General features: G+C 61.7%; 54 protein-coding genes and 2 tRNA genes (1 of these 56 only partly in view). 30 read left to right on the forward strand and 26 right to left on the reverse strand.

The window, feature by feature from the left end:
* Nucleotides 1–121: 121 nt before the first annotated feature.
* The 8 genes from AC19YX_RS32940 to dapA form a co-directional block, all read right to left on the reverse strand.
* On the reverse strand, nt 122–2,383 hold the full coding sequence (locus AC19YX_RS32940) for a fimbria/pilus outer membrane usher protein (RefSeq protein WP_500607904.1): 2,262 nt from the start codon (nt 2,381–2,383) through the stop codon (nt 122–124).
* Between the two features lie 117 nt (nt 2,384–2,500).
* Complete coding sequence (locus tag AC19YX_RS32945) at nt 2,501–3,244, reverse strand: fimbria/pilus periplasmic chaperone (protein ID WP_500607905.1); 744 nt, start codon at nt 3,242–3,244, stop codon at nt 2,501–2,503.
* Between the two features lie 46 nt (nt 3,245–3,290).
* The gene (locus AC19YX_RS32950) at nt 3,291–3,812 is read right to left on the reverse strand and encodes a fimbrial protein (protein ID WP_500607906.1); all 522 of its coding nucleotides are present in this window, start codon (nt 3,810–3,812) and stop codon (nt 3,291–3,293) included.
* A gap of 1,875 nt (nt 3,813–5,687) precedes the next feature.
* Nucleotides 5,688–5,777 (reverse strand) — tRNA-Ser (locus AC19YX_RS32955).
* Between the two features lie 83 nt (nt 5,778–5,860).
* Nucleotides 5,861–6,574 (reverse strand): phosphoribosylaminoimidazolesuccinocarboxamide synthase, encoded by a 714-nt coding sequence (gene purC / locus AC19YX_RS32960; protein WP_078473194.1) that lies wholly within the window; start codon nt 6,572–6,574, stop codon nt 5,861–5,863.
* A gap of 28 nt (nt 6,575–6,602) precedes the next feature.
* Nucleotides 6,603–7,361: an MBL fold metallo-hydrolase gene (locus AC19YX_RS32965; RefSeq protein WP_500607907.1), complete on the reverse strand. Its 759-nt coding sequence runs from the start codon at nt 7,359–7,361 to the stop codon at nt 6,603–6,605.
* Nucleotides 7,362–7,365: 4 nt separating this feature from the next.
* A complete protein-coding gene (bamC, locus tag AC19YX_RS32970) occupies nt 7,366–8,481 on the reverse strand; it encodes an NlpB/DapX family lipoprotein (protein WP_500607908.1) in 1,116 nt (371 codons plus the stop codon).
* A 17-nt stretch (nt 8,482–8,498) separates the two neighbouring features.
* A complete protein-coding gene (gene dapA / locus AC19YX_RS32975) occupies nt 8,499–9,377 on the reverse strand; it encodes a 4-hydroxy-tetrahydrodipicolinate synthase (protein WP_078473192.1) in 879 nt (292 codons plus the stop codon).
* 327 nt (nt 9,378–9,704) lie between these two features.
* Between dapA and AC19YX_RS32980 the strand changes: the two genes are divergently transcribed.
* Entirely contained in the window at nt 9,705–10,265 is a 561-nt protein-coding gene (locus tag AC19YX_RS32980) for a glycine cleavage system transcriptional repressor (RefSeq protein ID WP_020300479.1), read from the forward strand.
* A 10-nt stretch (nt 10,266–10,275) separates the two neighbouring features.
* Complete coding sequence (locus tag AC19YX_RS32985; protein WP_201129898.1) at nt 10,276–10,749, forward strand: peroxiredoxin; 474 nt, start codon at nt 10,276–10,278, stop codon at nt 10,747–10,749.
* A gap of 54 nt (nt 10,750–10,803) precedes the next feature.
* Here the strand turns inward: AC19YX_RS32985 and AC19YX_RS32990 are convergent, their stop codons facing one another.
* The gene (locus AC19YX_RS32990) at nt 10,804–11,874 is read right to left on the reverse strand and encodes an AI-2E family transporter (RefSeq protein ID WP_078473190.1); all 1,071 of its coding nucleotides are present in this window, start codon (nt 11,872–11,874) and stop codon (nt 10,804–10,806) included.
* Nucleotides 11,875–11,915: 41 nt separating this feature from the next.
* Complete coding sequence (locus AC19YX_RS32995; RefSeq protein ID WP_078473189.1) at nt 11,916–12,155, reverse strand: sulfurtransferase TusA family protein; 240 nt, start codon at nt 12,153–12,155, stop codon at nt 11,916–11,918.
* Between the two features lie 97 nt (nt 12,156–12,252).
* Here AC19YX_RS32995 and AC19YX_RS33000 point away from each other — a divergent pair, with 97 nt between their 5' ends.
* Nucleotides 12,253–13,686 (forward strand): M48 family metalloprotease, encoded by a 1,434-nt coding sequence (locus AC19YX_RS33000; protein WP_078473188.1) that lies wholly within the window; start codon nt 12,253–12,255, stop codon nt 13,684–13,686.
* Between the two features lie 76 nt (nt 13,687–13,762).
* On the opposite strand, the gene AC19YX_RS33005 is transcribed toward AC19YX_RS33000, so the two are convergent.
* From AC19YX_RS33005 to rpoE, 4 genes are all read right to left on the reverse strand, one after another.
* Nucleotides 13,763–15,190 carry a DegQ family serine endoprotease gene (locus AC19YX_RS33005; protein ID WP_043230965.1) on the reverse strand — a complete coding sequence of 476 codons (1,428 nt, stop codon included), beginning with the start codon at nt 15,188–15,190 and terminating at the stop codon, nt 13,763–13,765.
* A gap of 247 nt (nt 15,191–15,437) precedes the next feature.
* Nucleotides 15,438–16,397: a MucB/RseB C-terminal domain-containing protein gene (locus tag AC19YX_RS33010; protein ID WP_500607909.1), complete on the reverse strand. Its 960-nt coding sequence runs from the start codon at nt 16,395–16,397 to the stop codon at nt 15,438–15,440.
* Between the two features lie 8 nt (nt 16,398–16,405).
* Nucleotides 16,406–16,993 carry an anti sigma-E factor RseA C-terminal domain-containing protein gene (locus AC19YX_RS33015; RefSeq protein ID WP_078473184.1) on the reverse strand — a complete coding sequence of 196 codons (588 nt, stop codon included), beginning with the start codon at nt 16,991–16,993 and terminating at the stop codon, nt 16,406–16,408.
* Nucleotides 16,994–17,024: 31 nt separating this feature from the next.
* Nucleotides 17,025–17,606, reverse strand: coding sequence for an RNA polymerase sigma factor RpoE/AlgU (gene rpoE / locus AC19YX_RS33020; protein WP_019692537.1), 582 nt, complete (start codon nt 17,604–17,606; stop codon nt 17,025–17,027).
* Nucleotides 17,607–18,176: 570 nt separating this feature from the next.
* Between rpoE and nadB the strand changes: the two genes are divergently transcribed.
* Nucleotides 18,177–19,793: an L-aspartate oxidase gene (gene nadB / locus AC19YX_RS33025; protein WP_078473183.1), complete on the forward strand. Its 1,617-nt coding sequence runs from the start codon at nt 18,177–18,179 to the stop codon at nt 19,791–19,793.
* On the opposite strand, the gene AC19YX_RS33030 is transcribed toward nadB, so the two are convergent.
* On the reverse strand, nt 19,762–20,214 hold the full coding sequence (locus AC19YX_RS33030) for a protein YgfX (RefSeq protein ID WP_500607910.1): 453 nt from the start codon (nt 20,212–20,214) through the stop codon (nt 19,762–19,764). The two genes, nadB and AC19YX_RS33030, sit on opposite strands and share 32 nt — an antisense overlap.
* Nucleotides 20,198–20,452: an FAD assembly factor SdhE gene (locus AC19YX_RS33035; RefSeq protein WP_017127583.1), complete on the reverse strand. Its 255-nt coding sequence runs from the start codon at nt 20,450–20,452 to the stop codon at nt 20,198–20,200. Before AC19YX_RS33035 ends, AC19YX_RS33030 begins: the two co-directional genes overlap by 17 nt.
* Before the next feature lie 150 nt (nt 20,453–20,602).
* Between AC19YX_RS33035 and ygfZ the strand changes: the two genes are divergently transcribed.
* Together ygfZ and AC19YX_RS33045 are read left to right on the forward strand one after the other, a co-directional pair.
* Nucleotides 20,603–21,544, forward strand: a complete 942-nt coding sequence (gene ygfZ / locus AC19YX_RS33040) for a CAF17-like 4Fe-4S cluster assembly/insertion protein YgfZ (protein ID WP_500607911.1) — start codon at nt 20,603–20,605, stop codon at nt 21,542–21,544.
* Nucleotides 21,545–21,581: 37 nt separating this feature from the next.
* Entirely contained in the window at nt 21,582–22,403 is an 822-nt protein-coding gene (locus tag AC19YX_RS33045) for an HDOD domain-containing protein (protein ID WP_201129878.1), read from the forward strand.
* A gap of 28 nt (nt 22,404–22,431) precedes the next feature.
* Here the strand turns inward: AC19YX_RS33045 and AC19YX_RS33050 are convergent, their stop codons facing one another.
* Nucleotides 22,432–23,817 carry a sensor histidine kinase gene (locus AC19YX_RS33050; protein ID WP_500607912.1) on the reverse strand — a complete coding sequence of 462 codons (1,386 nt, stop codon included), beginning with the start codon at nt 23,815–23,817 and terminating at the stop codon, nt 22,432–22,434.
* Nucleotides 23,810–24,481 (reverse strand): response regulator, encoded by a 672-nt coding sequence (locus AC19YX_RS33055; protein ID WP_201129876.1) that lies wholly within the window; start codon nt 24,479–24,481, stop codon nt 23,810–23,812. Before AC19YX_RS33055 ends, AC19YX_RS33050 begins: the two co-directional genes overlap by 8 nt.
* A gap of 233 nt (nt 24,482–24,714) precedes the next feature.
* Between AC19YX_RS33055 and AC19YX_RS33060 the strand changes: the two genes are divergently transcribed.
* The 5 genes from AC19YX_RS33060 (at nt 24,715) to AC19YX_RS33080 (ending at nt 30,130) form a co-directional block, all read left to right on the forward strand.
* Complete coding sequence (locus AC19YX_RS33060) at nt 24,715–26,007, forward strand: OprD family porin (RefSeq protein WP_421547856.1); 1,293 nt, start codon at nt 24,715–24,717, stop codon at nt 26,005–26,007.
* Nucleotides 26,008–26,080: 73 nt separating this feature from the next.
* On the forward strand, nt 26,081–27,067 hold the full coding sequence (locus AC19YX_RS33065; protein WP_201129872.1) for a Bug family tripartite tricarboxylate transporter substrate binding protein: 987 nt from the start codon (nt 26,081–26,083) through the stop codon (nt 27,065–27,067).
* 58 nt (nt 27,068–27,125) lie between these two features.
* Complete coding sequence (locus tag AC19YX_RS33070; RefSeq protein WP_078473176.1) at nt 27,126–27,584, forward strand: tripartite tricarboxylate transporter TctB family protein; 459 nt, start codon at nt 27,126–27,128, stop codon at nt 27,582–27,584.
* Between the two features lies 1 nt (nt 27,585).
* Complete coding sequence (locus AC19YX_RS33075; protein ID WP_201129870.1) at nt 27,586–29,100, forward strand: tripartite tricarboxylate transporter permease; 1,515 nt, start codon at nt 27,586–27,588, stop codon at nt 29,098–29,100.
* Entirely contained in the window at nt 29,093–30,130 is a 1,038-nt protein-coding gene (locus AC19YX_RS33080; protein ID WP_201129868.1) for an AbrB family transcriptional regulator, read from the forward strand. The genes AC19YX_RS33075 and AC19YX_RS33080 overlap by 8 nt, the downstream gene beginning before the upstream one ends.
* 14 nt (nt 30,131–30,144) lie before the next feature.
* Here AC19YX_RS33080 and ung read toward each other — a convergent pair whose 3' ends face one another.
* Complete coding sequence (gene ung / locus AC19YX_RS33085) at nt 30,145–30,837, reverse strand: uracil-DNA glycosylase (RefSeq protein WP_020300458.1); 693 nt, start codon at nt 30,835–30,837, stop codon at nt 30,145–30,147.
* Between the two features lie 133 nt (nt 30,838–30,970).
* On the opposite strand from ung, the gene dspII reads away from it, so the two are divergent.
* On the forward strand, nt 30,971–32,083 hold the full coding sequence (dspII, locus tag AC19YX_RS33090; protein WP_020300457.1) for an enoyl-CoA hydratase/isomerase DspII: 1,113 nt from the start codon (nt 30,971–30,973) through the stop codon (nt 32,081–32,083).
* Between the two features lie 62 nt (nt 32,084–32,145).
* On the opposite strand, the gene AC19YX_RS33095 is transcribed toward dspII, so the two are convergent.
* Together AC19YX_RS33095 and AC19YX_RS33100 are read right to left on the reverse strand one after the other, a co-directional pair.
* Nucleotides 32,146–32,568 carry a hypothetical protein gene (locus AC19YX_RS33095; protein WP_421547858.1) on the reverse strand — a complete coding sequence of 141 codons (423 nt, stop codon included), beginning with the start codon at nt 32,566–32,568 and terminating at the stop codon, nt 32,146–32,148.
* A 260-nt stretch (nt 32,569–32,828) separates the two neighbouring features.
* On the reverse strand, nt 32,829–33,062 hold the full coding sequence (locus AC19YX_RS33100) for a hypothetical protein (protein ID WP_078473170.1): 234 nt from the start codon (nt 33,060–33,062) through the stop codon (nt 32,829–32,831).
* Between the two features lie 237 nt (nt 33,063–33,299).
* Between AC19YX_RS33100 and AC19YX_RS33105 the strand changes: the two genes are divergently transcribed.
* The 9 genes from AC19YX_RS33105 (at nt 33,300) to AC19YX_RS33145 (ending at nt 40,220) form a co-directional block, all read left to right on the forward strand.
* Nucleotides 33,300–34,787, forward strand: a complete 1,488-nt coding sequence (locus tag AC19YX_RS33105; RefSeq protein WP_078473252.1) for a sensor domain-containing diguanylate cyclase — start codon at nt 33,300–33,302, stop codon at nt 34,785–34,787.
* Nucleotides 34,780–34,998: a cysteine-rich CWC family protein gene (locus AC19YX_RS33110; RefSeq protein ID WP_020300453.1), complete on the forward strand. Its 219-nt coding sequence runs from the start codon at nt 34,780–34,782 to the stop codon at nt 34,996–34,998. Before AC19YX_RS33105 ends, AC19YX_RS33110 begins: the two co-directional genes overlap by 8 nt.
* 32 nt (nt 34,999–35,030) lie before the next feature.
* Nucleotides 35,031–35,723 carry a pseudouridine synthase gene (locus tag AC19YX_RS33115; protein ID WP_500607913.1) on the forward strand — a complete coding sequence of 231 codons (693 nt, stop codon included), beginning with the start codon at nt 35,031–35,033 and terminating at the stop codon, nt 35,721–35,723.
* 330 nt (nt 35,724–36,053) lie between these two features.
* Nucleotides 36,054–36,938: an alpha/beta fold hydrolase gene (locus AC19YX_RS33120; protein WP_078473168.1), complete on the forward strand. Its 885-nt coding sequence runs from the start codon at nt 36,054–36,056 to the stop codon at nt 36,936–36,938.
* A gap of 165 nt (nt 36,939–37,103) precedes the next feature.
* Nucleotides 37,104–37,177 (forward strand) — tRNA-Gly (locus AC19YX_RS33125).
* Nucleotides 37,178–37,671: 494 nt separating this feature from the next.
* Nucleotides 37,672–38,214, forward strand: a complete 543-nt coding sequence (locus AC19YX_RS33130) for a hypothetical protein (protein ID WP_500607914.1) — start codon at nt 37,672–37,674, stop codon at nt 38,212–38,214.
* A gap of 315 nt (nt 38,215–38,529) precedes the next feature.
* Nucleotides 38,530–38,712: a type II toxin-antitoxin system HicA family toxin gene (locus tag AC19YX_RS33135; RefSeq protein ID WP_078473166.1), complete on the forward strand. Its 183-nt coding sequence runs from the start codon at nt 38,530–38,532 to the stop codon at nt 38,710–38,712.
* A gap of 34 nt (nt 38,713–38,746) precedes the next feature.
* Nucleotides 38,747–39,154, forward strand: coding sequence for a type II toxin-antitoxin system HicB family antitoxin (locus tag AC19YX_RS33140; protein WP_500607915.1), 408 nt, complete (start codon nt 38,747–38,749; stop codon nt 39,152–39,154).
* A gap of 148 nt (nt 39,155–39,302) precedes the next feature.
* The gene (locus AC19YX_RS33145; protein WP_500607916.1) at nt 39,303–40,220 is read left to right on the forward strand and encodes an SGNH/GDSL hydrolase family protein; all 918 of its coding nucleotides are present in this window, start codon (nt 39,303–39,305) and stop codon (nt 40,218–40,220) included.
* 18 nt (nt 40,221–40,238) lie between these two features.
* Here AC19YX_RS33145 and AC19YX_RS33150 read toward each other — a convergent pair whose 3' ends face one another.
* Nucleotides 40,239–42,017 (reverse strand): sensor domain-containing phosphodiesterase, encoded by a 1,779-nt coding sequence (locus tag AC19YX_RS33150; protein WP_500607917.1) that lies wholly within the window; start codon nt 42,015–42,017, stop codon nt 40,239–40,241.
* Nucleotides 42,018–42,508: 491 nt separating this feature from the next.
* On the opposite strand from AC19YX_RS33150, the gene AC19YX_RS33155 reads away from it, so the two are divergent.
* Both AC19YX_RS33155 and AC19YX_RS33160 read left to right on the forward strand, forming a co-directional pair.
* The gene (locus AC19YX_RS33155; protein WP_500607918.1) at nt 42,509–44,047 is read left to right on the forward strand and encodes a DUF1800 domain-containing protein; all 1,539 of its coding nucleotides are present in this window, start codon (nt 42,509–42,511) and stop codon (nt 44,045–44,047) included.
* Nucleotides 44,048–44,080: 33 nt separating this feature from the next.
* On the forward strand, nt 44,081–45,277 hold the full coding sequence (locus AC19YX_RS33160; protein WP_500607919.1) for a DUF1501 domain-containing protein: 1,197 nt from the start codon (nt 44,081–44,083) through the stop codon (nt 45,275–45,277).
* A 78-nt stretch (nt 45,278–45,355) separates the two neighbouring features.
* Here AC19YX_RS33160 and AC19YX_RS33165 read toward each other — a convergent pair whose 3' ends face one another.
* Nucleotides 45,356–45,697, reverse strand: coding sequence for a YXWGXW repeat-containing protein (locus tag AC19YX_RS33165; RefSeq protein WP_078473161.1), 342 nt, complete (start codon nt 45,695–45,697; stop codon nt 45,356–45,358).
* A 457-nt stretch (nt 45,698–46,154) separates the two neighbouring features.
* Between AC19YX_RS33165 and AC19YX_RS33170 the strand changes: the two genes are divergently transcribed.
* Both AC19YX_RS33170 and AC19YX_RS33175 read left to right on the forward strand, forming a co-directional pair.
* Nucleotides 46,155–46,535 carry a hypothetical protein gene (locus AC19YX_RS33170; RefSeq protein ID WP_078473160.1) on the forward strand — a complete coding sequence of 127 codons (381 nt, stop codon included), beginning with the start codon at nt 46,155–46,157 and terminating at the stop codon, nt 46,533–46,535.
* Nucleotides 46,536–46,711: 176 nt separating this feature from the next.
* Nucleotides 46,712–48,880 carry a TonB-dependent receptor gene (locus AC19YX_RS33175; RefSeq protein ID WP_500607920.1) on the forward strand — a complete coding sequence of 723 codons (2,169 nt, stop codon included), beginning with the start codon at nt 46,712–46,714 and terminating at the stop codon, nt 48,878–48,880.
* Between the two features lie 159 nt (nt 48,881–49,039).
* Here the strand turns inward: AC19YX_RS33175 and AC19YX_RS33180 are convergent, their stop codons facing one another.
* Nucleotides 49,040–50,053, reverse strand: coding sequence for an Ldh family oxidoreductase (locus AC19YX_RS33180; RefSeq protein WP_078473158.1), 1,014 nt, complete (start codon nt 50,051–50,053; stop codon nt 49,040–49,042).
* Nucleotides 50,054–50,352: 299 nt separating this feature from the next.
* Between AC19YX_RS33180 and AC19YX_RS33185 the strand changes: the two genes are divergently transcribed.
* From AC19YX_RS33185 to AC19YX_RS33205, 5 genes are all read left to right on the forward strand, one after another.
* The gene (locus AC19YX_RS33185) at nt 50,353–51,285 is read left to right on the forward strand and encodes a 4-hydroxyproline epimerase (RefSeq protein WP_500607921.1); all 933 of its coding nucleotides are present in this window, start codon (nt 50,353–50,355) and stop codon (nt 51,283–51,285) included.
* Nucleotides 51,282–52,403, forward strand: coding sequence for an NAD(P)/FAD-dependent oxidoreductase (locus AC19YX_RS33190; protein ID WP_500607922.1), 1,122 nt, complete (start codon nt 51,282–51,284; stop codon nt 52,401–52,403). Before AC19YX_RS33185 ends, AC19YX_RS33190 begins: the two co-directional genes overlap by 4 nt.
* Nucleotides 52,400–52,633: a (2Fe-2S)-binding protein gene (locus AC19YX_RS33195; RefSeq protein WP_078473155.1), complete on the forward strand. Its 234-nt coding sequence runs from the start codon at nt 52,400–52,402 to the stop codon at nt 52,631–52,633. The genes AC19YX_RS33190 and AC19YX_RS33195 overlap by 4 nt, the downstream gene beginning before the upstream one ends.
* Complete coding sequence (locus AC19YX_RS33200) at nt 52,630–53,874, forward strand: FAD-dependent oxidoreductase (RefSeq protein ID WP_500607923.1); 1,245 nt, start codon at nt 52,630–52,632, stop codon at nt 53,872–53,874. Before AC19YX_RS33195 ends, AC19YX_RS33200 begins: the two co-directional genes overlap by 4 nt.
* 93 nt (nt 53,875–53,967) lie before the next feature.
* Nucleotides 53,968–54,744, forward strand: a complete 777-nt coding sequence (locus AC19YX_RS33205) for an AraC family transcriptional regulator (RefSeq protein ID WP_078473153.1) — start codon at nt 53,968–53,970, stop codon at nt 54,742–54,744.
* Between the two features lie 21 nt (nt 54,745–54,765).
* Here AC19YX_RS33205 and AC19YX_RS33210 read toward each other — a convergent pair whose 3' ends face one another.
* Entirely contained in the window at nt 54,766–55,539 is a 774-nt protein-coding gene (locus AC19YX_RS33210) for a GNAT family N-acetyltransferase (protein WP_078473152.1), read from the reverse strand.
* 209 nt (nt 55,540–55,748) lie between these two features.
* On the reverse strand, nt 55,749–55,842 hold the final stretch of the coding sequence (locus AC19YX_RS33215; protein ID WP_201129842.1) for a type I restriction endonuclease. Its footprint extends 998 nt past the window's final position; 94 of the gene's 1,092 nt are visible here — the last part of the coding sequence; its start codon lies off the right edge, out of view — the gene reads right to left on this strand; it ends in the stop codon at nt 55,749–55,751.

Genomic DNA, 55,842 nt, shown 5'->3' on the forward strand with positions numbered 1-55,842 from the left:
AACCCTGCTCACGCATGCGTAGGGCCGTGGAGCGCTTTTCACGTTGTTCTTGGGGGCTGAGTTTACGGGCATCTATTTTCATGGAGACAGATTATCTAATATGCCCTATTTATTTGCCAGGTTAATAACGTGGTGCAATCATTTGCGACGTGGTTTCAAGTTCAACCGAGTCATCGGTGTTTTTGGGGTCTATAGAAATGTCGTTCTGGCGATAGGGCATTAACCCCGGTACCAGTGCATAACCATTGCTGTCGACCACGGCCGTTGAGGTGTTGCCAACACGTGCCCCGGCGGCACCTTTGGCTTCGATCAGCGCCATGGTTTCACCCTGCTCTGAACTGAACGTCACCCCACCCGAATGGGCCACCAGGCTGCCACTGACACCCACGTTAGACTGCTTGTAATCCTTGCCCGTGTTCACGCCAGCACTGAGTTGCGCTCCATGCGTACGGTACTGCACGGTAGAGCCCGCACTCGTGGTAGAGCCACCCGAGTTTTTGTCGGCCGAGCCGTAAACGTTGTAGTTCAACTGGTTGTTTTCGCCCGCGCTGCCGCCCAGGTTGACTTGGGTATTGCTGTTACCGTTGTTGGTGTAGCGCACATTGGTGCTGATGTAGTTGGAGCGGATGCGCCCGAATGGAATGTTGAAACCGAGCATGTACTGAGTTTCAAACGCGCGTTGATAATCGCGAGTACGGCTGGCGCTGAGGTTGAAGGAGCCCCAGTTATAGCCATTGCTGTAACCCGCCTGATACGTCGCGTTGCTGCGTTGTTCGTTGTTCCAGTAGTTCTGTACCGAACCGGTTAAATAAACACTGCCGCGACCGCTGCCCAGGGGCTGGTTGACGTTGATCTGAAAGCGGCTGCGCTGGCGATACAGTGAAGCGCTATCGCGACTTTGCAGTTGGGCATAGTCACTGAAATTCAGGTAGCCCTCGCTGGAAAAGCGGTAGGCGGCCACGGTGAAGTTGGTCTGGGTCGCATCCACCAGTTTGCTGTAGGTCAACCGATAGCTTCGACCGCGCATTGTCGTGTCGATGTTATCGTGGGTATGCGCCAAGTCACTGGCTTGGGATTCAGTCACGTCAAGTGCCATTGCCCCCCACGGCGTGCTCCATGCGACACCGGCCTGCAAGGCCATGTAGCGTTCGGCGATGATGCTGCCGGTGAAGGCGCTCCATCGATCTGACACACCGAGTTGGTAGGTGCCCTGAATGAAGTCGGGCGTTTTGCCCAAACTTTCATCGCGGTATTTACCGGCTGTCACGCTGAAGCGCGACGTGCCGGGGCGCAGTAATTGCGCCACGGAGGCAAAAGGCACCAGGAATGAGCGAACACGCCCGTCGGCCTCTGTGACGGTCACCGACAGATCGCCCGAGTAGCCAGTGCTGTACAAGTCATCAATCACGAAGGGCCCTGGCGCCACAGTCGTTTCGTAGAGGATGCTGTCGCCCTGGCGGATAGAGACCTTGGCATTGGTGTCGGCCACACCACGCACAGGCGGGGCAAAACCGCGCATGGAGTCGGGCAACATACGGTCATCGCTGCTGACCTGCACACCACTGAACGGTACGCTGTCGAACAGCTCGCCCGGGGTGTAGTACTGGCCCAGGGTGAGCTGTGACTTCAACCCAGTGAGGTCACGCTGCACATAGCTGCTGTTGGACTGGTAGCCACTCTGCGAAGCGCCATGGGCGGACCGGCTGTAACTATAGGAACCGTTATGACGCAGGCGCCACTCGTTCACGTTAATGCCCGTGTTCACCCCCAAATAAGACTGAGTGCTGGCCACACCCTGGGTCTCACTCTGGTACAGGTTTGAGTTGTAGTTCAAAAAGGCAGCGTTCACGCCGCTGTCCCAGTTCTTGGGGTCTACGTAACCGCGTGAAACCCGCTTGAGGTAGGCCTGGGAGATGGTCAAATCCGCGCGCAATTCACTCATGTCCACGTCTACGTGGATGTCAGGAGCCAGCCGTGAAAGCTCGACGCAACCGGTGTCCTTCAGCAGCAAAGCTAACGTGTCATGGTTGGGCAACGATTCGAGGTTCACCCCCCAGCGTTCGAGGTCGTCAAGATTAAAGCAAAAATGCGCAGCCTCGCCAGCGCGCTCTTTGGTGATGATCAACGGCTCACGCCCCTGCCAGTTGCCGTTGAGATAAATGTCGGTACGGTATGTTCCCGGGGTCAGCGGGTTGCCGTTTTTGAAAGCAGAAACGTCCATCAACCGCCCCTGGCTATCCGTCATAAAGCTGGGGTTGAAGTCGACGTTTTCGGCTTCGTCTGCCAGTACTACATAGGGAGTAAGCACGGCCAGAAGCAACGAGCAGGCACGGGGACGCCGTGCCTTGACCTGCGCACGCAGAAGGCTGGGTTCAAAAAACATCAGTAGGCGTCCTGAGCAGGCCTGCTACATGGCAGCAGCAATCACGGCGCAGCCGGATAGACTGGCTCTTAGTTGGGTTAAGTCCGAGGTGAAGTGCTTGAGCTAATGCTGCGAGCGTTAATTGCCAAGCCTGGTCTCAACCAACTTGGCCGCACCGTAGTCGTTGATCCATTCGTAACGAAGAGTCGCGCTGCCCTGCGGGCGACTTTGCAGACCTTCCAGCGGGAACTCGAAAGCGCCTCTGGCCGGGATCATTCCACCTTTGCTGCTGTAGGTTTTGCCACCAACCAACAGCTCGGTTTTGTTGTACGAAGCACTGAATACCGTCGGGTTGGTGCCGCGCAAAGCAAAGCCATTGCCGCTCTCAACCAGCGTCCAGGTGATGGCAGCGGGGGTATCTTCGGCGTAGCCCTTCAAGCCTTCTGGCCGGAAGAACACCTTGATGCGAGACCGGAAAGCCACTTGCATAAAGTTGCTATCGGCATTTTTGGGCAGTGGCGGAACATCCAGCACGTTGAGCCAGAACACAGACTCTACATCATGCGGCAGCGGATCATGGGTGTAGGTCATGCGCAGTGTTTGTGATCGTTGTGGCGAAATGCGTGCCACTGGAGGCATCAGCAGAAACGGAGCATTGGCCTGATCGGCTCGTGAGTCCGGGTTACCGCTGTCGACCCATGCCTGCACCAGTGCGGGCTCACTTCCAACGTTGTCCAGCTTGATAGTGATTTCCCGCTCATTGCCGGGATAGACCACGCGAGTACCTGCAATCACCACATTAGCCTTGGCAGGATTAATACAGGCGAACAGCAGGAAACCGACCAGTGCCAACGCGGCACGGCAAAGAAGAGAAGCTTTCATTTAGCGGTCCTAAAAGCGCTCGCAGCCAAGCTGCGAGCGCTAAAGATCAGTTGTAGTCCATCGAGAACTGCACACTCGATGTCACCTGACCGGCCGTAGCAGCGGCGGTCGCAGCGATATACTGAGCATAGAATTTCAAAGTCGCTTTTTTATCAGTGACAGCAGTCGACAGAGAGCCTTCATTGGTCTGCAAGTTGATCGGATCCAAGTTAGCATTCAGGAGTTGGACCTGAACGTTAGAGCCATCAGCGGTCTGGTTGATCAAGTTGCCGGTGACAGCATCAACCGTGGCGCCTTGCTCAAAACGCACCAGCGCGCTGGAGCCTGTGCATCCAGTAAGCGCCAGAGAGAAATCTTTACGGCCGGCAACTTGGCCTACGGCAGCCATCGACGAAGCAGATACACGCGGCATAGGCACGGTTTTGACGGTGGTGCCAGTGTTGCCCTCAATGACGCAGGTCTGACTACTAACCTCGCCTGTGAAGTTGATGGTACCGTCAGCAGCAGAAGCGTTGAAGGAGCTAACTACAGCTGCGCTGGCAGCAAGTGCGATCAGAACTTTTTTCATTAACCGTTTCCCGTGATTTGACTATCAGAACGACCGAATGCAAGTGCCGCACCAGCACTACGGCCTCTGAGGCCCCGAATTTTAGCTAGTTGGGTAATATGAGTGAATAAGAAGATTCTTAAAAAACCGCCGCAGCAAGTTTCCAATGGTCAGTTGGAACATACGGTTATGGCGCAAAGGCAGCCCAAGGATTTGGTTCGGATCGTGTTTTTCACTCCATCCGGAAGACAGTTATTACCCAGCTTGTCAGGGCGAATGTACAAGGCACTCTGATTGCTGAACTTGTAGGTCATGAAACCGGGTTGGTTACGTTTGACGTGTACAGCCAAGGGGCGACAACTGCACATAAATTCGATGCAATATCGAAGCTTCCACTGTTAAGCAATCTTGAGTCTGCTGGCCTGGATAATTAACTGCTACAACTGACCCCATACTGGGACCCATGGGCCTTTAGGCAGAATATAGGGTGGTATAGAAACACCCTCCCCTAGGTGCCACCCTCCCGGACGCACCGGACCGCGTTGGACACCACCTCGCCCGACAGTTATGGAAACACTCACGTGCAATTTCAAAGGCATTCAGCAGACTGGTGCAGCGGCTGGTTTTAGCGAACTCCGAGTGTTCAGCAGCTTCGGTCATAACCTAATTGAGTAATTGCACGGACTATCCCACACATTTGCATTCCACCTAACCAGCAATTTGCATCGGACTTCACCAGCAGAATTCGTGGGCATGACCGACAGAGAGCGACCAGAAGCAGCCCGTCGCGATCAGAAACGGTTGACGACAACGCGTCGCTCTCGCACGCACTCTGTTTTGCCCTTTATTTCTACACTAGGCTTCCCCTATGTCATTCGCGACCGCAGTGCTGCTCGCCTCCTGGCCACAGCCAAGTATGTCGCCCGAACCCGTAATGTTCGCGACGGACACGCCGCTACGTTTACGGTATTGCACCGCAGGTGAAGAAATAGCTGTAATCCATTTCCCCATAGTAAAAAAATTCAGTTCGGCTCACCAAACGACGAGGCTTTGGGCGGCCATACGCTTATTGGACTTGGCCTCAAGCATTACCAAATTCAGCGAATAGATAATTCGCCTTGTCGAACAGAGTTTGAGCAGAGTTTGAGCAGAGAAAGGCTATTCATCCGCGACTCGATAAACAGCGGTTTCTAAAAGATGCCATCTATTATGTCTTTACGTCTCAGGACTCTACCCTGGAATGCATCGTAATTGAGGGGCAGTTCTGGCATCCACAGTGCTAGTCTTGACCTCGGATCAGAAGGCAACCCATTCTACTCCCCGCCCGATGCCAGATAAAAAATTGGTGGAAGATACAGTTCAGGAACACATATGTATTTATGTCGATCAAATACAAAAATCGAAAGAATTTCGAAAATATTTGCAACTTTCGATGCACTGACAAAAAATCGAACCTAGGACATGCACAGGCTCGCTCAAGGAACGCTAGAGAGAGTTAGCACTCCCCAACAAGCACCCTCTTATCGTCGCTCAAAACGCACCCTAGCCCCTTGCAGAAGAAGAACTAGGACCGACGCTCGATCAACCAATTTTCATGCTTAATCAGTGCCTTATTAATCGCGCAGTTAAACCATGCAGTACGTCGCAAACATGGAGTGTTTGAAAAACACAGATGGTTTGTAAAAAATACTGCACGCCCCGTCAATCAAATCGTTCTGACCCGTCTACACATAGGGGCCATAGAGGCATCATGCCCCTTCTTAATGGGCATGCAGTCAGGTACGTGATTTTTGGGACAACGCGACGGGAATCTGCGGTTTTTTTACGTACAAACCCTACGTACAATCAAAAAAAAAAAGCCCCTGAAACCAAAGGTTTCAGGGGCTTTTCTATGTATGGCGGAGAGATAGGGATTCGAACCCTAGGTACCGGTGAAGGTACAACGGATTTCGAATCCGTCCCATTCGGCCACTCTGGCATCTCTCCAACGGCGCGCATCATAACAACACTTTTGCCGGAAGCGAACCCCCTAGGCGAAATTTTTCCGTGCTATCAGATGCTTGCGTCGGTTAAAGCGGTACGCCAAGACGGTTGGCGACTTCTTCGTAGGCTTCGATGACGTCACCGAGGCCCTGGCGGAAGCGGTCTTTGTCCATCTTCTTCTTGGTGTCCTTGTCCCACAGGCGGCAGCCGTCCGGGCTGAACTCGTCGCCCAGGACGATCGAGCCGTCACGGAACACGCCGAATTCAAGTTTGAAGTCGACAAGCAGCAGGCCGGCATCGTCGAACAGTTTGCTCAGGACTTCGTTGACCTTGAGCGACAGCTCTTTCATGCGCACCAGTTGCTCGGCAGTGCCCCAACCGAATGCCACGACGTGGGATTCGTTGATGAACGGGTCGCCCTTGGCGTCGTCCTTGAGGAACAGTTCGAAGGTGTAAGGATTGAGCTTGATGCCCTCTTCCACGCCCAGGCGCTTGACCAGGCTACCGGCAGCGTAGTTACGTACCACACACTCGACCGGGATCATGTCGAGCTTCTTCACCAGGCACTCGTTGTCGCCCAGCAACTTGTCGAACTGAGTCGGCACGCCGGCCGCTTCGAGTTTTTGCATGATGAAGGCGTTGAACTTGTTGTTCACCATGCCTTTGCGGTCGAGTTGTTCGATGCGCTTGCCGTCGAACGCCGAGGTGTCGTTGCGAAACAGCAGGATCAAGCGGTCGGCGTCGTCGGTCTTGTAAACCGACTTGGCTTTGCCGCGGTAGAGTTCTTCACGTTTTTCCATGATGGGCTCCGCTTGCTAGGTAGGTGGGCTAGGCGATGTGTCGCCAGTCGAGCCCTGAATCTTGATCGGCCAATTGCAGCCAGTCCGGGTCGCACCCGAGGGTGTCGACAAAACATTGCCGGGCCAGCTGCGGCAGGTTGTTCTTGCTGCTCAGATGAGCCAGGACCAGGTGTTGCAGGTCTTGCCAGCCCAACTCGGCCACCAGGTTTGCGGCCTGGTGGTTGTTCAGATGTCCTTCTTGCCCACCGACCCGCTGCTTGAGAAAGGCCGGGTAATGCCCACGCGCGAGCAGGTCACGGCAGTGATTGGCCTCGATCATCAAGGCATCCAGGCCGCTGTAGCCCTCCAGCACGCCGGCGCAATAAGACCCCAGGTCGGTCAGCAGGCCAAAGCGCCGCTGACCGTCACTGAAGACAAATTGCGTAGGTTCCTGGGCGTCGTGGGCGACGGCGATCACGCCGATGCTCAACGCACCGATCTGCAACTGCTCGCCACCGGCCAAAAAGCCCGCGACCTCAACCGGCTTGCGCATCCCGCGCAAGGTACCGCGACTGAGGTAGACCGGTAGATTGTAGCGCCGAGACAGCAAACCCACGCCATGCACGTGGTCGGCATGTTCGTGGGTCACCAGAATCGCACTCAGCTGCGCGGGGTGAACCCCCAGGCGCAGCAGGCGCCGCTCGGTTTCACGCAAGGAGAAACCGCAATCCACCAGCACATAGGTGTCATTGCTGACTATCAGCGTGCCATTCCCTTGGCTACCACTGCCGAGAACGGCAAAACGCATTTGCTCAGCCCAGGTTGTCCTGAATCACGCCCAATACTTTGCGCGCCACATCAGCCGGCGCCACAGTGTTGATGTTTTTCTCGACGGTGACCTGGACGTTCTCGCCTACCTTGCTCAGGCGAACCTGATAACGCTCGGCGCGAGCTTCGATTTCTTCCTTGGCCGGCTTGCTGCCGAACAACTTGCCGAAGAAACCTGGCTCGTCGTTTTTCTTCTCGGCTTTTTCGGCGAGGTTGATGTAGTACAGGCCCAGGCTGCGGTTGATGTCTTCAACCCGCCATTCGCCCTGCTCCAGGGCACGGCCGACGCTCGACCAGGCACGGTCCAGGTCTGCGCCCAGGTTCAGCACCGGGTTGCCGCTGCCGTCTTCGCTGAGGCTGACACGGCTTGGGGTATCGAAATCACGCGCAGCCAGCAGGGAAACCGAACCGCCCTTCTCGGAAATGCGGCTCATGCTGGCGAGCATGTCGTCGACCAGCGCGGCATCCAGACCAGTGTTGACCGAACGGTTGGTGAACTCGACGTCAGCCGTGCTGCCGGCAGGACGCTCGGCGCTGACCACGTAGACTTCACTGGTATTGCGTTGCACGCCTGGCTCGATGCGGACCCGCACGCGGGTTTCGCTGTCGGCGCCGACACCGGCGCTGCTCATGCGCTTGGCCACGGAGGCCGAAAGCTCGTCGGAACGCTGCCAGCTGGTGCTGAACTCGCCAGTCTGCGGACGCTGTTGATCCAGACGGAAACCGTTGTCCTGGAAGAACTGCACTGCCACGGGCCAGACTTCAGCCGGTGGATGCTGAGCCATGATCCAACGCGAGTCGCCGCTTTTCTGCAGGGTATAGTCGCCTGCATCGGCCACGGCCGACAATGGCTGTGGACGCGGAACCACGTACTCGCCCTTGACGCTGTCGTCAGCCACGTTGCGCGGGATCGGCAACAGCGGGTCGAGGCGCTTGGCAGTCTTGACGTCAGGTGGCAATTGCATCGGTGCTGTCTGTTGCGCTTCCAGGTAGTCGCTACCACGGTCACGGAAGTAGCCTTCCGGGCCCCAAATCCAACCACAACCGCTGGTGCTGGAGATAATCAAGGCAAGTGCGGAAAGTCCGGCCATTCGCTTCATGCGTAGTACTTCCTCAATTAAACCAATACGCCGGACTGGCGCATGGCCTGCCGCAGCGGTTCGTGACAGGCAGCACTGAGCCAGGTGAGCGGCAGACGGATACCGTCCGGCATCAAGCCCATCTCGTGCAGGGCCCATTTCACGGGGATAGGGTTGGATTCGATAAACAGGGTTTTATTGAGCGGCATCAGCGTCTCGTGGATCGCCCGGGCCTTGACGGCGTCGCCAGCCATGGCCGCGGCGCACAGGTCGCTCATGGCACGCGGGGCAACGTTGGCGGTCACCGAGATATTGCCCTTGCCACCCAGCAGGATCAGTTCGACGGCAGTGGCGTCATCACCGGAGTACACCAGGAAATCGCTGCTCACACCGGCCAGGATGTCCTTGGCCCGCTGCAGGTCGCCAGTGGCTTCCTTGATCCCGATGATGTTTTTCACGGTCGACAGACGGATCACGGTCTCGGCCTGCATGTCGCAAGCGGTGCGGCCAGGCACGTTGTAGAGGATCTGCGGGATATCGACAGCTTCGGCGATGGTCCGGAAATGCTGATACAAGCCTTCTTGCGTCGGCTTGTTGTAATAAGGCGTGACCAGCAGGCACGCATCGGCGCCGGCGGTTTTCGCATTGGTGGTCAGTTCGATCGCTTCACGCGTCGAGTTGGCGCCTGTGCCGGCGATCACCGGAATACGCCCTGCAACTTGAGCTACCACGCGACGAATCACTTCAATGTGTTCGTTCACGTCCAGGGTGGCCGACTCACCAGTGGTGCCGACCGCCACAATGGCGTTGGTGCCCTCTTGCAGGTGGAAGTCCACCAGTTTGCTCAGGCTGTCCCAGTCGAGACGACCCTGTGCATCCATGGGTGTGACCAGTGCCACCATACTGCCCGCAATCATGCAACCGCTCCTGCCGGAAAAAGAGAGCGGTAATGGTACTGGCGCCAAGATGCTTGCACAAGCGAAGTACTGTGCTTGCGCCATTCCCCTTGGCGATGGTTTTCGCTACCCTTCAGGCTTTGATCGGTACTGATAAGCTTGTACGCCGGGTTCCTGCCTCCCTTTTCAGCATCCGAAGCCCCTGTCCTGCGCGGCTGACCAGCGCTTCCCTCTTTAGTGGAGCTTGTCGCAGCCTGCGGATTCCGGGACTTTGAATACGCATCCGGACGTTTGCCCAGTACGCGAGCCTACGAAAGTATCGACCGCTCATCGCTTTAGGAATGCTGCATGTCCACCCCCACAGTTCGCGAACAATTCCTTGTCATCAGTGCCCTCGGCGCCAACCCCATGGAGCTGACTAACGTCCTGTGCCGCGCCAGCCATGAAAATCGCTGCGCCGTGGTGACCTCGCGCCTGACTCGCCATGGCGAGTGCAGTGCGCTGGTCCTGCAGATTTCCGGCAGCTGGGACGCCCTGGCGCGCCTCGAGACCGGCCTGCCCTCGCTGGCCAAGAAGCATGCCTTCACGGTCAACGTGGTGCGCAGCGCCGCCCTGGAGAACCGTCCCCAGGCCCTGCCCTATGTCGCCTATGTCAGTTCTGCCTACCGTTCGGACATCGTCAACGAGCTGTGCCAGTTCTTCATCGACCATCAGGTCGAACTGGAGAACCTGACCTGCGACACCTACCAGGCCCCGCAGACCGGCGGCACCATGCTCAATGCCACCTTCACCGTGACCTTGCCCGCCGGGACCCAGATCAGCTGGTTGCGCGACCAGTTCCTGGATTTCGCCGACGCAATGAATCTCGATGCGCTGATTGAACCTTGGCGCCCACAGAACCCAATGTAAGGAAGCTTTCATGGCCGTTGCTATCGACCAGCCCATCGCCGATTTCGAAGCCCCAGCCACCAGCGGGCAGACCGTCAGCCTTGCCGCACTCAAGGGCAAGCAAGTGGTGATCTACTTCTACCCCAAGGACAGCACGCCGGGCTGCACCACCGAAGGCCAGGGCTTTCGTGACCAGTACGCCGCATTCAAGGCCGCCAACACCGAGATTTTCGGTGTCTCCCGCGACAGCCTGAAGTCCCATGAAAACTTCAAGTGCAAGCAGGAGTTTCCCTTCGAGCTGATCAGCGACAAGGACGAAGCCGTCTGCCAGCTGTTCGACGTGATCAAGCTGAAGAAGCTCTATGGCAAAGAGTATCTGGGCGTGGATCGCAGCACGTTCCTGATCGACAAGGACGGTGTACTGCGTCAGGAATGGCGTGGCGTGAAAGTGCCCGGCCATGTCGATGCGGTACTGGCTGCCGCCCAGGCGCTGAACAAGGCCTGAGCTTGAGCACTCGGGGCGGCCATTTGCGCCGCCCCTTCATTGACCCCGATCACTTCAAAGCAATGGCGCGACCACCGGCTCCTGCCGTGGCCAGGCATCCAGCACCGCCTTGAACAGGGTCGCCAGCGGGATCGCGAAGAACACCCCCCAGAAGCCCCACAACCCGCCAAACAACAGAACCGCGCAGATAATCGCCACCGGGTGCAGGTTCACCGCCTCGGAGAACAGCAGCGGCACCAGCACGTTGCCATCCAGGGTCTGGATGATGCCGTAGACCGCCATCAGGTAGATGAACTGATCGCTCCACCCCCACTGGAACAGGGCAATCAGCGCCACCGGCACGGTCACCACCACGGCGCCGACGTAGGGCACCACCACCGAGACACCCACCAACAGGGCCAGCAGCGCCGCGTAATTGAGGTCCAGGGCAACAAACGCGATGTAGGTCACGCCGCCGCAGATCACGATCTCGATCACCTTGCCGCGGATGTAGTTGGCGATCTGACGGTTCATTTCCTGGGCCACCCGCGTGATCAGCGCGCGCTCGCGCGGCAGGTAGCCGCGCACCCATTGACCGATCATTGCCCGGTCCTTGAGGAAGAAGAACACCAGGATAGGCACCAGCACCAGGTAGATCATGATGTTGACCAGCAACGGCAAGCTGGACAGGGAAAAGGTCAGCGCCCACTGGCCGAATTTTCCAATCTCGCCCCGCGCCACTTCGATGGCCTGCAGCACCTGCTCATCGGACACCAGATGCGGGTAGCGCTCCGGCAACAACAGCAGCAGCGACTGCCACTTGGCGAGCATGCCCGGCAACTCGTTGAACAGGGTGATCAACTGATGCCAGAGCAAGGGCACCACCACCACGATAAACACCAGCAACAGCCCCATGAACAAGGCAAACACCAGCCCCACCGCCGCGCCGCCCGGCAGCCGCAGGCGTTCCAGGCTGACCACCAGTCCCTGCATCAGGTAAGCCAGGACCATGCCTGCCAGCACCGGCGCCAGCATGCCGCCCAGGGTCAGCACCGCGGTAAAGGCCAGGAACAACAGCACGGCCAGCACCACAGCCTCCTCGTCGGAGAAGTAGCGCTGAATCCAGTCGCGTAACACCTTGAACATCAATGATCCTTAAATAGCAGCACGGCAATTGCGAGAGGCTCTCAGGCCTTTTTCAACCAGTAGCGATAAACCCCGGCCTCGTCTTCTTCACGAAGCAGGGTATGACCGGCCAAACGGGCAAAGGTGCGAAAGTCGCGTTGCGAACCGGCGTCCGTGGCAATCACCTTGAGCACCGCGCCGCTGGCCAGGCGATTGAGTTCCAGCTTGGCCTTGAGCAAGGGCAACGGGCAGTTCAGACCGCTGGCATCCAGCTCGGCGTCATGGGCTACAGCGTCGATCATCGGGGCACTCCGGTCATGTGTTTGAGTTGCCTAGAATATCTGGTCGCAGGCCAAGTGTCCGGCTACAGTAGACTCTTTGTCGACTAAGGCTTTGTGCATGACTTTTTTGCGCCCTACCCTGCTGACGCTCGCTTGCCTGCTCGCCTCACCGGGCTTCGCCGACGACCTGCCATCACTCGGTGACGCCAGTTCTGCCATTGTCTCGCCGCAACAGGAATACCAGTTGGGCCGCGCCTGGCTCGCCCTGCTCCGCAGTCAGGTCGCGCAACTCAACGACCCGCAGCTCAAGGATTACGTTGAAACCAGTGTCTATAAACTGGTGGAAACCAGCCAGGTCAATGACCGGCGCCTCGAATTCATTCTGATCGACAGCCCGCAACTCAACGCCTTCGCCGCACCCGGCGGGATCATCGGGGTCAACGGCGGGCTGTTCCTCAACGCTCAGACCGAGGGCGAATATGCCTCGGTACTGGCCCACGAATTGGCTCACTTGTCCCAACGCCACTTCGCCCGAGGCGTCGAAGCCCAGCAACGCATGCAGGTGCCGATGATGGCAGCCTTGCTGGCCGGCATCGTGATCGCTGCGGCCGGTGCCGGCGATGCCGGGATCGCCGCCATTGCCGGTACCCAGGCTGCAGCCATTCAGGAGCAGCGGCGCTTCTCCCGGCAGAACGAACAGGAAGCCGACCGCATCGGCATCCTCAACCTGGAGAAGGCCGGCTACGATCCGCGCTCGATGCCGAGCATGTTCGAACGCCTGATGCGCCAGTACCGCTTCGATGCCAAGCCGCCGGAATTCCTCCTGACTCACCCGGTCACCGAATCGCGCATCGCCGACACCCGCAACCGCGCCGAGCAGGCCAAGCCCGGCGGCACCGAAGACAGCATGCGCTATCAGCTGATTCGCGCGCGGGTGCAACTGACGTACGAAGATTCGCCGGGCCTGGCAGCCAAACGCTTTCGCGCCCAACTCGACGAAAACCCGAAAAACGACGTGGCACGCTATGGCCTGGCCATCGCCCAGATCAAGGGCAGCCAATGGAACGACGCGCGGGAAAACCTCAAGCAGTTGCTGGCCAAATCGCCCAACGACATCACCTATAACCTGGCGCAGATCGAGCTGGACATCGCCAACAACCGCCTGCCCGATGCACAAGCCCGGGTCGACCGGATGCTGACCCAATACCCAAACAACTATCCGCTGAATCAGGTTCGGGTCGACCTGCTGCTCAAGCAGAACCGCGCCGCCGACGCCGAAAAAGCCCTCGAAGGCCTGCTCAAGAGCCGCCCCGACGATCCGGACGTCTGGTACATGGTGGCGGAAACTCGCGGCCTGTCCGGCAATACCATCGGCCTGCACCAGGCCCGCGCCGAGTACTTCGCCCTGGTCGGTGACTACCGTCAGGCCATCCAGCAGCTGGACTTCGCCAAACGTCGCGCGGGCAGCAACTTCCCGCTGTCCTCACGGATCGATGCCCGCCAGCGCGAGTTGATGGACCAGGAGCAAATGGTCAAGGACATGATGCGCTGACGCTTCAAGCGCACACAAAAAAGCCCGCCTCTTTCAAGGCGGGCTTTTTTATGGGGCGGATAACCTTCGCGGCAGGTTATTCAGCCAATTTGAAGGTGATGAAGCTGGCACGGCCCTGACGCAGGACGCGCATCGACACCGAACGATTCTTCGGCAAGGCCTGGGCAATCTCGGTGAAGTTCTTGGTCGAAGTGATCGCCTGATTGTTCAGGTGAGTGATCACATCGCCCGGTTGCAGGCCGATAAGAGCCGCAGGACCGTCTTGAACTTCCTTGATCACCACGCCGCCCTTGAGGTCGAAGGTCTTCTTCTGCTCATCGGTCAGCTCGGCCACGGCAACGCCCAGACGGTTGCTGCTGCGCTCGACACCGGATTTGGCCAGGGTGCCCAGCTCCTTGTCTTCTTCAGGGATCGCGCCAACGGTCAGCTCGACATTCTTGCGCTTGCCCTCGCGGATCACTTCGAGGTTGGCCTTGGCACCGGCCTTGAGCGCGCCTACCAGATGCGGCAGGTCTGCGGACATGACAATCGGCTGGCCGTTCATGCTGAGGATCACGTCGCCCACTTGCAGGCCGCCCTTGGCTGCCGGACCGTCATCCTGGATCTGTGCCACCAGGGCACCGGCCGGTTTGTCCAAGCCGAAAGACTCAGCCAGGTCTTTATTCACTTCCTGAATCACCACACCCAACCAGCCACGGCTGACCTTGCCACCGCTTTTCAGCTGGTTGGAAACGTCCATTGCCACATCGATCGGGATGGCGAACGACACGCCCATGAAGCCGCCGGAACGGGTGTAGATCTGCGAGTTGATACCCACCACTTCACCCGCCAGGTTAAACAGCGGGCCACCGGAGTTGCCCGGGTTGATTGGCACGTCGGTCTGGATGAACGGCACATAGTTTTCATTCGGCAGGCTGCGCCCGATGGCGCTGACAATGCCCTGGGTCACGGTGTGGTCGAAACCGAACGGCGAACCGATGGCAACCACCCACTGGCCGGCTTTCAGGTCCTGGGATTTGCCGAGTTTCAGTACGGGCAGATCCTTGCCATCGATTTTCAGCAAGGCCACGTCGGAACGAGGGTCGGTCCCGATCAGCTTGGCTTTGAGTTCGCTGCGATCGGCTAGGCGCACGAGAATTTCGTCGGCATCGGCAATCACGTGGTTGTTGGTCAGGATGTAGCCATCAGACGAGATGATGAAACCCGAACCCAGGGACTGCGCCTCGCGCTGACGATCGCCACGGGGCGAGCGCTGCTGGGGCATACCGCGTTCGAAGAACTCCCGCAGCATCGGCGGCAGGCCTTCAAGATCGGGCATCTGCTGGTTGGACACCTTGCGATCAGGAAGCTTCTGCGTGGTACTGATATTGACCACGGCAGGGGAAGCCTGCTCGACCAGCTGCGTAAAGTCGGGCAGTTCCGCCGCTTGCACGGCAACTGCCTGACCGAGCACAAGCACGGTGGCGAATATGGAGAGGTAAGACTTCAAGCGTGGTATCGACATACGGCTCCCGTTACAACGAGCATGATTAAGCGATATGGAGCAACAAGTAGCGAGCGGCAAGCGCCGGTACTTTTGTTCCGGGAACGACAAACAAGGCCAGAACCGAGGGGCTCTGACCTATAGAAAAAAAACCGGGGTTTTGCAAATGAAATTGCTCACCAAACATTTCATCTTCTCAATTGTGGAGTGGGCATTGCTGACCTCTTGCACAACTAATAAAGGGTCTGGTGAATGCCATGGCAGTCTGTCACTGCTTGGCGTTGGCCGTGTCGGAGCGCATGGATAGCGCAATCCGTTCAGCGGTACCAATAGGGATCTCGCCCACCACGGTGACCATCATCTCGCCTTCCGGAGTGGTCAGGCGCCGAGACACGGCAACGGTCGGGCCAAGCTGGGTGCGGGTATCGGTGACCACGGCGCCATTGAGCGGCTCGAGAAACACCGAGAAACGGGCCAGGCCATCGTCATACATCAGGCTGTTGACCATGGACTTGGTGTCCGGGTCCTTGCGCGCGGTGCTGCTGGTCAGCTCGAACCCTGGCGGCAGCCAGTCCGAGTGCCAGACCTGAGCAGCTTTCACCGCTGAAGCCTTGTCGCTGTTGATGACGACCGGGCGGCATTCAGCACTGGGCTGCAGCTCGCTGTCCTGCGGCACATCGGCAGTGTCGAGGCGGGTGAACTGGAAGCGCTCGAGCAACTGCCCCTTGTCGTTCAGCAGCAACGACTTGAGCGGCAGCCCGGTCTCGCGATCCAGGTGCAATTCGAAACCATAGCGGTGTTGATCACGGGGAGTCAGCGAAACAATGACCGCCTGACGCCCGGCCACGCGCGACTTGCCGATGACGGCAAGGTCGTACCAATTCTTGAGCTTTTGCGGATCGAGGGCGCGAGCGGCAGAGTCCGGCGCGTCTCCAAGGCCTGCGACCAACTGGCCGCTGACACATTGGGTACGTCCGTCGATGCGCACCACCTCTTGAGCGGATCCATCGAGCTGAACCAACCGCTCGAGGACCTTACCATCCTGGACACGATGCCAGATGTTATGGGTAGAAAAACTACCGTTACGCTCGTATACAAAGGTGCCCTGAAAGCTTTGCTGCTGCTCCGCTTGCCCAAGACGCTGCAACCAGTCCTGGGCTTCATCGGCATGGGCTGGAACTACAAACCAGCCACTGAGCAGAAGCGTAAGTAGAGGTATGGCGCGCATGATCCTCCTTAGCGGTTTTCCAGGCTTGCTGCACGAGCGTAAGGCAGCGCGCTTTCAGTGCCTTTGAGGGCAGCTTGTTGCGCATGCTGACGCAGGTAGCTTGGCAGACGCTGATCATGCCAGCCTTGCTGGCCTTGCAACACGCCGTTGGCCATAGGACCGGTGGCTTCGGAACTTTCGCTGTAGCCAGCCAGGACCGCAGGGCCCTTGACTTGTGGAACAGCCAGGGTCTGCTGACCCGATTGCTGAGCCAGTTCAACACCAGCAATCTCGTCCTGGTTATACAGGCGAACACCTGCCAGCACGGCCACAGTTACCGAGGCAGCAACGGCCAGGCGGCCCAGGCTGCGCCATGGGCTGCGGGAGGCCTTGGCCGGCACGGCTTCGTCAGCCAGTGCGGCAGAAACGGCCGCAGCAATGTCCAGACGTGGAAGCAGCAGTTCCTTGTGCATGGCTGCCCGAGCGATTTGATAACGAGCCCAGGTTTCACGGGCTTCAACTTCGTCGACGGCATTCAATACCCGACGCAATTCCAGTTCGTCCGCTTCGTTATCCATCACTGCGGACAGCGATTCCTGCAGGGCTTCACGACTCATGGCGGTTCCTCTCTTGGCTGTCGCCGCTGTCTCAGGATTCCTGCAACAACGGCTGCAGGGCTTTATCGATGGCTTCCCGAGCGCGGAAAATCCGGGAGCGCACGGTACCCACCGGACATTGCATGACGCTCGCAATGTCCTCGTAACTCAGACCATCGAATTCACGTAAAGTTAAAGCTGTACGCAAATCTTCTGGAAGTTGCTGGATGGTTCGATGGACAGTGCCTTCGATCTCATCCCGCAGCAGCGCCCGCTCTGGAGACTCAAGGTCCTTGAGGCCATGATCGCCGTCGTAGAACTCCGCATCTTCAGAACTGACATCGCTATCCGGCGGCCGTCGGCCGCGTGAAACCAGATAGTTTTTCGCCGTGTTGATGGCGATACGGTACAGCCACGTATAAAACGCACTGTCACCGCGGAAATTACCAAGTGCACGGTAAGCCTTGATAAAGGCTTCTTGTGCGACATCCTGGGCTTCATGGGTGTCGTGCACGAATCGCACGATCAACCCGAGAATTTTGTGCTGATATTTCAGCACCAGCAGATCGAACGCTCGCTTGTCGCCGCGTTGCACGCGTTCGACCAGCTGCTGATCCTCTTCCTGGGTTAGCATGAACACTCCTCGATAAGCTCGGAGGAAGCTTGCATCACTAATCGATCAGGCTTGCAAACATAGACTCGGGCTTTTCGCAAAAGTTCTCCCCCTCCAAGCAAGTTTCCTGCGGGCTCTGATTTGGCACGCACGAAAAACGCAGCGCGGGCAAGGCCGGCTGCGCGAATAATCCTGTCGTCGATTCCAGCGGCAAGGGCCGTAACTCAAGCCCTGCATGTCGCCGACGCTGTCCCTTCTTTCAGGCAACCTTCTATTGAGTTTGGGCCCTTGGCAAAAGTTCCCAATCTTTATAGCCGTGCAGAACGAACATTGTGTAACCGTGAAGAGAAAAAGGGTGCTACATCTTCGATACAGTCGCCACAGCGGTAAATCGGCCGCAAAACGACCTGGCGAACATGAGCTGCAAATACCCGTCTTCCGGTCACCGTAGTCTCACAATGGCACGAAGGCTCGGCTATTGTGCCGATCCACCCCTCTATATACTAGTGGGCTGTGTGGCCGCCCTGATTTGCCGAACCAGGCATCACTGTGCCATCTCCAATCTGGGTCGCTTTGAGCGGAATACTCCTAATGAGCCAACAGTTTCAACACGATGTTCTGGTGATTGGCAGCGGCGCTGCCGGCCTGAGTCTTGCGCTGACCCTCCCTGCCCATCTGCGCATCGCCGTGCTGAGCAAAGGCAACCTGGCCAATGGTTCGACATTCTGGGCCCAGGGCGGCGTCGCGGCGGTGCTGGACGACACCGACACCGTCGAGTCCCACGTCGAAGACACCCTGAATGCCGGCGGCGGTCTGTGCCATGAAGACGCGGTGCGTTTCACCGTCGAGCACAGCCGCGAGGCCATCCAGTGGCTGATCGACCAGGGCGTGCCCTTTACCCGTGACGAGCAGTCCGGCACTGAAGACGGCGGTTTCGAGTTCCATCTGACCCGAGAGGGCGGTCACAGCCATAGGCGCATCATCCACGCCGCCGATGCCACCGGCGCGGCCATTTTCAAGACCCTGCTGGCCCAGGCGCGGCTGCGACCGAACATTGAATTGCAGGAACAACGGGTCGCCATCGACCTGATTACCGAGAAACGCCTGGGCCTGGAAGGCGATCGTTGCCTGGGGGCCTACGTGCTCAACCGCGGCACCGGCGAGGTCGACACCTACGGCGCACGCTTTGTGATCCTCGCCTCCGGCGGCGCAGCCAAGGTCTATCTGTACACCAGCAACCCGGACGGTGCGTGCGGTGACGGCATCGCCATGGCCTGGCGTTCGGGCTGCCGGGTGGCCAATCTGGAATTCAACCAGTTCCACCCTACTTGCCTGTACCACCCCCAAGCCAAGAGCTTCCTGATCACCGAAGCCCTGCGTGGCGAAGGCGCCCACCTCAAGCTGCCCAATGGCGAACGCTTCATGCAGCGTTTCGACCCACGGGCCGAGCTGGCACCACGGGACATCGTGGCCCGCGCCATCGACCATGAGATGAAGCGCCTGGGCATCGATTGCGTGTACCTGGACATCAGCCACAAGCCGGAAGAGTTCATCAAGACCCACTTCCCGACGGTGTATGAGCGTTGCCTGGAGTTCTCCATCGACATCACCAAGCAGCCGATCCCGGTGGTACCGGCGGCGCATTACACCTGCGGCGGGGTGATGGTCGACCAACAGGGCCGCACCGATGTCCCGGGCCTGTACGCCATCGGCGAAACCAGCTTCACCGGTTTGCACGGTGCCAACCGCATGGCCAGCAATTCGCTGCTGGAGTGTTTTGTCTACGCTCGCTCGGCCGCGGCCGACATTCTTGCGCAATTGCCGCAAATATCAGTCCCTGCTGCCCTGCCCGTATGGGATGCCAGCCAGGTTACGGATTCCGATGAAGACGTGATCATTGCGCATAACTGGGACGAGCTGCGGCGTTTCATGTGGGACTACGTGGGTATCGTGCGCACCAATAAGCGTCTGGCACGGGCCCAGCACCGGGTACGGCTGCTGCTGGACGAGATCGATGAGTTCTACAGCAACTATAAAGTCAGCCGCGACCTGATCGAACTGCGCAACCTGGCCCAGGTTGCCGAGCTGATGATTCTGTCAGCTATGGCGCGCAAGGAAAGCCGCGGCCTGCACTACACCCTCGACTACCCGCAGATGCTGCCCGAGGCGCTGGACACTATTCTGCTGCCGCCCACCTACGCCGACTGAACTTGAGCCGCACCCGCAAACGCCGGTGGATGGCCGGCGCCAGCGCATCACGGGGCACGCAGAGCGAACGCACGCGCCGCTCGCCCCGCAGGCGAAACCGCAACACGACCATCATCGGCAAGGCCAGGCTGTCCGGACGCAATTGCACCGGCTGCCAGCCTCGCGCGCTATTGAATAGCTGCCAGCCTTCGGCATTGCGGCGCAAACCGGTGAACGCGTGGGGGTGACTCAGGAGGATCTGCCGCGGCACGACCCAGCCGGCATGAGCCAGGCAAGCCGCCACTGCAGTGATGCAGGACCAGACGGAAATATCGAGTACCAGCAGCGAGCCCAACGCAATCAGCTGGGCCAGGAGATAAGCCGCCAGCAAGCGCCGAGAGGCACGCCAGCGGCATTCGAAGGGGCTACTTGGGCTGGACACGGTCCAGGATCATGCGAACCATGCGCTGCAATTCCGGGTCTTCAGACTCACTGCGTTCCATGAACCAGCCGAACATGTCCTGATCCTCGCATTCGAGCAGCTTGCGATAGCATTCGCGGTCTACATCATTGAGATGGGCATACACCTCCTTCACGAACGGCACCAGCAACACGTCTAGTTCAAGCATGCCGCGACGGCTGTGCCAGTAGAGGCGATTCAGTTCAACATCTTCGACCATGGAGCGCTCCTCAAATAGAGCGCAAGTATACAGCCCGAAGAAGGCGAGAACAGTCGGCTTTGGTCGGGCACCACCGACCTTTTGTGAACTACCCATTTCAGGGGCGCCCCCTTATGATGTGCCCCAGACCCTATTACCCTGCGATGACTCATGGCTGATTCCGCTTTTTTCTGCACGCTGTCCCACGAAGGCATCCTCGCCGTACGCGGCCCTGACGCCAGCAAGTTCCTTCAGGGTCAGTTGACCTGCAACCTCAATTACCTCAGTGACACCCAGTCCAGCCTGGGAGCCCGCTGTACGCAAAAAGGCCGCATGCAGTCCAGCTTTCGCATCCTGCTGCAAGGTGACGGGGTGTTGCTGGCCATGGCCCACGAGCTGCTGGAGCCGCAACTGGCCGACCTGAAGAAATACGCAGTGTTTTCCAAAGCCAAACTCAGCGATGAAAGCGCCCAATGGGTGCGTTTCGGCCTGGGCGATGCCGGTGCCGCCCTGCTCAGCCTGGGCCTTGAGCTTGGCGAAGAAGCCGGCAACTTGGTGCGCAACAACGATTTGATCGCGGTGCGGGTCTCCCCCGGGCGCGCCGAATTATGGGCCCCGGCCGATCAGACTGACACCCTGCGCGGCCAACTGGCGGCGCAACTGCCTGAAGGCGAACTCAATCAGTGGCTGTTGGGCCAGGTTCGCGCCGGGATCGGCCAGGTCATGCCTGCCACTCGCGAGCTGTTTATCCCGCAGATGCTCAATCTGCAGGCCATCGGCGGCGTCAGCTTCAAGAAAGGCTGCTACACCGGCCAGGAAATCGTCGCGCGCATGCAATACCTGGGCAAGCTCAAGCGCCGCCTGTATCGCCTCTGCCTGCCAGCCGGCGACCTACCTGAACCGGGCACCCCGCTATTCTCCCCGACCCATGGCAGTTCCATTGGTGAAGTGGTGATTGCCGCACGGGCCGAGCAACAGATTGAACTATTGGCGGTGCTGCAAGCCGAAGCCGCAGAGGGGGGTGACATCCACCTCGGGACACTTGAAGGGCCAGGCCTGCAACTGCTCGATTTACCGTACCAACTGGACCGTGATCGCGAAATCCAGCGCTGATCGTCAGCACCCCTTGGCAACACCCTAGAGAACAGAAATGAGCAAGCTGGCGGATAAGGTCCAACAGGATTTAGTTGAGGCCATCGATAACGATGACCTGGTTCTGCCAACGTTACCGGAGGTGGCCCTGCAGATTCGCCGGGCCGCTGAAGATCCGGAGATCAGCGTCAGCACCCTGAGCAAAGTGATTGGCCGCGATACGGCGCTCTCGGCGCGCCTGATCAAAGTGGTCAACAGCCCCTTGTTGCGCGCGACCCAGGAAGTCACCGACCTGCACACGGCCATCACCCGCCTGGGCGTCAACTACAGCAGCAACCTGGCCATCGGCCTGGTCATGGAGCAGATTTTCCACGCCCGCTCCGAAGTGGTCGAAAAAAAGATGCGCGATGTCTGGCGCAAAAGCCTGGAAGTTGCCGGTATCAGCTACGCCCTGTGCCGCAGCTACTCTCAGCTCAAGCCGGACCAGGCGGCACTGGGCGGCCTGGTGCACCAGATCGGCGTGCTGCCGATCCTGACCTACGCCGAAGACCACTACGAGCTGCTGGCCGACCCGGTCAGCCTGAACCACGTGATCGAACATATTCATCCGCTGCTGGGCGATAAATTGCTCAAGGTCTGGGATTTTCCGGAAAAACTGGCCCTGGTGCCCGGGCAATACCTGAACCTGCAACGCGACTCGACCAAGCTCGACTATATCGACCTGGTCCAGGTGGCCACCCTGTATTGCCACAAAGGCACCGACCATCCCCTGGCGCGCATCGACGTCTCTGAGGTGCCGGCGTTCAAGAAACTGGGAATCGACCTGGACGATGAAGTGCTGTGCCGCGACCTGGAAGAGTCGCGCTCGCTCCTTTACTGATCCGCTCGGCGACGCTCAGCGTAACTGCCTAGCTCGCAATAAAACTCACCCGCACCTTCAAGCCCCGTTGCGCGCCATCGTGCAGGCTGATCTGTGCCAGGTGTGCGCGGCAGATTTCGCCGACGATCGCCAGGCCCAGCCCGGACCCCGCCACCTGCTGATTACGCCGGTAGAAGCGTTCGAACACCCGATCCCGGTCTTCCAGGGGGATCCCCGGGCCGTCGTCCTCGATTTCCAGCACCCCTGGCGGCGACACACGCAAAATCACATTGCCGCCTGGCGGGGTGTGGGCCAGGGCGTTATCCACCAGGTTGCTCAGCAGCTCATTGAGCAGGCTCGGCTCACCGCGCAGCCACACCGGTTCGTCGGCCTCCAGGGCCAAGGCCACGCCGCGGGCGTGGGCCAGGGGAGCCATGGCCATGCCCAGTTCACGGGCCAGTTGGCTGAGGTCGAGCGACTGCGCACCGCCCTCGGCAATCGCCCGGGCGCCGTTTTCGATGCGCGCCAGGGACAATAGCTGATTGGCCAGGTGGGTCAGGCGGTCAGTGCCCTGGGCCGCGCTTTCCAGAGTGGCGCGCCAGGTCTGCGGATCCGTGGCCCGCTGGCCCAGTTCCAGCCGCGCCTTGAGCGCCGCCAACGGCGTGCGCAACTCATGGGCAGCATCGGCGATAAACTGCGCCTGGCGCTCGAACTGGCCGCGCAGGCGCTCGGTGAAATGGTTGAGCGCCCGCACCAGCGGCCACAACTCGCGCTGCACCTCCACCAACGGCAAGGGCCGCAAGTCGTCAGGCTGACGCTCCTCGACCGCGCTGCGCAGGCGCTCCAGCGGACGCAGGGCGGCACTCACGGCAAACCACACCAGCACCAGCGCGCCAATCGCCAGCATCCCCAGGCGCAGCAAGGTGTCGGCCATCAGGCTGCGGGCCATGGTTTCACGCGCCTCGTCGGTCTCCGCTACGCGAATTTCCGCCATGCCGTTCATGTTCGGCTCGCTGACCGCCTTGAGCAGGCTGACCACACGCACGTTCTGTCCCAGGTAGGAGGCATCGTAGAACCGCGCCAACGCCGGATAATCATCGGTACGCGGGGTGCCCGGCGGCGGCCCGGGGAGGTTTTCGTAACCGGAGATCAACTGCTGATGAATGTCGTTGACCTGGTAGTAGATACGTCCGGCGCTGTCGTAGGCAAAGGTGTCCAGGGCCACATAAGGCACATTGGCACTCAGGCTGCCGTCGCGCTGGGACAAACCGGCGGCGATGGTCCGCGCCGAGGCCAGCAGAGTCCGGTCATAGGCGGTGTCGGCGGCCTCGCGCCCGTTCCAGTAGGCACTCAACCCGCTGGCCAGCATCAGCACCACCAACAGCAGCGCCAGGTTCCACAACAACCGCCAACGCAGGCTGCTAGGCTTATGCATCGCGGCTTTCCAGGAGGTAGCCGAGGCCGCGGAAGGTAACGATGGCCACCGCATGCCCATCGAGTTTCTTGCGCAGGCGGTGGACGTAGATTTCGATGGCGTCGGGGCTGGCCTCTTCATCCAGGCCGAACACTTGGGCCGCCAGTTGCTCCTTGCTCATCACCCGTCCCGGACGGGCGATCAGGGCTTCGAGCACCGCCTGCTCGCGGGAGGTCAGGGTCAGCAGCTCATCGCCCAGGGTGAAACGCCGAGTGTCCAGGTCATAGACCAGCACCCCGCAGCGCTGCTGGCGTTCGCCGCCGAGCACGCTGCGCCGCAGCAGGGCCTTGACCCGCGCTTCAAGCTCGGTGAGTTCGAAGGGTTTGGCCAGGTAATCGTCGGCCCCCAGGTTCAGGCCATGGACCCGATCCCTGACGTCGCTGCGCGCAGTCAGCATCAGCACCGGCAGGTTCTTGCCGCGGCTGCGCAGGCGCGCCAGTACCTCGAAACCGTCCATGCGCGGCAGGCCGACATCAAGGATGACCACCGCGTACTCCTCGCTGCCCAGGGCCAGGTCCGCTGCCACGCCATCGTGCAGCACATCCACCGTCAGGCCGATGCTTTTCAGCGCCTGTGCGACACTTTCCGCCAGTTGCAGATGGTCTTCGACAAGCAGAACGCGCATGGATTGCTACCTCATTCGGGGAGGGTCGACGCCACTCTTTGGCGCGGAGTTTACAGCCGCAACCGCCGCTGTGAAGCCCGAAAACATTGAAAGTCCGCTGAAAGGTTAGCGAAAGGTTGGCCCATTAGAGTCCTGCCACGGACAGTCCCGACTGCCGTGGCCGTCACGGCCGCTTGCCCGAAAAACGCCTCGAAGCGTTTTCGCCAATAAGAACAATAACGGAGTACCACACGATGCTGTCCATGCAGCCTCAGGCTTGCCCGCCTGTTCGTTTTTCCCTTCTGCGCCAGACCACCCTTGCCAGTGCCGCCGCCCTCGCCGGTTTTTCGCCGCTTGGCCAGGCCGCGTTCTTCGAAGACAGCAGCGCCACCCTCGAAACCCGCAACATGTACTTCAACCGCGACTTTCGCGACGGCACCAGCGCCCAGCAATCCAAACGCGACGAATGGGCCCAGGGTTTCATGCTCAACCTGCAATCGGGCTACACCGAGGGCACCGTCGGTTTCGGCGTGGACGCCCTGGGCATGCTCGGCATCAAGCTCGACTCCAGCCCCGACCGCACCGGCACCGGCCTGCTGCCGACCCACGATGACGGCCGCGCAGCCGACGAATACTCCAAGCTCGGCCTGACCGGCAAGATGAAGATCTCGGCCACCGAGCTGAAAGTCGGCAGCCTGATCCCCGAACTGCCGATCCTCAAGCCCAACGACGGACGCATCCTGCCCCAGACCTTTGAAGGCGGCCTGCTGACCTCCAGGGAAATCAAGAACCTGACCTTCACCGGTGGTCGCCTGTCCCGCGCCAAGGACCGTGACGACAGCAACTACGAAAACATCGCCCTCAACAACAAGAACAGCCGCTTCAGCAGCACCGCCGAGGGCAAGCATTTCGATTTCGGCGGCCTGGACTACAAGTTCACCGACAAGATCACCGGCAGCTACCACTTCGCCCAGCTCGGCGAGGTCTACAAACAACACTTCCTCGGCCTGGTGGCGTCGCGGCCCATGGGCCCTGGCACCTTTGCCGCCGACTTGCGCGCTGCCATCAGTGACGACCAGGGCCAGGCCCGTGGCGGCAAGATCGACAACAAATCCCTCAACGGCCTGGTGAGCTATGCCTTGAACGGGCATAAGCTCAGCGCCGGCTACCAGCACATGTCCGGCGACAGCGCCTTCCCTTACGTCGATGGCAGCGATCCCTACCTGGTCAACTTCGTGCAGATCAACGATTTTGCCGGCGCCCAGGAGCGCTCCTGGCAAGCACGCTACGACTACGACTTCGGCAAACTCGGGATCCCCGGCCTGAGCTTCATGAGCCGCTACATCAGCGGTGACAACATCGCCCTGAAAAACGGCGACACCGGCAAGGAATGGGAACGCAACACCGAGATCAAGTACGTGGTGCAAAGCGGCACCCTCAAGGACGTCGCGGTGCGCCTGCGCAATGCCACCTACCGCTCCAACTACTCGGCACGGGACGCCGATGAAGTGCGGCTGCTGGTGAGCTACAGCGTGGCCCTCTGGTAATTGGCCTCTCAGTTAACACACCAGGGTCGAGGACGGCCCTGGCATACCTACAACAACTCCTGTGGAGACGATCATGGACTTATCACTGCGTAAACTCGCCCTCGCCGCCGGCTGTATGCTGTTCGCCGGCCAACTGCTGGCCGCCGGTGCCGAACCCAAGCGCCCGGAATGCATCGCCCCGGCCTCCCCCGGCGGCGGCTTCGACCTGACCTGCAAGCTGGCGCAAAGCGCGCTGGTCAACGAAAAACTGCTGTCCAAGCCGATGCGCGTGACCTACATGCCCGGCGGCGTCGGCGCAGTGGCCTACAACGCGGTGGTGGCCCAGCGCCCGGCCGATGCCGGGACCCTGGTGGCCTGGTCCAGCGGCTCGCTGCTGAACCTGGCCCAGGGCAAGTTCGGGCGTTTCGATGAAAGCGCGGTGCGCTGGCTGGCGGCCGTCGGCACCAGCTACGGTGCGATCGCGGTCAAAAGCGATTCGCCCTACAAGAACCTCGACGACCTGGTCCAGGCCCTGAAAAAAGACCCGAGCAAAGTGGTGATCGGCTCCGGCGGCACCGTCGGCAGCCAGGACTGGATGCAGACCGCGCTGATCGCCAAGGCCGCCGGGATCAACCCGCGCGACTTGCGCTACGTGGCCCTGGAAGGCGGCGGTGAAATCGCCACCGCCCTGCTCGGCGGGCATATCCAGGTCGGCAGTACCGACATCTCCGACTCCATGCCGCACATTCTCGCCGGCGACATGCGGCTGCTGGCGGTGTTCTCCGATCAGCGCCTGGACGAGCCGGAAATGAAAGACATCCCGACCGCCAAGGAGCAGGGCTACGACATCGTCTGGCCGGTAGTGCGCGGCTTCTACCTGGGGCCAAAAGTCAGCGACGAAGACTACGCCTGGTGGAAAGACGCCTTCGACAAGCTGCTGGCGTCCGAAGAGTTCGCCAAGCTGCGTGACCAGCGCGAGCTGTTCCCGTTCGCCCTGACGGGCCCGGAGCTCGACACCTACGTCAAGAAACAGGTCGCCGACTACAAGACCCTGGCCAAAGAGTTCGGCCTGATCCAGTGATCGTCCCGGTCTAGCCGCCCGGCCCTCGCGCATCGAGGGCCGGGCCCAGGAGTTTCCCATGCTCTTACAACGCATTTTTGCCTCGGTGTTGCTGCTGGCCTGTGCCGGCCTGGCACTGATGGCCTGGCCGTACCAGGCGGCTTTTTCCTACGAACCGGTCGGGCCCCGGGCCTTTCCCCTGCTGATGCTGGGGTTGATGAGCCTGGGCCTGATTTACATGTTGTTTCGCCCGCAGCCGACCAAGCACACCGAAGAGGAACCGGCGCTGGACCGCGAAACCCTGATCAAGATCGGCGTCTGCGTGACGCTGTTGATCGTGTTTGCCGGCACCTTCGAACCCCTGGGTTTCATCCTCAGCAGCATGCTGGTGGGCATCCCGATGGCACGTCTGTATGGCGGCCGCTGGTGGCCCAGCGTGGTCATCGTCAGCTTGATGGCCGTGGGCCTGTATCTGTTGTTCGACAAAGCCATGGATGTACCGCTGCCCCTCGGCCTGCTTGAAGTTCTGGAGAACTGATATGGATACTTTCAGCTATTTGGGCCAGGGCTTCGGCGTCGCGCTGAGCCCGTACAACCTGGTGACAGCCCTGTGCGGCACCCTGATCGGCACCGTGGTCGGCCTGCTGCCGGGCCTGGGCCCGATCAACGGTGTGGCGCTGCTGATCCCGATTGCGTTCGCCCTCGGCCTGCCACCGGAGTCGGCGCTGATTCTGCTGGCAGCGGTGTACCTGGGCTGCGAGTACGGCGGCCGGATCAGCTCGATCCTGCTCAACATCCCGGGTGAAGCCTCCACCGTGATGACCACACTCGACGGCTACCCCATGGCCCGCAAGGGCCTGGCGGGCGTGGCGTTGTCACTGTCGGCCTGGAGTTCGTTCATCGGCGCCTTTATCGCCACCTGCGGCATGGTGCTGTTTGCCCCCCTGCTGGCGAAATGGGCGATTGCCTTCGGCCCGGCGGAATATTTCGTGCTGATGGTGTTCGCCATTGTCTGCCTGGGCGGCATGGCCGGTGATCGGCCGCTGAAAACCTTTATTGCCGCGCTGATCGGCCTGTTCCTGTCCAGTGTCGGCATCGATGCCAACAGCGGCGTTTACCGCTTCACCGGCGACAACATCCACCTCACCGATGGCATTCAGTTCGTGGTGCTGGTGCTGGGCCTGTTCTCCATCAGCGAGATCCTGTTGCTGCTGGAGAAAACCCACCGTGGCCAGGAAGCGGTCAAGGCCACCGGGCGCATGATGTTCAACGTCAAGGAGGCCTCGGCGGTGTTCGTGGTCAACATCCGCTGCGGCCTGCTGGGTTTCATCATGGGCGTGCTGCCGGGTGCCGGCGCGACCCTGGCCAGTGCCGTGGCCTACATGACCGAAAAACGCATCGCCGGCTCTAAAGGCACCTTCGGCCAAGGCGACATGCGCGGCCTGGCGGCGCCGGAAACCGCCATCGGCGCTTCGGCCTGCGGCGCCCTGGTGCCGATGCTGACCCTCGGCGTGCCGGGCTCGGGCACCACCGCGGTGATGATTGGCGCGCTGTCGCTGTACAACATCACCCCCGGCCCGCTGCTGTTCCAGCAACAACCGGATATCGTCTGGGGCCTGATCGCCTCGCTGTTTATCGCCAACATCATGCTGGTGATCCTCAATATCCCGATGATCCGCATCTTCACCCGCATCCTTGCCGTGCCGAACTGGGCACTGGTGCCGGTGATCGCGATCATCACCGGGATCGGCGTCTACGCGGTGCACGCCACCACCTTCGACCTGTTCCTGATGGTGGGCATCGGTATCTTCGGCTACATCCTGCGCAAGCTGGACTTCCCGCTGTCGCCGGTACTGCTGGGCTTTATCCTCGGCGGCCTGATGGAGCAGAACCTGCGCCGGGCGCTGTCGATTTCCAACGGTGCGCTGGAAATCCTCTGGTCGAGCCCGATCACCCTGGGCGTGTGGATTCTCACGGCCGTGATGCTGCTGATGCCGATCCTGCGCATCTGGCGCAAGCGTTCCGTGCAGCGCCGTGCCGTGGCCGATGTCTGAGGTCAGCTTCAAACAGTGGTGGGGAACCCCACTGGTCGGGCTGGTGGGGGGTTACCTCGCCAGCCAGATCGGCTGGCCACTGCCGTGGATGGTCGGCTCGTTGCTGGCGATCATCCTGGTGCGCTGCCTGACGCCCTGGCAACTGGCGGAAATCCCCGGCGGCCGCAAATGCGGGCAATGGGTGGTGGGCATCGGCATCGGCCTGCACTTCACCCCGGTGGTGATGGAGCAGGTGATGAGCCACTTCGGCCTGATCTTCTTCGGCGCGCTGGTCACCAGCCTGTCGGCAGTGGTGGGTGTGTGGTTGATGCGGCGTACCGGGGAAGACCGGGCCACGGCGTTCTTCTCCAGCATGCCGGGCGGCTCCGGGGAGATGGTCAACCTGGGGGCGCGCAATGGCGCGGTGCTCAGTCGCGTCGCGGCCGGGCAAAGCCTGCGGGTGCTGGCGGTGGTGCTGTGTGTGCCGGCGGCCTTCAAGTACCTGCTCGGCGAGGGTGTGCCGCAGGCGCATCCGGCGACGGTCGATTGGCCATGGCTGGCGTTACTGTTTCCGGCGGGCGCCCTGCTCGCCTGGATCTGGCAGCGCCTGCGCCAGCCCAACCCCTGGCTGTTCGGCCCGCTGCTGGTGGCGGCCACCGTGAGTATCAGCTGGAACCTGCACATCGGTCTGCCCGACGGCGCCAGCCAGATGGGCCAATGGCTGATCGGCAGCGGCCTGGGCTGTCACTTCAATCGCCAGTTCTTTCGGCGCGCGCCCTCGTTCCTGGGCCGCACCCTGCTGGGCACGGCACTGACCATGCTCATCGCCAGCCTTGCGGCATTGGGCCTGAGCGCCCTGACCCACCTGGACCTGCGCTCGCTGACATTGGGCATGATGCCCGGTGGTATCGCGGAAATGAGCCTGACGGCCGAGACCCTGCAACTGTCGGTGCCCTTGGTGACGGCGATGCAGGTGATGCGCTTGCTGTTTGTGCTGTTTCTGGCAGAGCCTTTGTTCCGGCACTGGAACAAAGACCCGGACCTCGACTGACCGGCAACCCAGGCTTACAAGGGCGGCAGGCGCCACTCGATGGGGGTCTCGCCATTTTGCTCGAGGTATTTGTTGGTACGGCTGAAGTGCCCGCAACCGATAAACCCGCGATAGGCCGACAGCGGTGATGGGTGCACCGAGGTCAGCACCAGGTGCTTGGTGGCGTCGATCAGTTTCTGCTTGCCCTGGGCATGGGCGCCCCACAGCAGGAACACCAGGTGCGGCTGGTGCTCGCTGACCACTTCGATGATCCGATCGGTAAAGAACTGCCAGCCCTTGCCCGCATGGGCGTTGGCGTTGGCGCGCTCCACGGTCATGGTGGTGTTGAGCATCAGCACGCCCTGCTCGGCCCAGCTTTGCAGGTAGCCGTGGTTGGGAATGTCGATGTTCAGGTCGCGCTTGAGCTCTTTATAGATGTTCACCAGCGACGGCGGCGCGGGAATCCCCGGTTGCACCGAGAAACACAGGCCGTGGGCCTGGCCCGGGCCGTGGTACGGGTCCTGGCCGAGGATCACCACCTTGACCTTGTCCAGCGGGGTGGAATTGAGCGCGTTGAAAATCATCGGGCCCGGCGGATAGATTTCCTTGCCGGCGGCGTGTTCCTGGCGCAGGAACTCGCGCAGCTGGGCCATGTACGGCTGTTCGAATTCGGCACGCAGCGCCTCCTTCCAGCTCGGTTCGAGTTTGATACGGTCGTCGGAGGTCATGGGGGTACCCGCAGAAAAACAATGGGCGCACCCTAGGAAAGCCGTCCGGGCTTGTCAATTGGTCTGACGCAGAACCAGCACTTTCTCAGGACTGGGATCATACTCAACCTTCAATTTTCTGATCGAGGTCACGATGAATCTGCACTTCGAAGAGCTGACCGGCACCGATGGCGCGCGCATTGGCATCGCCAGCCTGGATGCCGAAAAGTCCCTGAATGCCCTGTCCCTGCCGATGATCCAGGCCTTGGGCGAACGCCTCGATGCCTGGGCCAAAGACCCGCAAATCGTCTGTGTGCTGCTGCGCGGCAACGGCGCCAAGGCGTTTTGCGCCGGCGGCGAAGTGCGCAGCCTGGCCCAGGCCTGCCTGGCGCACCCGGGCGAAGTCCCAGCCCTGGCCGGGCAGTTTTTTGCCGAGGAATACCGCCTCGACTACCGCCTGCACACCTACCCCAAGCCGCTGATCTGCTGGGGCCATGGTTATGTGCTGGGCGGCGGCATGGGCCTGTTGCAGGGCGCAAGCATCCGCATTGTCACCCCGAGCAGCCGCCTGGCCATGCCGGAAATCAGCATCGGCCTGTACCCGGACGTGGGCGCCAGCTGGTTCCTCTCGCGACTGCCAGGCAAGCTCGGCCTGTTTCTGGGCCTGACGGGTGCCCATATGAACGCCCGGGATGCCCTCGATCTTGACCTCGCCGACCGCTTCCTGCTGGACGAACAGCAAGAAGAACTGGTCGAAGGCCTGCTGCAATTGAACTGGCAGGAGCAGACGCCCATGCAGCTCAACAGCCTGCTCAAGGCCCTGCAACAGGAAGCCGTGGCCCAATTGCCCGAGGCCCAGTGGCTGCCGCGCCGGCCGCAGATCGACCAATGGCTGGATGTCAGCGATGTACGCTGCGCCTGGCGCGCCATCAGCCAACTGCGCGAGCACAGTGACAGCCTGTTCAGCCGCGCGGCCAAGACCCTGAGCGAGGGCTGCCCGCTGACTGCGCACCTGGTCTGGGAACAGATCCGGCGGGCGCGCCATCTGTCCCTGGCCCAGGTGTTTCAGATGGAGTACACCCTGAGCCTGAACTGCTGCCGGCACCCGGAGTTCAGCGAAGGGGTACGGGCACGGTTGATCGACAAGGACCAGAAGCCGCATTGGCATTGGCCGGACATCAATACGGTGCCCGATGCCGTGGTCGAGGCGCATTTTCACAAGGCCTGGGAGGGCCGGCACCCGCTGGCGGACCTGTCGGACTACTAACCCCGGCACGACCGGCAGGCAAAAAAAAGCGGCGCTCGATGCGCCGCTTTTTCATTGTGGGTTCAGCGGTTGTGGCCGCCTCGGCCGTTGTCGCCGCGATCATGGTTTCCACGGTCATGATCGCCACGCCCACCGCGGTTATCGCGCCCGCCATGGCCGCCTCCGTCGCCCCAGCTCTGACGGTTATGGCCGTCCCAGCCACCGTTCGGATAAGGCCGGTACGCCGCTCGTGGCGGGGCCTGGTAATAGCGTGGGGCCGGCTGGTAATAGCGCGGCGACGCCTGGTAGTACCTGGGCGCAGGTTGGTAGTAACGCGGCGCGGAATAGCTGCGGCCCGACGAGTAGTAGCCACCACCGGAGTAGTAGGCCGGCGCCGGCGTGCTGTAGACCTCGGAACTGTAGTAGCTGGAACCTCCGTCGTAATAGGGAACGCACGCAGAAAGAGTCAAACCCAGGAACGCAGTGAGTAGAAGTCGACGATACATGGCGGCCTCCTGGACCGCGAAAGAGCCATGCCAGCGACGCTGGCCGGCGGCAGTCAAATAATGTTCTGACTGACGAGGCATCTGACCGCGAAAACCGAATCTGGTGCGACACATGCAATACATTGATACAAGTCACCCAGGCGTTTCAGCGGAGCATAAAAAAAGCGGCGCCTGATAGCACAACGCCGCTACTTTCAAGGAGCAGTCTGATCGCGACCGGCGTCCATTCAGGCCATGACCGCACTGACGATTCTTGTGACCTAATGGTGCCCGCGGCGGTATCCGCCGTAATAGTGCGGGCCGTATCCCCCGTAGTACGGGTGGTAATAACGTGGGCCGTAATAGCCGCCGTAGTCATACGGGGAGTAACCGTAGTAATAAGGCGCCGGCACCCTGTACACGTCCGTGCGGTAATAGCCCGGCCCGGCGTAGTACGGCACGCACGCAGACAGGCTCGATCCGAGCACAATGGCAAACAGCATTCGACGCAACATGGCGGCCTCCTGGACCGCGGGAAGCCACACCAGCGACGCTGGGCGGCGTCAGTCGAAACAGCAGGGCTGACACTGTTTAAGACCGTAAAAATTCGACCCGGTGCCCAGTGGCCCCAGGTCTCCGACAAGTGGATTTGCGCTGCACAAAAAGGGCCTGGGCCCCGCCAATAAATGACGCAGTTATTTCCGGGCAGTGCCACTAGAATGCGAGCACCGGTCATCGCTAACGGAATCGTCATGCCGCTCCGCTCGCCGCTGTATTCACAACGCTCGTTGATCATCACGCTGATTGTCTTGCTCGGGTGCGGTTTCCTCGCCACATCCTTCTTGAGCTATTACGCCTCGCGCACCTCGATCCGCGACAACATCGTCAATACCGAGCTGCCGCTGACATCCGACACCGTGTACTCGGAGATTCAGAAAGACCTGGTACGGCCAATCCTGATTTCCTCGATGATGGCCCGCGACACCTTCATGCGGGACTGGGTGGTGGCCGGCGAACATGACCCGGGGCAGATGACCCGCTACCTCAACGAGGTCATGACCCACTACGGCGCCTATACCGCGTTCTTCGTGTCCAACAGCACCCTGACCTATTACCAGGCCAAGGGCGTGCTGAAGAAGATCAAGACCGACGAACCCCGCGACGCCTGGTACTTTCGCGTGCGTGATATGACGACCCCGTACGAGATCAACGTCGACCCGGACCTGGCCAATCAGGACAGTCTGACCTTCTTCATCAATTACAAGGTCCACGACTACCAGGACAACTTCATCGGCGCGGCCGGCGTCGGCCTGACCGTCGACGCGGTGATCAAGCTCATCGACAAGTACCAGCAGCGCTATCAGCGCAGTGTGTATTTCGTCGACACCTTTGGCCGCATTGTCCTGACCGGGGCCGACGGCGGCCCTCAAGGGGCCCGGGCCGGGCAGTCGCTGCACGACCTGGAAAGCATGAAAGAACTGCAGGCCAAGCTGCCCAAACCCCACAGTGGCAGCTACGAATACCTGGCCCAGGGCCAGGGTCACTTTCTCAATGTGCGGTTTATTCCCGAGCTGAACTGGTACTTGTTCGTCGACAAGCGCGAGGACGGCGCCCTCAGCGAAATCCGCCAGTCGCTGTACCTCAACCTGCTGATCTGCCTGCTGGTGACCCTGGTGGTGGCAGCCCTGCTGAGCCGGGTCGTCGGTCGCTACCAGCGGCGGATCGAAACCCAGGCCACCCTCGACAGCCTGACCGGCCTGCCGAACCGGCGCGGCTTCGACCTGCTGGCGGCCCAGGCCATCCAGGAAGCCCAGCGCGAGCCCAAGCCGCTGAGCGCGCTACTGCTGGACCTGGACCGCTTCAAGCACCTCAACGACAACTACGGGCACATGGCCGGCGATCAGGTCCTGCGCGGTTTTGCCCGGGATCTGGAGAGCTGCCTGCGTCAATCCGATATCATCTGCCGCTGGGGCGGTGAAGAGTTCATCGTGTTGCTCAAGGACACCGACAGCGAGACCGCCCTGAAAATCGCCGAGAAGATCCGCCTGCTGATCGAACAGCGGCGCTACACCTATGAACACCATGAGTTGCAACTGACGGTCAGCATCGGCCTGACCACCCTGCACACCGACGACACACTGCATGGCCTGCTGTCGCGCGCCGACCAGGCGATGTACCGGGCCAAACACACTGGCCGCAACCGAACCTGCGTGGAAATGCCTGACCCCAACCATGAATAAACCAGAACTCTGCCCGGCCTGCGGCGCACGCAACGACTGCAGCCTGGCCGACCCACGCAGCGCGACCAAGGCCTGCTGGTGCTACGGCGTCAGCATCGACCCGGCGGTGCTCCAGGCCCTGCCGCCGGAGCTGCGCAATCTGTCCTGCCTGTGCCCGCGCTGTGCCCAGGTCGAAGCCCAGTTGCAAGCAGCCGCCCGGCCTATCGAGTAAAATGCCCGCCCCTTGCCGACCTGCACCTGTCCATGCGCCTTGATCGATTCCTCAGTAACCTGCCGCGCTTCAACCGCCAACAGGTACGCCTGCTGCTGGTGCAAAAACGCATCAGGATCGACGGGCTGACGATCAGCGATCCCCATGCACAGGTGCGAGAGTTCAGCCGCGTGGAACTGGATGACGAGTTGCTCCAGGCCGGGACCCCACCGCGCTATTTCATGCTGCACAAACCTGCGGGCTGCGTCAGTGCCACCCGCGATCCGGAGCACCGTACCGTGCTCGATCTGCTGGATGAACCGTACAAGGAACACCTGCACATCGCCGGGCGCCTGGACTACAACACCACGGGGTTGTTGCTGATCACCAACGACGGCAGCTGGTCCCGCCGCCTGACCCAGCCGCAGACCAAACTGCCAAAGGTCTATTACGTCGAGACCGAACAGGAACTCGGCCCCGAGTACATCAGCACCTTTGCCCAGGGCCTGTATTTCGCCTTCGAAGACCTCACCACCCAGCCCGCCGAATTGCTGATCCTCGGCCCGCGCCGTGCACGCCTGGCGATCGTCGAAGGGCGCTATCACCAGGTCAAGCGCATGTTCGGCCACTTCAACAACAAAGTCGTGCGCCTGCACCGCGAACGCATGGGGCCGCTGGTTCTGGACGACGCGCTTGCCCCCGGCCAGTACCGGGCGCTGACCGAGGCCGAAATCAACCAGGTCTGAGCACTGCTCCCGGGCCTGAATGACCATTGGGCAGAACGTGTCGAACAATTTACCGGCGGCACTTGCGGGTTCGTCCTCGGCCTGCTTGAATCAGACCGTCGGCCAAAATGTGACCGATGAGTCACCACCATACTTCTAAGAAACCTTTTGCCGGCAGTGAGCCCTCAGGCTCCGCCTTCCCACCGGCAGATGCCCGCCTATAACAACACCCGTCGACCTGCCTTACCGGATCGACATGGGCCCCCCAAGATTCCCAGGCATATGCCTACCTGTCACAAATCACGTGCAAGCTCTATTGCGCGCATACCCGCTTGCCAGGAGTCTTATGACATGAGGCCAGAAATCGCTGTGCTGGATATACAGGGTCAGTATCGGGTTTACACGGAGTTCTATCGCGCAGACGCCGCAGAAAAGACCATCATTTTGGTCAACGGCTCGATGGCCACTACTGCGTCGTTTGCCCAGACGGTGAAAAACCTGCACCCGCAATTCAATGTGGTGCTCTACGACCAGCCCTATGCCGGTCGCTCCAAGGCCCACAACCGCCATGAAAAAATGCTCACCAAGGAAGCCGAAGGGCAGATCCTGCTGGAGCTGATCGACCACTTTGCCGCCGAGCACGTGATGTCCTTTTCCTGGGGTGGAGCCGCCACCCTGGTGGCCCTGGCGCACCGCCCACGGCGCATCGAAAAGGCCGTGATCAGTTCGTTCTCGCCGGTGATCAACGAACCGATGCGCGACTACCTCGAACGCGGTGTCGATTACCTCGGCAGCCGCGACGGTCATCGGGTCGGGCACCTGGTCAACGACACCATCGGCAAGCACCTGCCATCACTGTTCAAGCGCTTCAACTACCGGCACGTCAGCACCCTGGCCGAACACGAGTACGGGCAGATGCATTTTCATATCAGCCACGTGCTCAACAGCGATCGCCTGTGCTACCTCAAGGCGGCAAAAGCCATCGACGTGCCGGTGCTGTTCATGAACGGCGAGTGGGACGAGTACACCGCGGCCAGTGATGCCAAGCTCTTCGCCAACCACGTGCAGCACTCAAGCTTCAGCACCATCCAGGCCACCGGGCACTTCCTCGACATGGAGCATAAAGCTGCCTGCCGAGACAGCCGCCAGGCACTCATGGGCTTCCTCAAGCCTTCTCAGCACGAAAGCCGTGCGCGCTATCACTACGTACAGGACCACCATGCACTGGCGATCTGAAACAGCGTCATCGCAGGCAAGCCCCCACTCCTGAGCCGCTCACCGCCGCCCCAGGAGCCGGCTTGCCCGCGATAGACTGCTCGCTGGCATTTCACGCAAATGCACGTTCTGCAAAGAAAAACTTCAAATCCGTTGCCACATCTGGTACAAAGTCAGCCGTTCCGAGCGGGTGTCGTATAATGGCATTACTCCAGCTTCCCAAGCTGATAACGAGGGTTCGATTCCCTTCACCCGCTCCACTTCTCTTCTAACTCGCAGCTCCCCTGAATCTGCCGGGTACAGAGCGAGACCGTCACGCAGCCCTGCTCAGGGTTCATCCACGTGACGCAACACAACCACCACTGCTGTTCGAACGCGACCTGAGTCTTTCGCCACTCAGTCGCAAGCCATGCACTGCGCGCTTAAAACGGCTCGGGGCATTTGAATTCCCCCCATGGATGTTCATATCCGTGATTGCTTCATCGGTGGTGACAACGCTCGGGCTAGGGCGTTGGCGCGCCGTTTACTGGCGACGCATAGCAGCAACCCCAAGGCCTGAACCCATCGTTTCAAGAAAACTGATTGCACGTGGAGGGCTGATGAACTGGGGGGTCTGGATCGACCCGCCGGATTTCGACCATTTTGTGCGCCTGGATCGATTGCTGTCCTGCCATCCACGCGTTGTAATAGCGCTCGCCAAAACGGCCGAGCGACCACGCTAGCCGTCTGATTTCCCCCCACCTCAGGACACGCAATGAACACAGCTCGTCTTTCCATTCAAAACTACGTGCTGGCAAAGGATGGCAATCGTCCGTACCTGCTCAACTCGGCCTTTATGCCCCAGGCCGTACTGGACATGGTGGTGAAAACAGGTTCGATTTCATTCCCGCCCCATGTCGAAGGCCTGGAGGGCATTGCCGAGGTGCTGGTCAGTCGCTTCGGCCAGACGTTCGAGAACGTCTACACCTTCTGCCTGGGCCGCCCGCCCCAGGCCGATGCCGACACCTTCGACTGCACCTGGCTGGTGGGCATGTCCGACAAGAGCACCGGGCAGGTGCGGGTTGGCTGCGGCCTGTATCAGTGGCGCTTCCACGGGCAATCGAAACGCGTCGAGCACTTGACCATCACCATCGAACACATGGAAACCCTGCCCGCCAGCGACCTGCCGGCCGTGATGGATTGGTTGTCGGACCTCAACTACCCCTGGAGCAACCCGGAAGAACTGGCGCGCTCCGCCCCCAGCCTCGATGCGCTGAAGCCGGTGCTCCGGTACGTACTGGATGGCGAGGCCAGCTGATAACAGCGCCCGCCATCGGTCTTGAGTCAGCCAGCACCGCGCAGTGAAAAACGCGGCCCAGGCTGATCTGTCCCAACTCCCCGCCTCCTCCAGCGGCTGCACCTGAACCGGTCGGCCGCTTCGCGCCTTGAGCCGCCGTGACCCACGCCCCTGTCCATGGCGCCCGCCATGAAGGATTCGGCAATACAGCCAGCAGCCGTCCCCGCCGGAAGTTGCCTACCCTTGAACTGCCCGCTGCAAGGCGCAGTGGTTATGGTGTTGATCATTAATATTTTGTGGGTATAGCAACCACCACTCACACCACAAGGAGGTGCTGTGAACAGTCGGTATCTGATCGGCCAGATCGTTGCGGATGGCGGGTACCTGGTGCGTATTCGAGGCAGCCACCATCACTTCAGGCACCCGAGCAAACCCGGGGTGGTGACGATCCCTCATCCGAAAAAGGACCTGCTGAAAAAGACCGCCATCAGTATTTTGAAACAGGCGCTGCTGATGTGATTCCAGCCAGCAGCGCCTAGGGAGGACCTGACTCATGCTGTACCCGATTGCGATTTCCAGCGGTGATGAGCAACACGCCTGGGGCGTGGAAGTGCCGGATATTCCCGGCTGTTTTTCGGCCGGCGATGACCTGGACGATGCCATGGCCATGGCCCGCGAAGCCATCGAAGGCCACTTCGAGATCCTCGCCGAAACCGGCGCCGCCATACCGGTGGCGAACAAGGTCACCCTGCATGCCAGCAACCCGCGGTACGCCGGTTGTACCTGGGCGCTGATCGATATCGATGTGCACAAATACCTGGGCAAGGCTCAGAAGCTCAACATCACCCTGCCCGGCTACCTGCTGAACCGCATCGACGACTATGTGCGGCATCACCCCGAAGAAAAAAGCCGCTCGGGGTTCCTGGCCTCTGCCGCGCTCAAGGTGTTGCAGCAGGCTTGAGCACTCGGCACGCCGGCGGACCGCCACTGGCCCGTGTCGCCGCCGGATACTTCCCGGCGAGCACAACTATGCCCAGGTCGTAACCAGCGCAGGGGCGGGGGCAGAACCTTCTACGATAAAACCTCGCCTCCTACCGTAGACCTCGCCCATGCGCCCCTCCCTGCTCGCCCCCTTGCTTGCCCTCTCGCTGGCCGCCGGCAGTTGCCTGGCCAGCCCCAGGTTCGATCACCTCTACGCCTTCGGTGACAGCTATTCCGATAACGGTGCCAGCGAACAACTGACCCGGGAGATGCTGGCGCAGCAAGTCAAGGACGCCCAGCGCCTGCCCGGTGATCTGTACTGGAAGGGGCGCTGGAGCAATGGCCCGACCGCTGTGGAAGTGCTGGCCCAGGAGCTTGATCTGCCCCTGAGCGACTTCGCCGTCGGCGGCGCAAAAAGTGGCCACAACAACTACTACGCCTGGATGACGCCCTACCGCGACACCGGTGTTTCCGGGCAGATCGATGCCTACCTGGCCAGCGCCCAGGGCGGCAAGGCTGATCCCCAGGCGCTGTACTTCATCTTTATTTCCGCCAACGACTTCTTCGAATACGCCGACTTCGCCCACAAGGAACCTGTCGCCGATCTGGCCGCCAGCAGCATCGACAATATCCGCAGTGCCGTCGGCCGCTTGGCCAAGGCCGGGGCCAGGCATTTTCTGGTGGTGGGCAGCACCGACCTGAGCCATGGCCCGGCGGTGGTCGCTGGCGGCCAGGCCGAGCAGGCCCGAACCTATCAGCAACTGTTGCAACAACAATTGCCCGGCCGGCTGGTTGCCGATGGCAAGCAATGGGGAGTCGATATCACCTACTTCGACCACATCGCCTTCAGCGACCGGTTACGCCGCAATGCGGCGGCAGAAGGCCTGAGCCAGCTCGATCAACCGTGCCAGCCGACCTACCCGCAAGTGCAAACCGCATGCAGCCGGCCAGATGCCTATTTCTATTGGGATGAATGGCACCCGACCCGCAAGGTCCATGCCCTGGCCGGTAAGGCTATGGCCAAGGCGCTGGGCCAGGCCCAATAAGCGCCCCGGCAGCAGCCCTTAAAAGCCCCGGCCCAGGGGGAAACGATCAGCCCCGCTCCAGGCCAGGAACCGCTCCTGTTGCATCGGCCGGGCGAGAAAATAGCCCTGGGCCTCGTCGCAGCCAAATGAGCGCAACATCTGCAGGCATTTGAAGCTTTCGATGCCTTCGGCCACGGTGCGGTAACCCAGTTCGCGGGCCAGGCTGATCACCGAACGGGTGATTTTCTGGTGCTGCGCGTTGCTTTCGATGTCGGTGACCATGGACTTGTCGAGCTTCACCACATTGGCCGGGATCTGATGCAAATAGGCGAAGTTGCTGTAACCGGAGCCGAAGTCATCGATGGCCACGTCCATGCCCAACTCACGAATCTTGGTCAGTTGCGCCAGCACCCGCGGGTTGGAGCGCAGCCAGGCGCCTTCGGTGATTTCCACCTCAAGCCGCTGCGGGTCGATGCCGTGGCGTTCGCAGGCATGCCTTAGGACTTCGGCGATGTCCTGGTCTTCAAAGTCCTTGGGCGACAGGTTGATCGACAGCTTGCTGACCTGGGTCAGGCTCCAGCACTGCAACTTACTCAACACCGTATCGATCACCCAATGGGTGACGCGGTGGATCAGCGCGTTGCGCTCCATCACCGGAATGAACTCGGCCGGCGAGATCAGGCCGAGGCGCGGGTGCTCCCAGCGGATCAGCGCCTCGGCACTGACCTGCGCCCCATCAGGCAGGGCAAAGCGCGGCTGGAACATCAGGTAGATCTGGCCCGTTTCCAGGGCTTCGTTGATGTCCGACGCCAGGTTGAATGCCCGGCGATACGCCTGGTCGCGCACCACATCGTAGTGGGCCCAGCACGTGCGGCGCATGTTCGCCAGTTCCAGGGCGAACATGGCCTTGCGCAACGCATCCTGGACCGATGGCGAGTCGATGCCGAACTCCACCGTACCGGCACAGACGCCTGGCACGATCGGCAGATCCAGCTTCGGCGGCCGTCGCCGCAGGCGGCTGACCAGGGCATCGAGAAACTGATCGAGGCTCGCTGTGCCCGCCGGCAGTAGAAAACCGAAGCGCTTGACCGACACGTGATAAATCCGCACGTGGCGCCCCAGGTAATTCTGCAACTGCTGCGCCACGAAACGAACGATGGTCTCGAACGGCGACATGCCCATCGCCAGTGTCAACTCGTGGGCCAGGGCCATGTCCACCGCATCGATCAGCACCAGCACGCGTTTTTCGCCGGGATGCTGCTCGACCAGGTCCAGCAGGTCACTCTGGAACTGCTCGCGATTGGGCAGGCCGGTCACCGGGTCAAGGCGGCGCAGGCGCTGGCGTAGCTCGATCTGCTCCATCACCATCGAGGCCAGGTCACGCAGTTGCTGACGCTCGGCAGCGTTGAGCTGCTGTGGTGACTTGTCGATCACGCATAAACTGCCAATCGCATGCCCCGAGGACGTCAGCAACGGCGCGCCGGCATAGAAGCGAATGCCCGGCTCCTCGGTGACCAGCGGGTTATTGAAAAAACGCACATCGCGGTAGGCGTTCTCCACCTCGAACACCTCCCGCGCATTCACCGTGTAAGCGCAGAACGACTGTTCGATCGGGGTCTCATCGACCGTGAACCCCACCCGTGACTTGAACCACTGCCGGTCACGGTCCACCAGGGTAATCAGGGCCATGGGCACCTTGAAATACTCGGCGGCCATACGGCAGATCCGATCAAAATTCTCGCAACGGGCAGTGTCCAGCAATTCCAGAGCATAGAGAGCAGCCAGCCGCTGCTCCTCGGCCAGAGCCTTATCGGGCATACAAGCGCTTGGACAGGGATAAGCGGATTTTCACGACAAAAACCTATCTCGCAGGGGTGCCAGGTTGGCACTGGGAAAGGGGAGCAATAGTGTTGCGGTAATGGCATTGCGATACTAGCCGACAGGATGCCGCAGTCACCTAAGCTTGCCAATTCCGTCCGTCGGACCGACGGTCTTTTTCCGCCCCTGGGGCACAGGCCTGAAACACAGGTTCCAGACCCTTCGCCAGAGCCCGGGCCGGCTGAAAAATCCTTGGCGTAACACCGTCAAAACCGGCAACGCCTTGAAAACCGTGCCCTGCATCAAACAAGCCGTATTTCAATCTGGCGCCTGACGCTTATGGAGCAACCAATCACCCGCCTTGCCGAGGCGTTACTCAAGCCCCGGTACGCACGTAAATAAATAGTCGATCTTCAGCAACGCGTCAGCCCGGGAGGTAGACACTGAACGGGCGGGTGTCGATGTCTTCTCCAGCCTGGGAACGGCCTACTATGCATGTGCCATTACTGATCAAGCAGGCCCTGAGCCGGACGGCCTGCCTGCTGCTGATACTCCCCACCCTGGCCCTGGCCAGCCAGCCTGCGGCCCTGAGCGCGGACGATATTGCCTGGCTGCGGCGCGACGGTTTCGACCTCGACGCCGCCAACCTCAAACGCTTGCAAAGCCTCGGGCGCCAGGGCCTGCTGGAGGCCCAGTTGGCCGACCGGATCAACGACCCGCTGCCGGCCCCGATCAATGATCTGCTGCGCAGCTACCCGGCGTTGACCACCCCGGCGGCGGAGCTGTTGCAAAACTACAAGGAGCGTCAGGAGCAGCTCAAGGCCCTGCCCGATGGCGACGCCAAAATCGCAGCCCGGAAGGCCGACCAGCAGCAGGCCAATGCCCTGGCCGAGCAGGCGCGCGCTGGCGTGCTGCTGCACGCGATCTATGGCCCCAACCAGCTCAAGGAGCAGTTGGTGGTGTTCTGGCTCAACCACTTCAGCGTCTTCCAGGGCAAGGGCCAGGTGCGGATCCTCAGTGCCGATTACGTCGAAAACGCCATTCGCCCCCACGCCCTGGGGCGCTTCCAGGACTTGCTGCTGGCCACCCTGAAAAGCCCGGCCATGCTGCAATACCTCGACAACGCACAAAACGCCAAGGGCAAGGTCAATGAAAACTACGCCCGCGAACTGATGGAGCTGCACACCCTGGGCGTCGGCGCCGGCTACAGCCAGCAGGACGTCCAGCAACTGGCGCTGATTCTTACCGGTGCCGGCCTGACACCGCTGGACGGTCGGCCGCAAAATTTTCCGCCACGGCTGCAAGCGCTGCTGGTGCAACAAGGCCTGTTTCAATTCAACCCGCGACGCCATGACTTCAGCGACAAGCTGCTGCTGGGACAACCGGTCAAGGGCCGCGGTTTCGACGAGATTACCCAGGCCGTGGAACTGATCACACGCCAGCCTGCCTGCGCGCGTTTTATCTCCCAGCGCCTGGCCGAATACTTCGTCGCCGACAGCCCACCGCCCGCGTTGGTGGCACGCATGGCCAAGACCTTTGAAGACAGCGACGGCGATATCGCCCAGGTCATGCGCACCCTGTTTCAGGCCCCCGAACTGCTGCACAGTGCCGGTGGCAAGTTCAAGGATCCGCAGCAATTCGTGATCTCCGCCGTACGCCTGGCCTACGACGGCAAACCTCTGGCCAATGCCCGGCCTTTGATCAACTGGCTCAACCAGTTGGGCCAACCGCTGTTCGGTCGGGTCACGCCCGATGGCTGGCCGCTGGTGGCCAGCGCCTGGTCGAGTTCCGGGCAGATGTCCAAGCGCTTCGAGATCGCCCGCGCCATCGGCCGAGGCGACAACAAGTTGTTCACCGCCGAAGGCAGCACAGTCGCCGGGCCCGGTTTCCCGCTGATCACCACCCCGTTGTTCTACGAGGCGATGGCGCCGCGCCTTTCCCGGGCAACCCGCGATGCCCTGGACAAGGCCGTCTCGCCGCAGGAATGGAACACCTTCCTGCTGTCCTCTCCCGACTTCAACAATCGTTGACTGCCAGCCGATCAGACCTGATCAGGAGCCGCCATGAACCGTCGAGAATTGCTGCTGGCCGCTATCGCCAGCGCCACCCTGCCAAGCCTGTCGTTTTCCGCCCGATTATTTGCCGCTCCCGCCAGCACGCCACGCCTGCTGGTGGTGTTTCTCCGGGGTGGCTACGACTGCAACAACCTGCTGGTGCCTTACGCCAGCGACTTTTATTACGAGTCTCGGCCCAGCCTGGCGATTGCCCGCCCGGACCCCGCCAACCCCGACAGCGCCATTGCCCTGGACGGCCACTGGGGCCTGAACCCGGTACTGCGCGACTCGCTCTACCCACTGTGGCAACGCAAGCAATTGGCCTTCGTGCCCTTTGCCGGCACCGACGATCTGTCCCGCAGCCATTTCGAAACCCAGGACAACATCGAATCCGGCGAACCGACCCGGCAACGCGGGGGCTACGACTCGGGTTTTCTCGGCCGCCTGGCACGACTGATGCCGGACAGCGCGCCCATCGCCTTCACCGATGCAATGCCCCTGAGTTTCCAGGGCGCCAGGGACATTCCCAACCTGTCGCTGCGCGGCGTGTCGAAGCCGGCCTTTGACGATCGCCAGGCGGCGATTCTTTCGGCCATGTACAAAGACACGCCATATGCCGCTTCGGCCGCCGATGGCCTGGAACTGAGGCAGAAAGTCTCTCGGGAGTTGCAGGCCGAGATGCTCGCGGCCAATCGCGGCGCGGCCAATGCCCAGGACTTCGCCACCCAGACCCGGCGCATGGCCAGCCTGATGCGCGATCAATACCGATTGGGTTTCGTGGATGTCGGCGGCTGGGACACCCACGTCAACCAGGGCAGTACCCGGGGGCCGCTGGCCACCAACCTGGCCAACCTCGGCCAGGGCCTGGCAGCTTTTGCCGACGCCCTCGGGCCGCACTGGCAGCAGACCACGGTGGTGGTGGTTTCCGAGTTTGGGCGGACCTTCCGCGAAAACGGCGCCAAGGGCACTGATCACGGGCACGGCACGGTGTACTGGGTGCTCGGCGGGCATGTGCGTGGTGGGCGGATCGCCGGTGAGCAAGTCGCGGTCAACCCGCAAAGCCTTCTGCAAAACCGCGATTACCCAGTGCTCAACAACTACCGCGACCTGCTCGGCGGCGTGCTGGCGGGGACTTGGGGGCTGTCTGCGGCCCAGGTGCAAATGGTATTCCCGGGAGCCCGGCCCAACGCCCTGCAACTGGTCTGAGGCGAGCCTGTCGCCCGGTGCGCAGGCACAAAAAAAGCGATCCCGGGATCGCCTTTTTTGCTCACGCCCAACCTGGGCTCAGTTGACCCAGGCCCCGACCCGCAGATGCCAGCCATCGTTGCGCTGTTCCCAATGCGGGTGCACATAGCGATAGCCGGCGCGTACCGGTTCCCAGTGACCATGCACGGCGACGTAGCGCCGACCGTCCCAATGCCAGTAGCCGCGCGACCAGACGTAACCCGGGCGGCCCATGGGTTCGACCTCGACGATGCGCTCCGGCGGCGGCTGTGGCGCCACCACTTCGACGTACTGGGTCGGCGGCGGACGCTCGACCACCCGCCGCTCATGCACCACCCGTTCCTGGACACACCCGGAGGCCATCACGACCACCGCCAGCAAAGCTGCGTAACGTAACACCATGCTGCCTCCTCGGCGCCAATGGCCAAGACTTCTGTGTAACAACGCCCCCTTGTTTCCACCCTGCTCCTGCCGGGTATAAATCTTGTAACAGCTGCGAACTGTCTGATTGCTGAACCTGATGCCGACAGACACCCCGGCCGCTGAAAGTGAGGCGCACGGGCAGGTGCATCCGATCAGCGGCCAAACAACCCCGCGCAGACACTTGGTAACGAACTCGCCGCTTCCAGCCATTTAAAATTGGCATAATTTTTGCTATGGTCCGCCATCGCAATTCAGCCACGGCGCGCTCGCCCGAGAGAACGCCCTTCCAGGTGTGGCCAGCTTGATGCCCCACCTGATACCGCTGCCTGATTGAGTGCCTCTCCCTGCCAACCGCTCGACCCAACATCGACGAGGCAGGGGTACAAACCGGGTGGGCCCTCCCAGGCAGGAGCACTGATGAGGTGATCCGATCAATATGAGCAGTACCGCACACATCTATAGCGCTGGATGGATCCTGGTGTTTCTGGCGGGGTTCCTGTCCCTGGCCATTCAGGTTTACCTGGCCTGCTTCAAGCTCGACGAAATGCTCGCCCACCTCAGCCGCTGCCGCGCGGTGCTGGTGCGCAAACCACTTCTGGGCAACGACCCCCTCAGCCGTTATTTCATGCTGACCTGCATTGGCAGCCTGTTCGCCCTGCCCCACACCTTCCTGCGCAATGGCGGCCTCAACGTCAAGGACTACAAGCGCTTCCCGCTGGGGCTCAAGTACCTGATCACCAGCTTTCAACTGCTGGCCGTGATCGCCGGCCTGACCTGGCTGGCTCTGTGGCGCATGGGCCATTACCTGGTGCCCTGATCCCCCACCAAAGGCACGTTGATGGACCTGGATCGAGCGCCAGCCACGCGCCACTGGTTGGCCAAGAGTGCGCAGAATCATTTACAGATTCATGGCTGGCACTGATCAGATTCGTCTGATTGTTTGGCCCCTAAATGCAGATGAGAATCGCTTCCAAATAAATGGAGGCACTCTGAATGTCCAAGCAAACCCGCTCGCAAACCTGGCGCCTGTGGTCCACCTCGTTGGGGCTGATGGCCGCCAGCCAGGTCGGTGTCGCAGCCGAAGCCAACGAATCGATCTCAGGCAAGAAACGCTCCTCGCCGGCACTGACCCTGGAGGCGACCGATGTGGTCGGCGAGCACCGTGAAGGCTACAAGCGCGATAGCGCCAGCTCGCCGAAATTCACCGCGCCACTGCGTGAGACCCCCAGGTCGATCACCATCATTACCGAAACCCTGATGCAGGATCGTGCCGTGACCTCCCTGGCCGACGCCCTGCGCACCACACCGGGCATTACCTTCGGCGCCGGCGAGGGCGGTACACCACTGGGGGACCGCCCCTTCATTCGAGGTTATGAGGCCAGCACCGACATCATGATCGACGGCATTCGTGACGTCGGCCGCATGACCCACGAAGTCTTCAATATCGAGCAGGTCGAGATCCTCAAGGGCCCGGGCTCGGCCTACTCCGGACGCGGCTCGACCGGCGGCAGCATCAACCTGGTAAGCAAGACCGCCCAGCAGGAAGACTTCATCGCCGGCAGCCTCAAGCTCGGCACCGACCAACTGCGCCGCAGCACCCTCGACATCAACCAATACCTGCCTGAGCAGAACATGGCGCTGCGCCTGAACGCGATGAAGCACGAAGCCGACACCCCGGGCCGCGACCATGTCGAAGTCAGCCGCTGGGGCATCGCCCCCACCTTCTCCTTCGGCCTCAATACCGACACCCGCGGCACCCTCAGCTACTACCACATGCAGAGCGATGACATGCCCGACCTGGGCCACCCGTTTTCGCCAAGCCGCAACAAGCCGGCCAAGGTCGACCGCGATAACTTCTACGGTTTCACCGGCCGCGATTTCCGCAAGACCTCAAGCGACCAGGGCAGCCTGCAACTGGAACACGATTTCAACGAACACCTGACTCTGCGCAACACCACCCGTGCCGGGCGCGGCATGCAGGACTACATCATGACCCGGCCTTTTATCGACACCCCGGCCCAGGAACAAAGCAACCAGGTGATGCTCGCCTCCCGCGCGCGCAATGTGGTCAACACCTCACTGATCAACCAGACCGATGTCTTCGGCAAGTTCCAGACCGGTGCCATCGGCCATAGCTACAGCGCCGGGGTCGAGTTCTCCCGCGAGCGTATCGACAACAAGGCGCGCTATGGCTCGGTGCGTAACCCGGACAAAGGCAACCTTGCAGACCCCGACACGCATGCCCGCTATACCCCGGTGCCGGCCGGCGACGGCAGCCATACGGTGGTCAAGCACAACAACCGCGCACTCTATGCCATGGACACCCTGGCCCTGCACGAGCAGTGGGACCTGAACCTGGGGCTGCGCTACGACAACTACCACGCGCGTAATGCCACACAGAGCAACCGCGCCAACCTGTGGAGTTATCAGGCCGGCCTGGTGTTCAAGCCAGTGCACTACGCCAGCATCTACCTGAGCTACGGCACCTCGTTCAACCCGTCCGGGGAAACCGCCGGGCAATCTGGCGGTGCCGACGGTCCTGCCGGGGGTGGCTTGAAAGCCCAGAACCTGGATCCGGAAAAAAGCCGCAGCCTGGAACTGGGAACCAAGTGGGACCTGCTCGATGAAAAACTGTCGCTGACCGCCGCCGTGTTCAAGACCGAAAAAACCAACGCCCGCTCCTACGACGCAGTCACCGGTGAAGTGGCCCTGACCGGCAATAACGAGGTGCAAGGCTTTGAAGTCGGCGCTACCGGGCACCTGAGCGAACGCTGGGAAGTGATGGCCGGCTACACCTACCTCGACGCAAAAACCACCCGATACGCTGATTCCACGGCGAACTTCGACGGCAACCGCTCCAAGTTCATCGCCCCCAACAGCGCCAGCCTGTGGAGTACCTACATGCTCACCGAGCGCTGGAAGGTCGGCGGCGGCGCCACCTACATGGACAAGCGTTATGTGGACGACGCCAACCTCAAGAGCCTGGATGCCTACTGGCGTTACGACGCCATGGTCGCGTACCGGGTGAACAAAAACCTCGATCTGCAATTCAACGTGCTGAACCTGACCGACGAAACCCTCTACGACGCCTCCCACGTCGGCATCTTCGCCACCGTGGCACCCGGTCGTTCGGCGGAAATGACCGCTAACCTGCGGTTCTGAAACCCCACTGTTGCCTCGCAACCTGTAGCCGCTGCCGCAGGTTCGGGCGGCGTTCGGACGCTGGCCCTGATAAGCGATATAAATCTTCCGGTTTACCGGCGTCTGTTAGGGACAGCGCAGCCTCTCGGTGCTCGGCAGCGGCTACGGGCGATCTTTGCGCTACCCCAGCAACGCCTGAATATCCCGATACAACGCCTGCGGAATCTGCACCCCGTGTCGCTCGCTTCGCTCCCGCGCCTCGAAGCGCCGTTGCGAAGGCAGGCGCGCGCCTTGCCCGGTGATCGCCTGGAACAACCCTTCGGCACGGGCCAGGCCCTGCTCGTAATCCGCCCCCAGAAACACCTTGGGATCGAACGCCAGGATCAACTCGCCATGGCAAGGCGCAGCGCCGACGCCTTCGTCGAACGCCATGGACTCGGCGCTGGTGAGGTCGCCGATCAGTGCCCCGGCCAGCAACTCGATCATCGCTGCCAAGGCTGAGCCCTTGTGCCCGCCGAAAGTCTGCATGGCCCCCTGCAACGCTGCCTTGGCATCAGTGGTGGGCTGGCCCTGGGCGTCTATGGCCCAGTGCTCGGGGATGGGCTTGCCCTGGCGGGCGTGGAGTTCGATATCACCGCGGGCGATGGCGCTGGTGGCAAAGTCGAACACAAACGGATGGCCGCCCGGTCGCGGCCAGGCGAAGGCCAGGGGGTTGGTGCCGAACACCGGCTGCTTGCCGCCCGCCGGGGCCACCCAACTGTGGCTGGGGTTCATCGCCAGACCCACGAGCCCGGTGGCGGCAACGGCCTCGACTTCTGGCCACAAGGCCGAAAAGTGAAAACAGCGCTTGATCACCATCGCCGCAATGCCCTGGCTGCGGGCCTTTTCGGCCAGCAAGGGCAGGCCGGTCTTGAAACTCAGCAGCGAATAGCCGTAATGCGCATCCACCTCCAGCACCCCGGCGCTGATGTGGCGCACGCTGGGTTCGGCCTGGGGGTCGACCTTGCCTTCGCGCACCGAACGCACGCAGCCGAGCAAGCGGTAGACGCCATGAGAGTGGCACTCATCGCGCTGGCCCTGGGTCACCACCTCGGCAATCGCCTGCGCGTGGGCCTCCGACAGCCCGTGGCGGGCCAGCACCTGCAGCGACAGGGCGTGGACTTGATCCAATGACAAGGTGACGTGTTCAGACATGGCAGGGCCTCATGACCTGGGAACGGTGGTCCCGGTCTAGGGACCAGGGCGCCGTGATGAGCGGGGCTCGCGTGAGCCGGCGAATGCAGCAAAAGACACAGGGTCGCCGTTTCCCCCAGAACGGGCTTGAGCCTTTTCGCCCCTATCAGTGACGAAATCAGCACAGACCCTGGCTCGATAGCGAGGTGTCGGCCCGAGCCTGAAACTATGCCGATTTCGTCATCAGCAGCGATGAAAACCCACAAGCGACCACACCCGATCGCGGCTCACTCTGTAGGCCTTTCTTGCCAGGTGATGCCATGAAACGAATTACCGTCATCGATTCACACACAGGGGGCGAACCCACTCGCCTGGTTATCGACGGCTTTCCCGAACTGGGCAATGGCTCGATGGCCGAACGCCTGGCGCTGTTGCAACGCGAGCACGACCACTGGCGCACCGCCTGCGCCCTGGAACCTCGGGGCAGCGACGTGCTGGTGGGCGCGCTGCTGTGCGAGCCGCAGGCGGCCGACGCCTGTGCCGGGGTGATCTTCTTCAATAACAGCGGTTACCTGGGCATGTGCGGCCACGGCACCATCGGCCTGGTGCGCTCGCTGCATCACCTGGGGCGCATCGAACCTGGCGTGCACCGCATCGAAACCCCGGTGGGCACCGTCGAGGCCACGCTGCACGACGACCTCTCGGTCAGCGTGCGCAACGTCCCCGCCTACCGCCATCGCCAGGCTGTGGCGCTGGACGTGCCCGGGCACGGGCGGATCCATGGCGATATCGCCTGGGGCGGCAACTGGTTCTTCCTGATCAGCGACCATGGCCAGCGCATTGCCCTGGATAACGTCGAAGCCCTGACCGAGTACACCTGGGCCGTGCGCGAAGCCCTGGAGGCAGCCGGAATCCGCGGCGCCAACGACGGGCTGATCGACCATATCGAACTGTTCGCCGACGACCCCGATGCCGACAGCCGCAACTTTGTGCTGTGCCCCGGCAAGGCCTATGACCGCTCGCCCTGCGGCACCGGCACCAGCGCCAAGCTGGCGTGCCTGGCGGCCGACGGCAAACTCGCCCCCGGCGCTACCTGGCGCCAGGCCAGCGTGATCGGCAGCCAGTTCAGCGCCCACTATGAGCAGGCCGGCGAACAGATCATCCCGACCATTCGCGGCACCGCCCATATCAGTGCCGAAGCCACCCTGCTGATCCAGGCCGACGATCCCTTCGGCTGGGGCATCCTGCCGTGACCCAAGCGGCCCAGGCCGATGTGATCGTGATCGGCGCCGGGATCATCGGCGCCGCCTGTGCCCATGAATTTGCCCGGCGCGGCCTGCGGGTGCAGGTGCTGGACAACGCCAGCGGTGGCGCCACCGGCGCCGGCATGGGCCACCTGGTGGCGATGGACGACAACGCCGCCGAACTGGCCCTCAGTCATTACTCCATCGGCCTCTGGAACCAACTGCGCGAGCACCTGCCGGCCGCCTGCGCCTATCGCAATTGCGGCACCCTGTGGCTGGCGGCCGATGCCGGGGAAATGGACCTCGCGCGCAGCAAGCAACGAACCCTGGCCGAACATGGGGTGGCCGGCGAACTGCTTGATGCAGACCAATTGGCCGAACTCGAACCCATGCTCCGCAAGGGGCTGGGCGGCGCCCTGAAGATTCCCGGCGACGGCATCCTCTACGCACCGGCCACCGCCAGCTGGCTGCTGCACAACCACCCAAGCATCAGTCGCCAGGTCGCCACGGTGACAGCGGTCGCGGCCAATCGGGTCGAGCTCGACGATGGCCGCGTGCTGCACGCGGAGTACGTGGTGCTGGCCAACGGCTTTGCCGCCCGGCAACTGCTGCCCGAATTGCCCCTGCGGCCGAAAAAGGGCCACCTGCTGATCACCGATCGCTACCCCAGCCAGGTCACGCACCAATTGGTGGAACTGGGCTATGCCGCCAGCGCCCACGCCAGCGACGGCACCTCGGTGGCGTTCAACGTGCAGCCGCGCCCCACCGGGCAATTGCTGATCGGTTCGTCGCGCCAGTTCGACACCCTGGACCCGGCTGTCGAACCGGCGGTACTCGCGCCCATGCTGCAACGGGCGGTGGATTACCTGCCGGCGCTGGCCGAACTCAACGGCATTCGCGCCTGGACCGGCTTTCGCGCCGCCAGCCCCGATGGTTTGCCGCTGCTGGGCCAGCACCCCAGGCAAGCAGGCCTGTGGCTGGCCCTCGGGCATGAGGGCCTGGGCGTGACCACCGCCCCCGGTAGCGCGCGCGTGCTGGCAGCGCTGATGCTCGGCGAGACATCGCCCATCGACCCTCGTCCCTATTTGCCCGAACGCTTCGCCGTACTGACCGGAGACCCGCGATGATCATCTACCTCGAGCATCAGGCCCTCACCGTGCGCGATGGCCTGACCGTCGCCGCGGCCCTGGCCCACAGCGGCGATGAGCGCACTCGCCGCTCATGCAGCGGTGCCCCGCGCGCGCCGTTCTGCGGCATGGGCATTTGCCAGGAATGCCGTATGACCATCGACGGCCGGCGCCAACTCGCGTGCCAGACCCTGTGCCGCGAAGGCATGCACGTGGAGCGCAGCCTATGACCGAACAACGACTGGACTGCGACATCCTGATCGTCGGCAGCGGCCCGGCCGGTCTCGCCGCCGCCCAGGCCGCCAGCCGCAGTGGCGCCTCGCTGGTGGTGATCGACGACAATCCGCGCCCCGGTGGGCAGATCTGGCGCAACGGCCCGGACACCCGGCTTGATCCGGCCGTGCGCGAGCGCTTCAAGGTGCTGGACTCGCCGCAACTGCGCTACCTCAGCGGCACCCGCATCATCGGCGCCGCCGGCCCTCAGGCGCTGCTGCTGGAGGATGCCGAACACGCCTGGATCATCGATTACCGACAACTGATTCTGTGCTGCGGCGCCCGTGAGTTGCTGCTGCCCTTCCCCGGCTGGACCCTGCCCGGGGTCACGGGGGCCGGGGCCTTGCAGGCGCTGCTGAAAAACGGCCTGCCGCTGCGCGGTGAGCGCGTGGTGGTGGCGGGCAGCGGCCCGCTGCTGCTGGCCAGCGCCGCCAGTGCGCACCAGGCCGGCGCCCGGGTGATCCGGGTCCTGGAACAGGCGCCAAGCGCTGCGTTGGCCGGCTTTGCCACGGGCCTGTGGCGCTGGCCGAGCAAAATCCGCCAGGCCCTGACCCTGGCCACCCCGGCCTATCGCAGCAATGCCCATGTACTGGAAGCCCTGGGCGAGCAACGACTGGAAGCGGTGCGCATCCGCCAGGGCGAGCGCACCCTTGAACTGCCCTGCGAGCGTCTGGCCTGCGGCTTTGGCCTGGTGCCCAACACCCTGCTCGCCAGCCACCTGGGCTGCCAGTTACACGAGCACGCCATCGCTGTCGACCACCAGCAACGCACCAATGTCTCCGGGGTCCTGGCGGCGGGTGAATGCACCGGGGTCGGCGGCAGCGAGCTGGCGCTGATCGAAGGCGAAATCGCCGGGCTGGTCGCCAGTGGCCAGGACGCCGCCGCGGCGGCGCTGAGTCAGCGGCGGCAGCATTGGCAGGCGTTTGCCGATCAGGTTCGCAGCACCTTCACCTTGCGGCCGGAGGTGCTGCAACTGGCGCGCCCGGATACCCTGCTGTGTCGCTGCGAAGACGTGGCCTTTTCCGCCATTGCCGAGCAACCCGGCTGGACCGCCGCCAAGCTGCAATCGCGTTGCGGCATGGGGGCCTGCCAGGGCCGGGTCTGCGCCACGGCGGCGCAAGCCCTGTTCGGTTGGGACCCGCCCCGACCCCGCACGCCCCTGGTGCCGGCGCGCATCGGGACTCTGCTCAAGCGCTAGCCGAGCGGCATGCGGATCGCCGCCCTTGCCACAGCCCGGAGCCTCGCCATAATGAGCAGCGGCTGACAGCCAGGTCATTCAAGGAACGGCAGCATGATCGAACCCGCCACCCTGCACCGGCTGCCCGCAGCCCTGGCGCGCCAGCGCCCCGAAGACATCGAGAGCCTGCTGGGCAGCATGGCGCTGATTGCACCACTGCTCGACACCATTGCCAACGCGGTGTTTTTCATCAAGGACCTGCAGGCCCGCTACCTGATCGCCAACCTGACCCTGGCCCAGCGCTGCGGCTTCAAGAACATTGAGCCGCTGCTGGGCAAGACGTCCGCCGAGGTATTCCCGGCGGTGCTCGGCCCGGTCTATACCGAGCAGGACCAACGGGTGCTGCGCCACGGCATCAGCATCAAGGGCCAACTGGAACTGCACCTGTACGGCAGCCGCGAACCCGGCTGGTGCCTGACCCATAAATTGCCCCTGCACGGGCGCGCGGGGCAGATCATCGGCATGGCCGGCATCTCCCTCGACCTGCAGGCGGCCCACGATACCCACCCGGCCTATGAACGCCTGGCAGCAGTGGACCGCTATATCCGCGAACACTACAGCGAAGCGATCCGCCTCGAGCAATTGACCGAAATTGCCGACCTGTCGATTGCCCAGCTGGAACGCTACTGCAAGCGCATCTTCCACCTCACGCCACGGCAGATGATTCACAAGGCACGCCTGGAACACGCCTCGCGCCTGCTGCTGGGCGAGTTGCCCATTACCGAGGTGGCGCTGCAATGCGGCTACACCGACCACAGCGCATTCAGCCGCCAGTTCAAGGCCCTGACCGGCATCAGCCCACGGCAATTTCGCCACAACGCCACACGCTAGCCAGCGGGCCCGGGTGATCTGTCACTCGCGGCAAAAGGTGGTGTATTCAAACAGGGTGGCAAAGCCCGCCCGACGGTAGATCGACAAACCATCGATCGAAGCCTCAAGCACGCAACACTGCGCGCCCTCGACCTTGGCATACGCCAGGGCGTGCTGGATCAATGCACTGGCATAACCCCGATGCTGGTACTCGCGCTGGGTGCCGATGTCATCGAGCCGGGCCACCCCAGGCCCCAGGGACAAGGTCAGCGAACACACCGGCAATTGCTCGACATACAGGCTGAAATGGCGCAGCGAGCGCCCCGCCGCCAGCGCCGCCCGATGCCGTGCCAGGTATTGGCCAATGCCCTCCTCGCCCGACTCGAAGGCACTCGCCACCGGCCGCGACCAGTCATCCAGGTGCTGGTCGGTGCAACGGATATCGACCTGGCCGGGGGCCGTCCCCGCCGCCTGCCAGGTCGTGAGGTCCAGGTGCATGCAGGTGGTCTGGTCGCTCGCCAGCAGCTGCTGTTGCTGCAACTGCTCATGCACCTGCGCCACCAGCGTGTCACGCACCACCACGCAGAACGGCATCTGCGTGCGTTGCAGAAAGTCGATGCCCTGGGCCAGCTGCGACGCCAGCTCGGGGTCGGCCTGCTTCACCAGCAGCAGGTTCAGGCTGCTGGCCTCGACCCCGGTGCAGTAAGCGCTGAGGCTGCTGCCGAACTGTCGATACAACTGGGAAATGGCGACGAAGAAATCATCCTCCGCCTGGTGATAAAGCTCGATAACCGAAGTATCCGCGCTGGACCTCATGCCTGCCTCCCTGAAACCGTCGCCCCATCATCGGCGCGACAGGCCACACGGTAAGCCCGCAGCCAGGGCGATTCCAGCCTTGCCCTGTTTTATTGTGCGAAGAAGTATTTTCATCTGTAAGCGCAGTTCAACTGCTGAACCCCAGAGTTGCCAATATCCACCAGGCTCACCCCTGACGCCCGTTGCAGGCGTCAGGAGCAATGCCGGCGTTATTCGTAATAGCCGATGGTCTTTTTCAGGGAATCCGAATACTCGTAGATATCATCGATGGAGTTGAGCGGATGGCGGGTTTCATTTTTGTCT

The organism is Pseudomonas sp. MF09150, assembly GCF_059862355.1.

Excerpts from the sequence above, each read along its gene's own strand:
- AC19YX_RS32940 (WP_500607904.1), bottom strand. The coding sequence starts at position 2,383 with ATGTTTTTTGAACCCAGCCTTCTGCGTGCGCAGGTCAAGGCACGGCGT.
- AC19YX_RS32945 (WP_500607905.1), bottom strand. The coding sequence starts at position 3,244 with ATGAAAGCTTCTCTTCTTTGCCGTGCCGCGTTGGCACTGGTCGGTTTC.
- AC19YX_RS32950 (WP_500607906.1), bottom strand. The coding sequence starts at position 3,812 with ATGAAAAAAGTTCTGATCGCACTTGCTGCCAGCGCAGCTGTAGTTAGC.
- purC (WP_078473194.1), bottom strand. The coding sequence starts at position 6,574 with ATGGAAAAACGTGAAGAACTCTACCGCGGCAAAGCCAAGTCGGTTTAC.
- AC19YX_RS32965 (WP_500607907.1), bottom strand. The coding sequence starts at position 7,361 with ATGCGTTTTGCCGTTCTCGGCAGTGGTAGCCAAGGGAATGGCACGCTG.
- bamC (WP_500607908.1), bottom strand. The coding sequence starts at position 8,481 with ATGAAGCGAATGGCCGGACTTTCCGCACTTGCCTTGATTATCTCCAGC.
- dapA (WP_078473192.1), bottom strand. The coding sequence starts at position 9,377 with ATGATTGCGGGCAGTATGGTGGCACTGGTCACACCCATGGATGCACAG.
- AC19YX_RS32980 (WP_020300479.1), top strand. The coding sequence starts at position 9,705 with ATGTCCACCCCCACAGTTCGCGAACAATTCCTTGTCATCAGTGCCCTC.
- AC19YX_RS32985 (WP_201129898.1), top strand. The coding sequence starts at position 10,276 with ATGGCCGTTGCTATCGACCAGCCCATCGCCGATTTCGAAGCCCCAGCC.
- AC19YX_RS32990 (WP_078473190.1), bottom strand. The coding sequence starts at position 11,874 with ATGTTCAAGGTGTTACGCGACTGGATTCAGCGCTACTTCTCCGACGAG.
- AC19YX_RS32995 (WP_078473189.1), bottom strand. The coding sequence starts at position 12,155 with ATGATCGACGCTGTAGCCCATGACGCCGAGCTGGATGCCAGCGGTCTG.
- AC19YX_RS33000 (WP_078473188.1), top strand. The coding sequence starts at position 12,253 with ATGACTTTTTTGCGCCCTACCCTGCTGACGCTCGCTTGCCTGCTCGCC.
- AC19YX_RS33005 (WP_043230965.1), bottom strand. The coding sequence starts at position 15,190 with ATGTCGATACCACGCTTGAAGTCTTACCTCTCCATATTCGCCACCGTG.
- AC19YX_RS33010 (WP_500607909.1), bottom strand. The coding sequence starts at position 16,397 with ATGCGCGCCATACCTCTACTTACGCTTCTGCTCAGTGGCTGGTTTGTA.
- AC19YX_RS33015 (WP_078473184.1), bottom strand. The coding sequence starts at position 16,993 with ATGAGTCGTGAAGCCCTGCAGGAATCGCTGTCCGCAGTGATGGATAAC.
- rpoE (WP_019692537.1), bottom strand. The coding sequence starts at position 17,606 with ATGCTAACCCAGGAAGAGGATCAGCAGCTGGTCGAACGCGTGCAACGC.
- nadB (WP_078473183.1), top strand. The coding sequence starts at position 18,177 with ATGAGCCAACAGTTTCAACACGATGTTCTGGTGATTGGCAGCGGCGCT.
- AC19YX_RS33035 (WP_017127583.1), bottom strand. The coding sequence starts at position 20,452 with ATGGTCGAAGATGTTGAACTGAATCGCCTCTACTGGCACAGCCGTCGC.
- ygfZ (WP_500607911.1), top strand. The coding sequence starts at position 20,603 with ATGGCTGATTCCGCTTTTTTCTGCACGCTGTCCCACGAAGGCATCCTC.
- AC19YX_RS33045 (WP_201129878.1), top strand. The coding sequence starts at position 21,582 with ATGAGCAAGCTGGCGGATAAGGTCCAACAGGATTTAGTTGAGGCCATC.
- AC19YX_RS33050 (WP_500607912.1), bottom strand. The coding sequence starts at position 23,817 with ATGCATAAGCCTAGCAGCCTGCGTTGGCGGTTGTTGTGGAACCTGGCG.
- AC19YX_RS33055 (WP_201129876.1), bottom strand. The coding sequence starts at position 24,481 with ATGCGCGTTCTGCTTGTCGAAGACCATCTGCAACTGGCGGAAAGTGTC.
- AC19YX_RS33060 (WP_421547856.1), top strand. The coding sequence starts at position 24,715 with ATGCTGTCCATGCAGCCTCAGGCTTGCCCGCCTGTTCGTTTTTCCCTT.
- AC19YX_RS33065 (WP_201129872.1), top strand. The coding sequence starts at position 26,081 with ATGGACTTATCACTGCGTAAACTCGCCCTCGCCGCCGGCTGTATGCTG.
- AC19YX_RS33070 (WP_078473176.1), top strand. The coding sequence starts at position 27,126 with ATGCTCTTACAACGCATTTTTGCCTCGGTGTTGCTGCTGGCCTGTGCC.
- AC19YX_RS33075 (WP_201129870.1), top strand. The coding sequence starts at position 27,586 with ATGGATACTTTCAGCTATTTGGGCCAGGGCTTCGGCGTCGCGCTGAGC.
- AC19YX_RS33080 (WP_201129868.1), top strand. The coding sequence starts at position 29,093 with ATGTCTGAGGTCAGCTTCAAACAGTGGTGGGGAACCCCACTGGTCGGG.
- ung (WP_020300458.1), bottom strand. The coding sequence starts at position 30,837 with ATGACCTCCGACGACCGTATCAAACTCGAACCGAGCTGGAAGGAGGCG.
- dspII (WP_020300457.1), top strand. The coding sequence starts at position 30,971 with ATGAATCTGCACTTCGAAGAGCTGACCGGCACCGATGGCGCGCGCATT.
- AC19YX_RS33095 (WP_421547858.1), bottom strand. The coding sequence starts at position 32,568 with ATGTATCGTCGACTTCTACTCACTGCGTTCCTGGGTTTGACTCTTTCT.
- AC19YX_RS33100 (WP_078473170.1), bottom strand. The coding sequence starts at position 33,062 with ATGTTGCGTCGAATGCTGTTTGCCATTGTGCTCGGATCGAGCCTGTCT.
- AC19YX_RS33105 (WP_078473252.1), top strand. The coding sequence starts at position 33,300 with ATGCCGCTCCGCTCGCCGCTGTATTCACAACGCTCGTTGATCATCACG.
- AC19YX_RS33110 (WP_020300453.1), top strand. The coding sequence starts at position 34,780 with ATGAATAAACCAGAACTCTGCCCGGCCTGCGGCGCACGCAACGACTGC.
- AC19YX_RS33115 (WP_500607913.1), top strand. The coding sequence starts at position 35,031 with ATGCGCCTTGATCGATTCCTCAGTAACCTGCCGCGCTTCAACCGCCAA.
- AC19YX_RS33120 (WP_078473168.1), top strand. The coding sequence starts at position 36,054 with ATGAGGCCAGAAATCGCTGTGCTGGATATACAGGGTCAGTATCGGGTT.
- AC19YX_RS33130 (WP_500607914.1), top strand. The coding sequence starts at position 37,672 with ATGAACACAGCTCGTCTTTCCATTCAAAACTACGTGCTGGCAAAGGAT.
- AC19YX_RS33140 (WP_500607915.1), top strand. The coding sequence starts at position 38,747 with ATGCTGTACCCGATTGCGATTTCCAGCGGTGATGAGCAACACGCCTGG.
- AC19YX_RS33145 (WP_500607916.1), top strand. The coding sequence starts at position 39,303 with ATGCGCCCCTCCCTGCTCGCCCCCTTGCTTGCCCTCTCGCTGGCCGCC.
- AC19YX_RS33150 (WP_500607917.1), bottom strand. The coding sequence starts at position 42,017 with ATGCCCGATAAGGCTCTGGCCGAGGAGCAGCGGCTGGCTGCTCTCTAT.
- AC19YX_RS33155 (WP_500607918.1), top strand. The coding sequence starts at position 42,509 with ATGCATGTGCCATTACTGATCAAGCAGGCCCTGAGCCGGACGGCCTGC.
- AC19YX_RS33160 (WP_500607919.1), top strand. The coding sequence starts at position 44,081 with ATGAACCGTCGAGAATTGCTGCTGGCCGCTATCGCCAGCGCCACCCTG.
- AC19YX_RS33165 (WP_078473161.1), bottom strand. The coding sequence starts at position 45,697 with ATGGTGTTACGTTACGCAGCTTTGCTGGCGGTGGTCGTGATGGCCTCC.
- AC19YX_RS33170 (WP_078473160.1), top strand. The coding sequence starts at position 46,155 with ATGAGCAGTACCGCACACATCTATAGCGCTGGATGGATCCTGGTGTTT.
- AC19YX_RS33175 (WP_500607920.1), top strand. The coding sequence starts at position 46,712 with ATGTCCAAGCAAACCCGCTCGCAAACCTGGCGCCTGTGGTCCACCTCG.
- AC19YX_RS33180 (WP_078473158.1), bottom strand. The coding sequence starts at position 50,053 with ATGTCTGAACACGTCACCTTGTCATTGGATCAAGTCCACGCCCTGTCG.
- AC19YX_RS33185 (WP_500607921.1), top strand. The coding sequence starts at position 50,353 with ATGAAACGAATTACCGTCATCGATTCACACACAGGGGGCGAACCCACT.
- AC19YX_RS33195 (WP_078473155.1), top strand. The coding sequence starts at position 52,400 with ATGATCATCTACCTCGAGCATCAGGCCCTCACCGTGCGCGATGGCCTG.
- AC19YX_RS33200 (WP_500607923.1), top strand. The coding sequence starts at position 52,630 with ATGACCGAACAACGACTGGACTGCGACATCCTGATCGTCGGCAGCGGC.
- AC19YX_RS33205 (WP_078473153.1), top strand. The coding sequence starts at position 53,968 with ATGATCGAACCCGCCACCCTGCACCGGCTGCCCGCAGCCCTGGCGCGC.
- AC19YX_RS33210 (WP_078473152.1), bottom strand. The coding sequence starts at position 55,539 with ATGAGGTCCAGCGCGGATACTTCGGTTATCGAGCTTTATCACCAGGCG.